Source organism: Aeromonas sp. s6 (assembly GCF_040907815.1).
GTDB lineage: Bacteria > Pseudomonadota > Gammaproteobacteria > Enterobacterales > Aeromonadaceae > Aeromonas > Aeromonas caviae.
The window spans coordinates 1-56,884 of sequence record NZ_JBFOCN010000050.1 but is presented as its reverse complement, the minus strand read 5'-3'; the positions used below and the strand labels follow the sequence as shown (position 1 = coordinate 56,884).

Here is a 56,884-nt window from a genome sequence, read left to right as displayed (position 1 = left end):
GCTCGACGATGATGGAGAGAAACTCCCGGGTCACCAGCCCCTGATTGGAGCCGATGGGGGCGCCCAGCGGCATCACGGCAGCGCAACCCACCTCTTCGAGCCGCTTGCACAGCACGGGGTCGGCACCGCAGTAGGGCAGCACCACAAAGCCCTCTTTCACCAGCAGCTCGGCGGCTTTCAACGTCTCGATGGGATCGGGCAGGAGGTAACGCGGGTCGGGGTGGATCTCGAGCTTGAGCCAGTTCGTCCCCAGCGCCTCGCGGGCCAGGTGGGCGGCAAATACCGCCTCAGCAGCGGTCTTGGCCCCCGAGGTGTTGGGCAACAACTTGACCCCGAGTTTCAGGAGCGGGCTCAGGATATCGTCGTGGTCCTTGCCCGGTTCGAGCCGCTTGATGGCCATGGTGACCAGTTGGGAGCCGCTCGCCTCGATGGCGGCGGCCATCAGTTCCGGGCGGGCAAACTTGCCGGTGCCGGTGAAGAGGTGCGAAGAGAAGGTGTGATCGGCAATCTTGAGCATGTCAGCCTCCGGCCACTGCGATAAGAAGAGATGAGGCCCCGCCGCAAGGCAGAACACGCGAAGATGGGACTGCGAGCATCATGGGTCAGCCTCCGGCAATGGCGGTGAAGAGGTGGAGTTCGTCCCCGTCATTGAGACGGGTCTCGGCCCAGCGGCCACGGGGCAGCACGGCGCCGTTAAGGGCCACCGCTACCCCCTGAGGGGGAATCTCCTGCACCGCCAGCAGCTCAGTCAGGCGCTGGCCGGTGGGCAGCGTCAGCTCGATATCGTTCAATCGGATCTTCATGGTTAATTCTCCTGAGCCGGGTGGGTGCTGCCGCAAACCGGGCAATCGGGGTCGGGAGCCAGCGTGAGGGTCTGCCACTGATGGGTCAACGCATCGAAGCGGCGCAGAGTGCCCGCGACCGGGCTTGGCATTCCGAGCAGCAGTTTCAGTGCCTCCAGCGCCTGCAAAGAGCCCATCACCCCGACCAGCGGGCCGGTGACGCCGCTGGTCTCGCAGCTTTCCCTGATCTCGGTATCCAGCGGATAGAGGCAGGCGTAGCAGGCGTGATCGCTGCTGGTGCGCACCATCAGCTGCCCCTGCCAGCCCACTGCGGCGGCACAGACCCAGGGCTTGCCCTGGGCCACGCAGGCGGCGTTGATGGCCTGGCGGGTGGCGAGGTTGTCGCAGCAGTCGATCACCAGATCCACCTCGGTCACAAACTCCGGCAGGCTGGCGGCATCGAGCCGCTGGTTGATGGCAATCAGCTCCACCAGCGGGTTGTGGGCCGCCAAGCGCTCGCGGGCCAGCTCCGCCTTGGAGTGGTTGACCGCCTCGCTATCGAACAGGATCTGGCGCGGCAGGTTGCTGGAATCCACCGTGTCGCCATCGGCCAGCCAGAGGGTGCCTACCCCGGCCCCGGCGAGATAGAGGGCGAGCGGCGAGCCGAGCCCGCCGAGGCCCACGATCAGCACGGATTTATCTTTCAGCCGCGCCTGACCTGCTTCCCCCACTTCCGCCAGCATCAGCTGGCGGCCGTAGCGCAGGTACTCTTTGTCACTAAGAGAAGCGGCATCAGAGCGCATGTTCTGCCTCCCGTATCACGCAGGCCGAGCGCGGTTCATCCCCCGCCCCCACGGCAGCGAGCAGCCGCTCGGTCGCTCCCAGCCAGTCATCGCTCGCCGTGATGGCCGAGACCAGCGCAATGCTGCCGACCCCGCTTGCCTTGACCGCCGCCACCCGCTCCTCGCTGATGCCACCGATGGCCACCGTCGGCCAGTCGCCCATCAGGGCGCGGTAGTGGTGCAGCCGCGCCAGCCCCTGGGGGCGCGAAGGCATCGCTTTGGTGTTGGTCGGGAAGATATGGCCCAGCGCGATATAGGAGGGGGCAAGCTCGCGGGCCCGCATCAGCTCGAAGTAGCCGTGGGTGGAGATGCCAAGACGCAGCCCCGCCGCCTGAATGGCGGCGAGATCGGCGGTCTCCATATCCTCCTGCCCCAGATGCACGCCCCAGGCACCCGCCTCGATGGCCTGCTGCCAGTAGTCGTTGATAAAGAGCCGCGCCCCATGGCGGCGACCGAGCGCGACCGCATCGCGAATGGCCGGCGCCACCTCTGTGGCGGGCAGATTCTTGATCCGCAGCTGGATGGTCTTGACCCCGGCCCCCAGCAGGCGTTTGAGCCACTTGACCGAGTCCACCACCGGATAGAGGCCGAGGTGGTGTTCGGTCGGCGCAAAGGGGCCCTGCGGCAGACGGGCGCTGCTCGCTTCATACAATCCAAAGCGGCGATCGAGCGGTGAGCCTGCCAGCACGGCACGGGGGAAGTGGGCCAGATCGGCAGGCCAGCCGAGATGGGCGATGGGCCCCGGGCCTGCCCCCACCCCTTGCGCCGCCGCCAAGCCCTGTTGCAAGTAGGCGCGCGCCAGGGTGATGGCGTCCTCCACCGGATAGTCCTGCGCCACCACGGCGGCGATGGCGCTGGCGTAAGCGCAACCGGTGCCGTGACCGTGGCGGGTATCGAGGCGCGGCGCGGCGAGCCAGAATTCGCGGCTCCCATCCTGGTAGTAATCGAGGCAGAGATCCCCGCCCCATTCAAGGTGGCCCCCCTTGACCAGCACGGCGCGGGCGCCGAGTTCGCGCAGCCGCCGGGCGGCGAGGCGCACCAGCTCGGGACTGGTGGCGGGCAGGCCGGTCAGGGCTTCCAGCTCGGGACCGTTGGGGGTGATGAGCGACAGACGTGGCAGCAGGTGCTCGCGCACCGCCACCAGCATGCCGGGCTCCGCCATGGGGGTACCGGTGCTGGCGATGGCCACCGGATCGTAGACCACAAAGGGGGCGCCTATCGTATCGAGCCGCCGCGCCAGCACCTCCACATGCAGCCGGGTCGGCAGCAAGCCGATCTTGATGGCGGCGGGTGGCAGATCCAGCCCCAGGGCATCGATCTGGGCGGCGAAGGTCTGCATCAGCACGGGGTCGACCATCTTCACCGCCACCGAGTTCTGGGCCGTGATGGCGGAGATGACGGAGCAGCCGTGCACGCCGAGGTCATGCATCGTGTGCAAGTCGGCCTGAATGCCGGCCCCGCCGCCGGAGTCGGACCCGGCGATGGTCCAGACCACGGGGCGGGCCTGCGTCACGGCGGACAGGTCGGCGGGGCTGACAGCCCCGCGCTCGCTGCTCACGCCTCCTCCCCTGCGGCCTGCTTCAGGGTCGCCGCCTGATGGTAGATCTCGCCGCCGGTCTCCTTGAAGGTTTCTGCCATGCGGGCCATGCCGCTCTCCACCTCGGCCACCACCCGCTCCTGCTGACCGTCCATGCCGACCAGCTTGATCTCCACGGCTTCCAATTTCGCCGCATAATCGCGCACGTCCTGGGTGATCTTCATGGAGCAGAACTTGGGCCCGCACATGGAGCAGAAGTGTGCCACTTTGCCGGACTCCTGAGGCAGGGTCTCGTCGTGGTAGGCGCGGGCGGTGTCGGGGTCGAGGGCCAGGTTGAATTGATCCTCCCAGCGGAACTCGAAGCGCGCCTTGGACATGGCGTTGTCGCGGATCTGGGCGCCCGGGTGGCCCTTGGCAAGGTCAGCCGCGTGGGCGGCGATCTTGTAGGTAATGAGCCCCTGCTTCACGTCCTCCTTGTTGGGCAGGCCCAGGTGCTCCTTGGGAGTCACGTAGCAGAGCATGGCGCAGCCGTACCAGCCGATGAGCGCGGCGCCGATGCCGGAGGTGAAGTGATCGTACCCCGGGGCAATGTCGGTGGTGAGCGGGCCCAGGGTATAGAAGGGCGCCTCGTGGCAGTGCTCGAGCTGCTCGGTCATGTTGCGCTCGATCATGTGCATGGGCACGTGGCCGGGGCCCTCGATCATCACCTGCACGTCGTATTCCCAGGCAATTTTGGTGAGCTCGCCCAGGGTGCGCAGCTCGGCGAACTGGGCCTCGTCGTTGGCGTCATAGACGGAGCCCGGACGCAGACCGTCCCCCAGCGACAGACTGACGTCGTAGGCGGCGCAGATCTCGCAGATCTCGCGGAAGTGCTCGTAGAGGAAGTTCTCCTTGTGGTGCGACAGGCACCACTTGGCCATGATGCTGCCACCACGGGAGACGATGCCGGTGAGGCGCTTGGCGGTCATGGGCACGAAGCGCAGCAAGACGCCGGCGTGGATGGTGAAGTAGTCCACCCCCTGCTCGGCCTGCTCCAGCAGGGTGTCGCGGAACAGCTCCCAGGTGAGGTCTTCGGCGATGCCGTTGGTCTTCTCCAGCGCCTGATAGATGGGCACGGTACCGATGGGCACCGGGCTGTTGCGCAGGATCCACTCGCGGGTCTCGTGGATGTAGCGGCCGGTGGAGAGATCCATCACGGTATCGGCGCCCCAGCGGGTGGACCACACCAGCTTCTCCACTTCCTCTTCGATGCTGGAAGTGACCGCCGAGTTGCCGATGTTGGCGTTGATCTTCACCAGGAAGTTGCGGCCGATGATCATGGGCTCCGCTTCCGGGTGGTTGATGTTGCTGGGGATGATGGCGCGACCGGCGGCCACCTCATCGCGCACGAACTCGGGGGTGATGTTCTGGGGCAGTCTGGCGCCAAAGCCCTGACCCGGGTGCTGGGTGCGCAGGAGCTCGGAGCGCACCCGCTCGCGGCCCATGTTCTCGCGAATGGCGATAAATTCCATCTCGGGGGTGACGATGCCTTGGCGGGCATAGTGCAGCTGGGTGACCCGGCGGCCCGGCTTGGCGCGGCGGGCGCTCGGCAAATGTTCGAAACGCAGGTGATCCAGCCCCTCGTCCGCCAGCCGCTCCTGAGTGAAGGTGGAGCTCAGCCCGTCCAGCGCGTCGGTGTCAGCACGCTCCAGCACCCAATTCTCCCGCAGGCGCGGCAGACCGCGGCGCACGTCGATGGGGGCGGCCTCTTCCCCATAGGGGCCCGAGGTATCGTAAACCGGCACCGGCTCGTTGGGCTCGAACTGGGGAGCGTCCTTGGTGCCGCCGACGAAGGTGTCGGCCAGCTGGATTTCCCGCAAAGGCACCCGGATGTCAGGGCGAGAACCCTGGATAAAGATGCGGCGGGAGTTGGGGTGAGCCATCCCCTTGAGGTTGTCGATAAAGGTCTGGGCGCTGGAGCGCTGCTCGCGGCGGCTGGATTTGGTGGTATCAGAAACATTGGTAGACATAGCAAAACTCACATTAACTGGTTGAAGTTATGGGTGTTTGCTTGTCTGGAGTTCGAGGAGAAGATGAACTTGCGGCGGGGTGTGCTCGGGGGAGTGAGCCGGGCATGGATCTTCCCTGCTCTGCCGTCCCGGTGTTTCCCTAGTCTGGAAACCCGGCGCCCTAAGGACAACCGGACGGGACAACTTCCCCCTGTGCGCCTGTAGCCATCGCGGGCGAAACCCTTGATGGGTGGGGCCCTGCTCCTGATGAGCGAGGGTTTGCCCCGGCGCGGTAACCCGCAAGTTACCCTTGTTTCCCTTCGCAGGTCTTAACCTGATCAGGTTCCACGGATCCCGAATTAACGGTCTCAGCTTAGCGTCGTTCGACGGTCAGCACTCCGACAAGATGTGCGCCAGTATAAGTGGGGAAATTTAAAGTACAAGCCATTAACAAGGGGAAAGGGAGAGAGGTCTCATTCTTCGGCGTCGAGGGGATCCTCGGGGTCAGGAATGAGGATATCGGTGAGGCGGCCCTCTTCATCCCGGCTCAGCACCAGGCGGCGACCCGGTTGCAGATCGGCGGTGCTGCCGTTGATCCAGCGAGTGTCAGCATCAAACACCAGCGCACCGAGATCCTGTAGCAGCAATGCCTGCTGATTATGGGTGAGCAGTCGATCCTCCGCCCGCCGCCAACTGGCCCCGAGCGCCGGATCCGGCGCCCCGTCGAGCACCCGGATCGTCTCGGCGACGCCGTAGCGGCTCTGGATCGCGAGGTGCATGCCGGGCACTAGCCCGTCCGGCTGCGCCACGCCGTGCAGTTCGGCACTGCCGAGCTCCAGCTCAGCCCCCTGGAATTGCAGGCGCACCCCGTCGTTGTGCTCCAGCTCCACCAGCCAGAGCTCGGCGTCGTCGGCAAGGGTGCAGAAGGGCAACAGCAGCAGGCAGAGTGCGGTTCGGGTCATGGCAGACGGTCCGGGGTCACGGGGTGAGGTTTAACTATGGCCCCGGACGGGCAATTTTTCCCGGTCCGCCCTGACCGGTCAGTCATCCTCCCGGCACTGGCTCAGGCGCATGCCGTCAAACTTGCACTCCAGCTCCAGCCAGCGTCCCTCGAACGGGGAGAGGCTCCCATCCGAGGTGACATAACCCCAGATCCGCCCCCCTTCCACCGGCCCTTCCAGTTCCATCTCGTCCTCCTCTTCCAGCGCCTCCACCTCGCGAACGAGCCGCCGCGCCCCTGCCGCCGTCTCCTGCACGACCCCTTCCAGATCGACCCAGGTCCCGCCGAGATCGTCCTCATCCAAACCATCCTTGAAGCGGGTGCGCTCATCGATCACGAAGGGAATGCCGTTGACCATCAACTGGCCAAGCTGCCAGGTGGTGCGGCCCGTGAGCTTGAACTCAGCCGCCTGCACCAGACCAAAAGGCAATAGAATCAATAACCAGAAGGCGCGGAGAGACTTCTTCATCGGGGATCCTCGGGGTTACACTGGCACACAGGATGACCCATCCGGTGTGAAATGGCCGTGAAATAGCGGCGCAGACCAGGAGATCAGAGCATGAAAATACTGGTGGTGGAAGACAGTCCCCAGGTGGCGGAGACCATCATGGACTATCTGGCGCTGGCCGGGCACAGGGTGGACTGCGCCTATCACGGCCAGGCCGCGCTGCAACTGCTGGCCCAGGAGCGCTTCGACGTCATCATCATGGACGTCATGATGCCGCGCCTCGACGGCCTGCGTACCGTGGAGCGGCTGCGTGCGGACGGCATCGCGACCCCGGTGCTCTTTCTCACCGCCCGTGACAGCCTGGAGGACAAGCTGGCAGGCTTTCGGGCGGGGGGCGACGACTATCTGGTCAAGCCGTTCGCCATGGAGGAGCTGGAGGTGCGCCTGGAGGCCCTCAGCCTGCGTGGCCCCAGAGGGGACATGGGCGTCCTCGGCTTTGGCGATCTGACGGTGGATCCCGCCAGCGGCCGCGCCACCCGCGCCGGGGTGGAGCTCAAGCTCGGCAAGATCCCGTTCCAAATCCTCACCCTGCTGGTGAAGCGCGCGCCCCAGCTGGTGACGCGCCAGGAGGTGCTCGACACCGTCTGGGGCGACGAGGAGCCCGACTCAGACGCCCTGCGCAGCCACATCTATGCCCTGCGCAGCGCCCTCGACAAGCCCTTCCCCACCCCCATGCTGGAGACCCTGCACGGCCAGGGCTACCGGCTGGTGACCCCATGACGAACCCGACGCCGCCCCTTGCCTCCGGTCTGCCGAGCCTGCGCCGGCGCCTGGTGCTGGCGCTGGGAGGGGCCGGTCTGCTGCTGCTGGTGATCCTGAGCCTGCTGATGGTGGTGGCCGAGAACAAGATGGAGGAGCTGAGCCTGCGCCACTGGCTGGAGGCGGAGGCAACCCGCTATGACGACGACTGGTTGCGCCTCGGCATGGCTGCCCCCGCCCCCAGCCCGCGCCAGTTCTCCAGCTACTGGACAGAGGCGGGCCGCCTGCCCGCCTGGCTCAAGGCCTACCAGAGCCCCGGCTTCTTCGAGCATCAGCTGGGCCGGGAGGACAAGCACTTCCTGGTACGCGCCCACCCCTCGGGTCAGGGGCTGCTCTATCTGGTGTTCAACGACGATGCGGACGACTACCTGGACCCTTACGAAGCCAAGTTGCATCTGGTGACCCGCCTCATCGGCCTGGCCCTGCTGCTGGGGAGCCTCGCCTTCGGCATCTGGCTGGTGCGTCACATCACCAGGCCGCTGGAGCGGCTGCGCCAGCGGGTCGCCCACCTGACCCCGGATCAGGGGGACTTCGTGCCCGATGCCCCCTGGCAGGAGCTGCGAGAGATAGAGCAGGCGCTGCTGGCGGGCAAGCACGAGGTAGCCGCCGTGTTTGCCCGTGAACAGGAGTTCAGCCGCTTCGCGAGCCACGAGCTGCGCACCCCCAACATGGTGATCCAGGGATCCGCGGCCCTGCTCGGCAAGGTGAATGACCTGCCCGCCCCGGCAGCCCGCGCCGTCAGCCGCATCCGCGCCGCCGCCGACGAGATGGCCCTGCTCACCGAAACCTTCCTGCTGCTGGGACGCAAGGAGGCCGTGGAACGCCCGCCCCAGCAGGTGGCGCCGCTCATTCGCCGGGAGCTGACCCGCCTCGCCCCCCTGCTGCAACGGGAGACGCTGGACATTCGCCTGCAACTGGACGAGGAGAGCGAGGTGCATGCCCCCCTCTCCCTGCTCGCCATCGCCCTCGGCAACCTCTTGAAAAACGCCCTGAGCTACGCCGAGGGGCACATCGAGATCACCCTGCACGAGCAGGTGCTCACCATCAGCAACCCCACCGCCGCCGCGCCGGATCAGATCCTCGGCTACGGCTGCGGTCTCACCATCATCCAGCGCATCTGCGAGAAGCTGGGCTGGCAGATTGAGACCCGGCTGGAAGATGGCATCTTCAGCGCCCGGCTGGTGATGATCCCCGGCGCCCCCGGGGCGGCATAGCCCCCTCATTCCCGGCCCTTCTGCCCGGCTGTTCAACACAGTGGGAGAAGGGAGACACTTCCCGGCAAGCCCGCTGCCTTCCAGCCCACCCTCCAGATAGCAACAAGGCGCCCGAGGGCGCCCTGTGTTTACCTGTATGACACTCGTTTGGGGCTCATTCCGCCGGCTTGTGCTTGCGGCTCGCCTTGAGCTCGAGGAACTCGATGATCTTGCCCGCCACGTCCTTGCCGGAGGCGGCTTCCACCCCCTGCAGACCGGGGGAGGAGTTAACTTCCAGCACCAGCGGGCCGCGGGCGCTACGCAGAATATCCACCCCGGCCACGTCCAGCCCCATGATCTTGGCGGCCTGCACGGCGGTGGCACGCTCTTCCGGCGTGATCTTGATGGCTTCGGCGGTGCCGCCCCGGTGCAGGTTGGAGCGAAACTCCCCCGGCTGGGCCTGGCGGCGCATGGCGGCCACCACCTTGCCGTTGACCACCAGGCAGCGGATATCGGCGCCGTTGGCCTCGCGGATGTACTCCTGCACCAGGATGTTGTTGTTGGTCTGGATAAAGGCCTCGATGACGCTCTCCGCGGCCTTCTGGGTTTCGCACAGCACCACGCCAATCCCCTGGGTGCCCTCCAGCAGCTTCACCACCAGGGGGGCGCCCCCCACCATGGTGATGAGATCCGGTACGTCGTGGGTGCTGTGGGCATAGCCGGTCACTGGCAGGCCGATGCCGTGACGGGAGAGCAGCTGCATGGCGCGCAGCTTGTCCCGGGAGCGGGAGATGGCCACCGAGCTGTTGAGGGCCATGGTGCTCATCATCTCGAACTGGCGCAGCACGGCGGTGCCATAGAAGGTGATGCTGGCACCGATGCGCGGGATCACGGCGTCATAGCTCTCCAGCTCCCGTCCTTCGTAATGGATGGAGGGGCTGTGGGAGGCGATGTTCATGTAGCAGCGCAGGGTGTCGAGCACCTCGACCTGATGCCCACGGGCCCGGGCCACCTCGACCAGACGGCGGGTGGAGTAGTTGTTGGGCTCACGGGATAAAATGGCAATATTCATGGAAATGGCAGACCTGATAATCGGACTGGAGAGTATAAGGTGCCATGAACGACTGGCAACGCCAATCCTTTCCCCTCACCATGCGCGGTTCTGCAAGAACAGGCAAAAACCGAGAGTGCCGCACTCAAGAACGGACCAAAGCCAGGGACCGTTCTGCAAGACGGCGCCAGCCACCAGCCCTCATGTCCGATGGCGCCAGCGACGTCAATGGGGGCCGCGCAGCCCTTGTTGCAACTCAAGCAGCAGGGCGACCTCCTGCAAACGGCGCGCCGTGACTCCGGCCCAACCCGTGACAGGCAAGGGCGCCAGCAGGGTCTGGGCGATGCAGTGGCGATAGAGGGGCCCCTCATGTTGCCAGCCCCGCATCCCGTCGACGTCGTGATGGTGCAACCACTCCAGGTTGCCGCAGCGAAGCAGCTCGATGCGCCGCCCGTCCTTGAGGTGCAGGCAAAGCCCCTTCTTCTCCACCCCGGGACCGGCATACTTGTCGAGCCAGAGGGTCAGGGGCACCCCTGCCGCCTCGCCGCGCAGGCAGGCCCGCCCCTCGGCAGTCTCCAGATCCCCGCGCCGGATGGGCTGCCCCAGCCGGTCGCAGATGCCCTCCGCGATCAGGTGCAGGCGGTCGTCCCCACCCAGGGCCACCAGCAGTTCCCGGATCATCGCCAGCAGATGGGTACCGATGTCGAGGATCACCCCGTCTGGATGGCGCAGGACCCGCCGATCCGGCTCGCCGGTGGCGAAGTTGAGGGCATAGGGATGCCCCGCCTCGTCCAGGCCGCAGGGTTCCAGCAAAAAGCCCTCCACCGCGCTGATATCGGCGAGGGTGGCCAGCCCGCCCCCGGCGCCGTCTGATTCCCGAGGCTGCCAGCCTTCATCCAGTTTGCCGCTCAGCAGCAACTGCTGGACGGCATTGCGGGCCATCCAATGATCCAGCGCCAGCACCCTGGCTGCGACCTCGGGGTCCGCCAGCAGGGCGCGCAGGCGATCGCGCTGGGCCAGGGTGGCCACCACGGGTTTCTCCACCAGGATGAGGGGAATGGCGCTGGCCAGTGCCTGCTCCAGCACGGGCAGATGCAGCAGGGAAGGGGTGGCGATCACCAGCCGATCCAGGGGTTCGGCCAGCAGGGCTTCCAGGGTCGGCGCAGACATGACACCGGGCAGGGTGATGGCGGGATCAAAACCCCATATCTCGGGATTTTCCGCCAGGGTGGCAAGTGCAGGCAGATAGGCTGTCTGCACCACGGCCCCCAGACCGACAAATCCAATCTTCATGGCAACCTCAATATGGCGTACGTACCCGGCGCCTGCCCCGCACCGCGTGAGACGGGGCAGACGGGGATCAATGCAGGTTGGGCCCCAGCCAGCGTTCGGCCTCTGCCAGGGTCATCCCCTTGCGCATGGCGTAGTCTTCCACCTGATCCTGCTGGATCTGGGCCACGGCGAAATACTTGCTCTCGGGGTGGGAGAAGTACCAGCCCGACACCGCCGCCCCCGGCCACATGGCGTAGGACTCGGTGAGCTGCATGCCGATGGCCTGCTCCACGTCCAGCAGCTCCCAGATGCTCCCCTTCTCGGTGTGCTCCGGGCAGGCCGGGTAGCCCGGCGCCGGGCGTATTCCCTGGTAATTTTCGCGGATAAGCTCTTCGTTGCTGAGCGCCTCGTCCGGGGCATAGCCCCAGTGCACTTTGCGCACCTGCTCGTGGAGGTATTCGGCAAAGGCCTCGGCGAGGCGATCGCACACCGCCTGGATGAGAATGGCGTTGTAGTCGTCGTGGTCCGCCTTGTAGGCCTTGGCGATGGCCTCCTCGCCGATGCCGCCGGTCACCGCGAAGGCGCCGATCCAGTCGGGCTTGCCGCTCTCTTTCGGCGCCACATAGTCCGCCAGACAGTAGTTGGGGAAGCCCTGCTTCTCGCTCTGCTGGCGCAGGTGGTGCAGCACTTTTTTCACTTCAGTGCGGGACTCGTCGGTGTAAACCTCGATGCTGTCCCCCACGGCGTTGGCGGGGAACAGGCCGACAATGCCGGCGCAGCGCACGCTCTGATCCTTCTCCAGCTGGTCCAGCATGGCGTTGGCGTCGGCGTAGAGGCGCGTCGCTTCCTCCCCCACGACTTCATCCTCCAGAATGCGGGGGAACTTGCCCGCCAGCTCCCAGCTGAGGAAAAACGGCGTCCAGTCGATGTAGGGGCGCAGCACAGAGATGGGCACGTTTTCGAAGGTCTGCACGCCGGGCTCCCGGGGCGCCGGGGGCTCATAACCGACCCAGTCCAGCTGATGGCGGTTGGCCCGGGCATGGGCCAGGGAAACCGGCTTGGAGCGCGGCTGCTTGCGGGCATGCTGATCCCGGGCAATCTCGTACTCCTTGTCGATGCGGGCGACGAAGGCGGGCTTGAGCTCCGGGCTCAGCAGGCTCTGGGCCACCCCCACGGCGCGGGAGGCGTTGGAGACATAGACCACGGGCTCGGAGTAGTTCTGCTCTATCTTCACCGCGGTGTGGGCCTTGGAAGTGGTGGCACCGCCGATGAGCAGCGGCAGCTTGAACCCCTGACGCTCCATCTCCTTTGCTACGTGCACCATCTCGTCCAGGGACGGAGTGATGAGGCCCGACAGGCCGATGATGTCGGCGTTCACTTCCCGGGCCGTCTTGAGGATGGTCTCGCAGGAGACCATGACCCCGAGATCCACGATCTCGAAGTTGTTGCACTGGAGCACCACCCCGACGATGTTCTTGCCGATGTCGTGCACGTCGCCCTTGACGGTGGCCAGCACGATTTTGCCATTGCTGGAGCCGCCGGACTTCTCCGCCTCGATGTAAGGCTGCAGGTAGGCCACCGCCCGCTTCATCACCCGGGCCGACTTCACCACCTGGGGCAGGAACATCTTGCCGGCGCCGAACAGATCGCCCACCACGTTCATGCCATCCATCAGCGGCCCCTCGATGACGTGCAGCGGCTTCTCGGCCTGGGCGCGCGCCTCCTCGGTATCCTCCTCAATAAAGTCGGTGATCCCCTTGACCAGGGCGTGTTCGAGCCGCTTGCCCACCGGCCAGCTGCGCCACTCCTGATCCCGCGGATCCTCGGCCTGGGCGCCGGCACCGCGATACTTCTCGGCGATGGCCAGCAGCGCCTCGGTGGCGTTGTCGTTGAGGTTCAGCACTACCGCCTCGACCTTCTCTTTGAGCTCGGCCGGGATGTCTTCGTAGATGGCAAGCTGGCCCGCGTTGACGATCCCCATGTCCATGCCGTTCCTGATGGCGTGGTAGAGGAAGACAGCGTGGATGGCTTCGCGCACCGGCTCGTTGCCACGGAAGGAGAAGGAGACGTTGGAGACGCCGCCGGAGATCATGGCGTGGGGCAGGTGCGTTTTGATGTCCTTCACCGCCTCGATGAAGTCCACCGCGTAGTTGTTGTGCTCGTCGATGCCGGTCGCCACCGCGAAGATGTTGGGGTCGAAGATGATGTCTTCCGGCGGGAAGCCGACGCGGTCCACCAGAATGCGGTAGGCGCGCTGGCAGATCTCGAACTTGCGGGCCCGGGTATCGGCCTGGCCCACCTCGTCGAACGCCATGACGATGACGGCGGCGCCGTAGCGGCGCAGCAGTTTCGCCTGCTCGATGAATTTGTCCTCCCCCTCCTTCATGGAGATGGAGTTGACCACCGGCTTGCCCTGCACGCACTTGAGGCCCGCCTCCAGCACCTCCCACTTGGAGGAGTCAATCATCACCGGCACCCGGGCGATGTCCGGTTCCCCGGCGATGAGGTTCAGGAAGCGCACCATGGCCGCCTCGGCGTCCAGCATCCCCTCATCCATGTTGATGTCGATGATCTGGGCGCCGTTTTCCACCTGCTGCTTGGCCACGTCCAGGGCCTCGTCGTAGAGCCCCTCTTTTATCAAGCGCTTGAACTTGGCCGAACCGGTGACGTTGGTCCGCTCACCCACGTTCACGAACATGGAGTCCGCCGTGATGATGAGAGGCTCCAGGCCCGACAACCGGCAGGCCACCGGCAGATCCGGCAGGGCGCGGGGCTTGATGCCCGCCACGGCGTCCGCCATGGCGCGGATGTGGGTCGGGGTGGTGCCGCAGCAGCCGCCCACCAGGTTGAGAAAGCCGCTCGAAGCCCACTCGCGGATATGCTCCGCCATCTCGACCGCGTCCAGGTCGTACTCGCCAAACGCATTGGGCAGACCGGCGTTGGGGTGGGCGCTGACATGGGTCTCGCTGATGCGGGACAGCTCCTCCACGTACTGGCGCAGCTCGTCCGGCCCCAGCGCACAGTTGAGGCCGAACGAGACCGGTTTGACGTGACGAAGGGAGTGGTAGAAGGCCTCGGTGGTCTGGCCCGAGAGGGTACGACCGGAGGCGTCCGTGATGGTGCCGGAGATCATCACCGGCAGGCTGTAACCCAGCTCCTCGAACACCAGGTCCACCGCGAAGGCGGCCGCCTTGGCGTTGAGGGTGTCGAAGATGGTCTCGATCAGGATGATGTCGGCACCGCCCTCGATGAGGGCGTGGGTCGATTCGGTGTAGGCGGCCACCAGCTCGTCATAGGTGACGTTGCGCTTGCCCGGATCGTTCACGTCCGGCGAGATGGAGGCGGTACGGTTGGTGGGGCCCAGAACCCCTGCCACAAAGCGCGGTTTCGCCGGGTCCTTGGCGGTCCACTCGTCCGCCACGGCGCGGGCCAGGCGGGCCGCCTCCCGGTTTATCTCGGCCGAGAGCGCTTCCATCTCGTAGTCCGCCATGGCGATGCGGGTGGCGTTGAAGGTGTTGGTCTCTAGGATGTCGGCCCCGGCGGCACAATACTGGTCGTGGATCTCGCGAATAACGGCGGGACGGCTCAACACCAGCAGGTCGTTGTTGCCCTTGATGTCGGTATGCCAGTCGGCAAATCGCTCCCCCCGATAGTCCGCCTCACCGAGTTTGTAACCCTGGATCATGGTGCCCATGGCCCCGTCGATGATCAGGATCCGCTCCTTGAGACAGGCTTCCAGCCTGGTTGTGACATCCGCTTTCTTGTTCGACTCTCTGCTCGACACCGCTCGTACCCCTTACATCCATGCAACTGCGTGATGCCCATCCTAGCAGCAATCAAATTAAATGGAAATCTAGCCGTCTATCTGTCCGTGATGACGATTAAATATAACCATAAATAGGTAATGAGCATGATCTAACCCGGGAGTACCCTATGCCCGTCCTCAAGAGGGATACGTGCTTGCTGTTTACCAAAGAGAAAAATAACTATGAGCGTCTACTACACACTCTGCTTCCTGGCAGCGTTGGCGATCTTCATCGCCTTTGCCAACCAGTATGTTGTGAAGATCCAGACCACCATCGCCATCACTGCGGGCTCCATGCTGATCTCCGCGCTGCTGGTGCTGTTTGGCAAACTGGGTTGGTTCAATCTGGAGCCTCTCGCCATCAAGACCATGGAGAGCATCGACTTCCAGAACTTCCTGTTGAAGGGGATCCTGGGCTTCCTGCTGTTCGCCGGCGGGCTTGGCATCAACCTCAAGGCGTTGCGTAGCCAGAAGTGGGAAATCACCATTCTGGCCATAGCCGCCACCCTGCTCTCCACCTTCCTCATCGGCTACGGCTTCTGGTTCATCGCCAAGCTGCTGGGCTGGGACCTGCCGCTGGTCTACTGCATGTTGTTCGGTGCCCTGATCTCCCCCACCGACCCCATCGCCGTACTGGCCATCGTCAAGAAGATGAAGGCGCCACCCCAGATCGCCATCCAGATCGAGGGGGAATCCCTGTTCAACGACGGTGTCGGCCTCGTCATCTTCGCCACCGTGTTTGCCGTGGCCTTTGGCGGCGTGGAGCCCACCTTCGGCAGCGTGGCCGGTCTGTTCCTGCATGAGGCCCTCGGCGGCATCCTGTTCGGGGCCGTGCTGGGCCTCATCGCCCACGTGATGATCAGCGCCACCGACGACGGCTCCCTGGAGCTGCTGCTGACCCTCTGCATCCCGACCGCGGGCTTCGCCTTCGCCAACATGATCGGCGTCTCCGGCGCCCTGGCCATGGTGGTGACCGGCATCATGATCGGCAACTGGACCCGTCATTCCGGCTTCTCCGAGCAGAGCCAGCACCACCTGGATCACTTCTGGGAGTTGATGGATCAGTTCCTCAACGCCCTGCTGTTCCTGCTGATCGGTCTGGCACTGGTGCTGCTGGATCTGGCCTGGCGCGACTGGATCCTGCTGGTCATCGCGGTGCCGCTCTGCCTGGCCGCACGCTTCATCAGCGTCTCCCTGCCCTATGTGGCGTTCCGCAAGTTCCGCAGCTACAACACCTTCTCGGTGCGCATCCTCACCTGGGGCGGCCTGCGTGGCGGCCTGGCCATGGCCATGGCCCTGGCACTGCCATCCGGTGTCATGATGATCCCGGAACACAACGTCGATCTGCGCCAGGTGATCCTGGTGATGACCTACTCGGTGGTGATGTTCTCCATCGTGGTACAGGGTATGACCATTACCCCCATGATCACCGCCGCCAAGAAGGCCTGTGGCGACGCCTGAGCCCGTCCCTGACCGGCAATGAAAAGGGCTCCCTCGGGAGCCCTTTTGCCGTCCCCGTGGCAGTGAAAAACAGGGAATGACAGAGTGAGCGCACAATTAGTGTTTGCTTTTTACACATTTCGAGGAGAGAATGCGCGCCGGCTAGTTAATCAGCCCTGATTATGTTCGCAATGCTTCACCTCACGATGAATCCTGCCAGTACCCGCATAACCTTCTTCTGATTTACTCGCCTTGAGAACCGTTCAGGCTGTCTGCCTGCGTTGCCCGGCTCTCACGGTGCAGACCCGATCTGCCCACTCCCAAGTAGCATCATGCATCCGCGTGGTCCTTGGCGCCTTCCTTGAAAGTGCAGACGCCCCTGAACCGGGCTGGGTATTCCTGCGCGCTCGTCCGCCATCGTGCTGACCGCGCCCATTGACCTGACATTTGCCAATACAAGGAGCAAACACTTAATTTATATAGAGAAATACCATGATGAAACACGTACAGATCCGCAAACCCCTGCGTCGCAGCAAACCCATCAACCTGCCCGTGCAAGAGCACGACGACGATGCGTTCCTGATCCAGTTCAGCACCCGCTTCAGCGGCGGCTTCGCCATCTCCTGTGATGGCATCGCCGGCGAGTTCTCCATCGAAGAGCTCAACTGATCCTGCCTGCCCAGGCAGCGCCCGATGCAGACAGGCCGCAACTCACGGCGGCCTCCTTGCCTGACGTCATAGTCTGCATGGCCCCACCACCCGAGCGATGACTAGACCCCGCAAGTCTCCTTGTCAGGCGCCTCCAGCAGCAGGCACTCCTCCTCGCCGGCTCCCAGCCTGACCCGTTTGCCCTGACTCAGCCCCAGCTTGGCGAGTAGCCGGACCGAGCGCTCATTGCCCGGGGTGACGATGGCGACCACCCGCTCGATGCCGAGCCGTTCACGGCCATCTGCCATGGCCGCCCGCGCGGCTTCGATGGCATAGCCCTGGCCGCGCCAGGCGGGCAGGAAGGCATAGCCGATGTCTTCACAGGGCAGGGTATCGCGCTTGATCAGACCGCAGATGCCGAGCCTGGCTCCGTCTTCCCGCCGCACCACCAGATAGAGTCCGTGACCGTGGCGGGCATAACTGACCGCAGGCCCCTGCTGGATGTAGTTTTCGGCATCCGCCAGGGTACGCACCCCGCGATCGCCGATGTAGCGGTGAAAATCACCATCGTTGAGCAGTTCGAGAATGAAGGGGGCATCGACAATGGTCAGTTCGCGCAGTTCCAGGCGCTCGGAGAGGATCATGACATGGGCTCGTTCGGCAGAGAGAGTGTCCAAGACTGCTCCCGCCCCGCTTCCTTGGCAAGACCCGGAGGATATTTTCGCCCCCGGGAGCCGCGTCCCCGCTATACTGCCCACCCCATGGAACAGGCAGGAGAACGGCCATGACCGATACCCCCGAATTTTTTGATGAAGAGACACTGCTGGAGATGGTGGAGAACCAGCTCGCCGACGGCCATCCCCTCCAGGTGAAAGCCACCCTGATGCGCCTGGTGATGAAGGGCACCCCGCGGGAAGAGGCGCTGCAATACATCGCCTGCGCCCTGGGCGCCGAACTCATGGCCATGGAAGCCGAACAGGGCCCCTTCAACCTCGTCCGTTACGGCGAGTTCCTCGACAGCCTGCCCGAGATGCCCTGGGCCGAATGACCCGGGCCGATTAGGCAAGCCCCGGCGCCAGCCATTATCATTACCGCCACCACCAATGACGGGAGTATGGGGATATGCGCTGGCAAGATCGCCGTGAGAGCAACAATGTGGAAGACCGACGCCAGCAAGGCGGCGGCAACGGGGGCGGCGGCCTGCCCATCGGTGGCAAGGGGCGCCTGATCCTGCTGGTGATGGTCATGGTGGCGGGGTACTACGGCGTGGACCTCGGCCCCCTGCTGCAGGATCCGGCCCCGCAGAGCCAGCCCCAGCGTCAGAACTCGTCCCAGACTGCCAACGATCCCCTCGCCCGCTTCACCTCGGTGATGCTCGCCTCCACGGAGGACGCCTGGGGTGAGATGTTCCAGCAAAGTGGCAACCACTATCAGGCCCCCAGACTGGTGCTCTATCGCGGTGCGACCCGCACCGGCTGCGGCCAGGGGCAGTCGGTGATGGGGCCCTTCTACTGTCCGGCCGACAGCACCGTCTACATCGATCTCTCCTTCTATCAGGACATGCGCGACAAGCTGGGGGCCGACGGCGACTTCGCCCAGGGCTATGTGATCGCCCACGAAGTGGGCCACCACGTGCAGAACCTGCTCGGCATCTCCACCAAGGTGCGCCAGCAGCAACAGGGGCTGAGCCAGGTCGCCCAGAACCGGTTGTCGGTCAAGCTCGAACTGCAGGCGGACTGCTTCGCCGGGGTCTGGGGCCACTATATGGAAAAAGAGCAGGTGCTGGAACGCGGCGATCTGGAAGAGGCGCTCAACGCCGCCCAGGCCATCGGCGACGACAGGTTGCAGCAGCAAGGTCAGGGCCGGGTCGTTCCCGACAGCTTCACCCACGGCACCTCGGCCCAGCGCCTCGCCTGGTTCAAACGCGGTTTTGACAGCGGCAAGCCCGCCAGTTGCGACACCTTCGCCGCCCGCTGAAGGGGGCAAACGCAAAGGGGCCGATTCCTCACGGAGCCGGCCCCTTTCCTTTCTCACCCGAGGGGGTCTTCCCTCATTCGGGATCCTCCGCCAGCAGATCGGTGAAGACGAAGCCGTCCCGCAGCACCGTCTCCCCCACCCGGATGGGCAGGGGATGCAGGAACATGGGGCCGTCCCAGGCCAGGGTGTGAAACTCCCCGTTCTCGCCGCAGGGATCCACCCCGGCGGGCAGGGCAGCCAGCAAGGCCGGACCGAATTCATGACCACCTAACCCGGCGTCCAGCTTGCCCGGATCCAGGGTGCAGACCCTGGCCTTGAGCCCGGCGTCGATCATCGCCTGCGCCAGCTCGGTCGTGTCGCTGCCCCAGAGCGGGAAGAGCGGCGTGATGCCGGTCCCCGCCAGTTGCCGCTCCCGATAGGCGCGCACATCCTCAAGAAAGAGATCCCCGAACGCCATGTGGTGAATGCCCTTGGCCTGCACATCGGCGATGAAGCCCGTCATGATGCGCCCATACTCCTCGTTGCTGCAGGGCCAGGGCAGGTCGATGGTGATCAGCGGCAAGCCCACGCACTCAGCCTGTGCCAACAACAACTGCTTGCGCACCCCGTGCATGGCCACCCGCTCGAACGCCTGGTTGAGGGTGGTGAACAGCCCCACCACCTCGATGGCCGGATCCTCGCGCAGGCGATGCAAGGCCCAGGCGCTGTCTTTTCCGCTGCTCCAGGAGAGCAGTACCTTTTTCTTCGTCATGATCTCTCCAGCTACTTGCCGCACCGTGCTGCAAGACAGTGTTGCGAATTGTGCGATTTACATTGCGGGACACAAAAGCATACCCTCGTGGGTGAGCGTATCCCCGCAGCACACCGGGGAGAATAACTAAAAAAACGATGGGAAACATAAGGATATGAGTAAAGTCAGCACATCGCACGACCACGGTCGCCCCCTCAATCGACAGGATTACAAGACCCTGAGCCTGGCGGCGCTGGGCGGCGCCCTCGAATTCTACGACTTCATCATCTTCGTCTTCTTCGCCGTGGTCATCGGCGAGCTCTTCTTCCCGGCCGACATTCCCGAGTGGCTGCGCCAGTTCCAGACCTTCGGCATCTTCGCCGCCGGCTACCTGGCCCGCCCCCTGGGGGGCATCATCATGGCCCACTTTGGCGATCTCATCGGCCGCAAGCGGATGTTCACCCTCAGCATCATCCTGATGGCCTTGCCGACCCTGCTGATCGGCCTGCTGCCCACCTACGCCGTGCTCGGCATCGCCGCCCCCCTCCTGCTGCTGCTGCTGCGGATCCTGCAAGGGGCCGCCATCGGCGGGGAAGTCCCCGGTGCCTGGGTCTTCGTGGCCGAACACGTGCCCGCCCGCCGGGTCGGTGTCGCCTGCGGCACCCTCACCGCGGGGCTGACCGCCGGCATCCTGCTCGGCTCCCTGGTGGCGACCGCCATCAACCGTGGCATGAGCCCGGGCGATGTGAGCGACTGGGGCTGGCGTCTGGCCTTCGTGCTCGGCGGCGTGTTCGGCATCGTCGCCATGTACCTGCGCCGCTGGCTGCACGAGACCCCGGTCTTCGCCGAGATGCAGGCCAACAAGTCCCTGGCCGAGGAGCTGCCCCTCAAGACGGTGCTGCGTGAGCACAAGGGCAGCGTCGTCGTCTCCATGCTGCTGACCTGGCTGCTCTCCGCCGGCATCGTGGTGGTGATCCTGATGACCCCGACCTATCTGCAGAAGGTCCACGGCATCAGTCCGGCCGATGCCCTGACCGCCAACTCCCTGGCCATCGTCGCCCTCACCCTGGGCTGCATCGTCTATGGCCGCCTGATCGATGCCATCGGCAGCGGCCCTACCTTCATCCTGGGCTCCCTGCTGCTGGCCGGTGCCACTTACTCCTTCTACCACAGCCTGGCGGCGGGCACGGATCAGCTGGTGCCCCTCTACATGCTGGTGGGCTTTGCGGTGGGGATCGTCGGCGCCGTGCCCTACGTCATGGTCAATGCCTTCCCGCCGGTGGTGCGCTTCTCCGGGCTGTCGTTCTCCTACAACGTGGCCTACGCCATCTTCGGCGGCCTCACCCCCATGCTGGTCACCCTCTGGATGAAGAACGATGTGCTGGCCCCCTCCCACTATGTGGTCAGCCTGGCCGCCCTCGGTTTCGTGCTCGGCATCTGGCTCTGGCTGCGCCAGCGCGGCCAACGCCAGGCCACCCCGCAGGCCGCCTGATCCTTCCCAAGCAAGCCCCGCACTGTCGGGGCTTGTTCTTTGCGGATATCATCGACCGGGTGGCGGTCCGCTGCGGACCTGCCAGCTCACCCCAATCCGTCCATCTGCCCGAGGTCCACTATGTTCTTCCAGGTCGTCTTTCTCGCCTTGCTGGCCCTGCTGCCCATGGTCAACCCGCCCACCACGGCCACCCTGCTGCTGGGATTGAGCAAGGGCATGTCCCGCGAGCACATCCGCCGTCAGATCAACATGGCCGCCCTCTATCTGTTCGCCACCCTGTGCGTCAGCTTCTTCATCGGGTCCTCCATCCTGGATCTGTTCGGGATCTCCATTCCCGGCCTGCGCCTGGCCGGTGGCCTCATCATCGCCTTCATCGGCTTTCGCATGCTGTTCCCCTCGCCAAACCAGTCTGCCGGGGTCGAGGCCAACCAGAATATCGCCTTCGTGCCCCTGACCATGCCCAGCATGTGCGGACCCGGCACCATGGCGCTGGTGATCAGCGGCGCGGCCCAGATCGCCGAGCTGCCGGCCGAGGCCGATCGCGTCGTCATCTATGCCGCCATGGTCACCGCCTTCGCCCTGATGAGCCTGATCAGCTGGGGTGTGCTCAAGCTGGCAGATCCCGTGTGCAAGATCCTGGGAGCCACCGGCATCGACGCCATGACCCGCATCATGGGTTTCCTGCTGGTGTGCATGGGTATGCAGTTCTGCATCAACGGCGTCAAGGAGGTGGCGCAGGATCCCGTCTTCCATGGTCAGGTGATGGAACAACCCGCTGCCGCCTTGCCGACCCATGCCGGATCTACCACCTTCGATCATCTCGCCGTGCCGCGCCAGCCCTGATTGAAAACGGTGTCATTTTTCGTGCAAATCCCTCCTGATCTTGCGCCTGATCATATTGCCTTCATCTTGATGGGGTAGTCTGGTTTTTGTACAGGCAGGGTTCAGAAGGTTGCCGCTAGCGTGGCATGTGCTGACCCCATCACTTGAGGAGATATGCAAATGGAAAAGATGCTGACCGAGATTGGAAGCTACAGCCTGTTTCATGAGTATCTGAACGTGGTCGGTGCCGCCAGCCCCGCGCTGACCCGGATCAAGACAGGATGGGAGTTCAAGCGAAAGGATCGCCTGCTCGCCCAGATAAGGGTGGATGACCACGGCCACGCCCGCTTCTTCATCGACGCCCGCGCCATTTCGGTCAACTGACCCGACCCCTTTCCCAGCCCCGGCGCCTGCCGGGGCTTTTTATTGCTTGCGCGTTCCAATAAAAACCCCGGCGCCGGGCCGGGGTTTACAAAGGTGTGTGACCTTACTGGGTGCCGCCCACGGTGAGCTGATCCAGCTTGAGGGTGGGCTGGCCGACACCGACCGGCACGCTCTGCCCCTCCTTGCCACAGACCCCGACTCCGCGATCCAGCGCGAGATCACGGCCCACCATGGAAACCTGGCTCATCGCCTCGGGGCCGTTGCCGATCAGGGTCGCCCCCTTGATGGGCGCGGTGATCTTGCCATCCTCGATGAGGTAGGCCTCGGAGGCGGAGAAGACGAACTTGCCGGAGGTGATGTCCACCTGGCCGCCACCGAAGTTGGGGGCGTAAATGCCCTTCTTCACCGAGGCGATGATCTCCGCCGGATCGTACTGACCCGCCAGCATGTAGGTGTTGGTCATGCGCGGCATCGGCAGGGCGGCGTAGGATTCGCGGCGGCCGTTGCCGGTGAGCGGCACCCCCATCAGGCGGGCGTTCTGCTTGTCCTGCAGGTAACCCTTGAGGATGCCGTTCTCGATCAGCACGTTGTAACCCCCCGGCGTCCCCTCGTCGTCGATGGAGACGGAGCCGCGCCGACCCGGCAGGGTGCCGTCATCGACGATGGTGCAGTGTTTGGAAGCCACCTGCTCGCCGATGCGCCCGGCAAAGGCGGAGGAGCCCTTGCGGTTGAAGTCCCCCTCCAGACCGTGACCCACCGCCTCGTGCAGCAGCACACCGGGCCAGCCGGCACCGAGCACCACCGGCATGGTGCCGGCCGGGGCGTCGATGGCCTCCAGGTTGACCAGGGCCTGGCGCACCGCTTCGCGCACATAGCCAAACGCCCGGCTCTCGAGCCCGTCCAGCTCGAGGAAATGGTCGTAACCGAAGCGGCCACCGCCCCCCGCGCTGCCGCGCTCACGGCGATCCCCCTTCTCGGCGATGACGGTCACCGAGAGGCGCACCAGGGGGCGCACGTCGGCGGCCAGGGTGCCATCGGTGGCGGCCACCAGGATCTCTTCATAGACCCCGCTGATGGAAGCCATCACCTGATTGATGGCGGGATCCAGACTTCTGGCGAACTTGTCCATCTGCTCCAGCAGGGCAATTTTCTGCTGCTTGTCGAGGGTCTGCAGGGGATCCAGCGCCGGGTAGAGCAGGTTTGCTTCGGTGCGAGCCCATGCTTTTACCTTGCCGTGAGCACCGGCGGCGGCGATGCCGCGAGCGGCAGTCACCGACTGTTGCAGCGCCAGCAGGCTCAGCTCGTCCGAGTAGGCGAAACCGGTCTTCTCGCCGCTGACGGCGCGCACCCCCACCCCCTGATCGATGTTGTAGCTGCCATCCTTGACGATGCCGTCCTCCAGCATCCAGGACTCGTGCCAGCTGCGCTGGAAATAGAGGTCGCCGAACTCCACCTGATGGCTCATCAGGCTGCCGAGCAGCTGTTGCAGCCGCCCTTCGTCGAGATCGTTCGGGGCCAACAGGGAGGCACTAACCTGGCTCAATAGACTCAAATCTTTCTCTCCACTCTCATGCGAGATGTCGTAACGGTTAAATCCACGGCCGCGGGCTCACAACAGGCGGGCGTGTTGCAGCACCGGCATGGTGCGTTTCAATTCATCGACCAGGGCCCCATCCAGCGGCGCCAGCACAGTGCCCTGCCCCGACGCCCGACAGGCCAGCACCCGGCCCCAGGGGTCGATCACCATGCTGTGGCCCCAGGTCTGGCGCCCCGTCTCGTGGGTGCCCCCCTGGTTGGCGGCCACCACGTAGCACTGGTTCTCGATGGCACGGGCCCGCAACAGGGGCTCCCAGTGCGCCTCGCCGGTGACGGCGGTAAAGGCGGCAGGCACCAGCAGCACCCGGGCACCGGCCCGGGCCAACTGGCGGTACAGCTCGGGAAAGCGCAGATCATAACAGATAGAGAGGCCGAGGGGACCAAAGGGGGAGTCCACCAGCACAGGCTGATCACCCGGGCTGAAGGTCTCCGACTCCCGGTAGCGGCCGTGATTGTCCGCCACGTCCACGTCGAACAGGTGGATCTTGTGGTAGTGCCCCTTGAGCTCGCCGTCGGGATCGAACACCAGGGTGCTGGTGTGGATGTGCTCGGCACCGGCGATGGCGGTGGGCATGGCCCCGGCCACCAGCCAGATGCCGTGGGATTTGGCCCAATCAGAGAGTTGCTGCTGGATTGGGCCATTTCCCAATGGCTCTGCCCCGTCCAGATACCCCTGCCGCTCGCCAAAGAGGGCGAAGTTTTCCGGCAGCAGCACCAGCAAGGGGCGCTCCCCGGGCAGACTCGCCAGCTCGGCGGCGATCCGCTCCCGGTTATCCTGCCAGGTACGACCCGATATCAACTGCATGGCGGCTAGCCACATGACGCGCTCCTTCTGTTGGGCGAGCCGATGGCACAAGGCCTCCTCGGCTCGCAGGGCAATATCCGCACTCTTCTGTTGGGCGAGCCGGTGACACAAGGCCTTCTCGGCTCGCGGGCAATATCTGCACTATGAGGGGTTTGGCGGCCGGGGGAAAGTCCCCCAGCCCGGCGCTGGCCCTCAGCGCTGACCCGAGCCCTGATGCTTGGGATTGAGCAGGAAGGGGGTGACCTCCTTGGCGGGCAGGCCGGGCGCCACCGCATCCACCGCCTCCTTCTGCTGCTGGTTGAGCTTGATGCGGGCGCGATCCCGCCCCGCCTCCACCAGCCTGGGGGCGTCCAGCGGGCCGGAGACCCGAAAATCGATACGGGTCACCACGTCCACCACGGGCTCCAGCAGCTTGGAGAGGGCCAGCACATAGAGCCCGGTGATGGGAGTCAGGGAGAAGGCCGCCACCACGGGCAGGGTGCCCCCCAGGTTCGGGGAGAAGCTCAGATCAAAGTCGAGCCGCCAGCGCACCAGATCCGCGATACCCTTGCCCCGCAGGTTGCCCGCGGCCCCCTTCATGTAGAAGTCGTTGTTCTCCACCACCCCCTGATGGACCTTGGCGGAGGCGGACATGGACTCGAAATAGAAGCCCTTGTCGAAGACGTCGCGAAAATCGAGGCGCAGCTTGCGCATCAGGGAGTCGAGGCTCAGCAGGGAGAGCAGTCGGGCCCCCTTGTCGTTGACCTCTCGCAGGGTCCCCCCCTCCAGCTGGTAGTCGGCGCTGCCCGCCAGGGTCGGCAGGCTCAGGCGGTAGGGCACGTCACGCCAGTTCAGATCCAGCGCCAGCTTGCCCGGGGCATCCCCGATGGGCGAGGTGTAGCCGAGCCGCTTGAGCAGCAGCTCGCTGTTGCGGGTCTCGAGGTTCACCCTGGCACGGGTCTGCATCTGGCTGCCACGGGCCAGCCACTCGGCGCTGCCGCGCAGGGTGCTGCCCGCCAGGCGCATCTCCAGCCCCTTGAGACTCATCTTGTCGGCCCCCGGGATCAGCTCCCCCTTCACCTCCCCCAGCGGCAACTCACCGAAGCGGCAATCCACGCAGCTGAAGGTGAGCCAGGGGATGGCATCCATGATGGCCTTGTCCTGTCTGGCATCGGGATCCGGGCTCAGATCCGAACTCTTGCCGGACCAGTAAATGCGGGCGAACTTGGCATCGATGGGCTGGCGATCGGAGACCGGCAGGCGCACCACCCCCATCACGTCCGGGCTGTCGATCATCACCTCGGTGGCCTGATTGACCGGCCCCAGGGTGAAGTGCACCGCCTTGAGGCTGGCACTGCCGATGTCGGCACGGGCCAGCTGGCCATCTACCCACCACTCCTGGGGCAAGAAAGCGGGACCCACCACCGCATTGTCACTCGGCGCCGTGCCAGCCGGCAGCCACTGCTTGAGACGTGCCAGCCAGCCGGCTACGTCCGCCTGCTGCTGGTTGATGGCGAGCAGCATGGGCTTGTCCTGCATCACCCGCGCCCCAGGCTGGCCGATATTGACCCGCACCCGGCTAAGATAGGGCACGCCGTCGCCGTACACCAGGCGGCTCTGCATGTCGATGTCCGCCCCCAGCACGGCGCGGATGTCGGCGCTGCCATCCCGCCCACGGGCCGTCACCTTGAGGGGCAGCCGGGTACCCGCCGCCTTGGTCAGGGGCACGGGCAGATCCAGCCCCATGCCCTGCAGGTTGGAGTCCAGCGCCAGCTGGAAGCTGAACGCCTTGTTCTCGGGCAGGGTCAGCCCCAGGGTACCCGACCAGTTGCTGCGCCCCTGGAGCATCTCGAGGGCCGGTATGTCCCGGCGCTGGCGGCGGCTGTCCCACTGCCCCTGGAACTTGAGGTCGGCCTGATAGCCGTGGGGCAGTTGCCGCCCCTGATAATCCAGGGTCAGCGGCTGGTTCCACAGGCTGGCCTTGAGGTTGTGAATGCGCGTCTGCTCGTTGTCATACTCGAGCGTCCCTGCGACCCCGTCGAGGGGCAGATCCAGGGAGGCGATCCTCACCTTGTTGTCCTTGAAGCTGGCTTCCCCGCTGGCCTTGACCTCCCCCTCGCCATCCAGCGGTATGTCGAGCTTCACCGTACCCTTCATGGGGCCGCGGATCTCCACCTCCCGCAGCGCCTGACCGACGGATCCCCCCAGCGGTGAGTCCTGCAAATAGTCGCTGATGGCCTTGCCCTCGCCCTCAACCTTGGCATCCACGTAGAGGTGGGCCCCCGGATAGAGGTCCGGGATCCAGGCGTGCACCGAGTCGGAGCTGGCCTTGCCGAGCTGGGTGGCGCGGCTGTTCATGTCGAGGCTGGCGTTCTGGAACAGCAGATCGATCTGCAGGTCGGTCAGCGGCTGCCAGCCCGGGAAAAACTCGTAGGTGGCCTGTTGCAGCGGCACCGCCACCTGGAAGACGCCCTTGCCGTTGTCGTAGGGGAAGTCACGGAATTCGCCGTACCAGAGCAGGTCGGCCCCCTTGGCCTTGCCCCCCTTGATGGCGCCGCTCAGGTAGCTCACCAGCCCCTCATCCATCACCGCCAGGGGGTAGTAGCGATCCGCATGGGCCGCGTTCTTGACGTCGATGCGCCCGGTCAGGGCGAGGAAGGGGTGCTCGAACAGCTCGAGGCGAAACCGGCTGGCGAGGCGCAGATCCGGGTTGTCCAGGGCAATGTCCTGGCCATAGAGCACCCAGCCTTGCGGCGCCCGCCACCAGTCGAGGGCCGCACTCAGGCTGTCCACCGGGATGGGTTCCTTGAAGTGGCGGGCCGGATCCACCTTGCCCTTGCCCAGGGTCAGGCGGGCACGCCCCCCGTTCGGGGTCAGCCAGAAGTCGCCGTCCAGCTTTTGCAGACCGGGCACATCGTGCCAGGCCCGGGTCCCGAAGCCGCGCAGTTGCCCCTGCAAAGAGAGCCCCTGCCAGTCCCCGTCGGCTTGCAGGACCAGCTCCTGCAACTGGCCCCTTGGCCGGGTGCGCTTGAGGGTCTCAGTCAGCTCGGGATAGAGGCCGGAGACCAGCTGGCTCAGGTTGGCAATCTGGTCGAGATCGATGGCGGGCACATAGCCCTGGATGCGCGAGCCGATGCGCTCGAGCTGCAGGCGGCTGTGCAGCCAGGTGGCGCCATCGAGCTTGAAGGTGACGTCGTGGCTGGCGAGCTGCCACGCCTCGCCGTCCCGGCGCAGCTGGATCTTGCCCCCCTGCAGGTCGAGGCGGTGCGGCTCCCCCTTGATCTCGTCTTTCCAGATCAGGTGGTTGTTGCCAAAGGCCAGCAGGGAGTTGCCGAGCCTGCCCTTCTCGAACTCGCTCCAGAGCTGGAAGTCGAGCTGGCCGCTCACCGGCGGCGCGCCGGCGTGGATCCTGGCCAGCATGGGGCTGATGTCCAGCTCTCTGGCCCCCAGATAGAGCTGGCCCTTGAGGCGGTCGAGCCGCACCTCGGGGGCATCCACATCGATGATGAGGTCCAGGGTGCTCTCCCCCACCCCGTTGATGAGATAGGCCTTGCCGACCCCCTGATGCCGCTTGCCGCGGTTCTGCCAGCGCAACTGGGCGATGTCGAGGGCGCGCACCTCCCCCAGTGCCGTGGTGAGGCTCAGGCGAGTGTCGTGAATGTCGAAGGTGGAGAGCTGGGTCAGCAGGAAGCGCAGCAGGGCCTCCTGCTGGTTCGCGCTCTTCCCGCTGACGGGGGTGGCGGGCTGGGTCATGTCCAGCGCGATGTTGCCGTCGCTCAGGATCAACTGGCCAAACACCGGTCTGAGTTCGTTGAGGGAGCGCCAGAAGTCGAGGTGGGCCCACACCTTGCCAAGGCGCAGGGAGAAACGCCCCGAATCGGGGGCGATGGCCAGTCCTTCCAGCCCGATTGCCGGACCGCGGGGAGTCCACTCCAGCCCGACGTGATCCACGCTCACCTCGAGCTGACTCTCCCCGAGCAGGGTCCCTATCACGGCCGCCCGGTGCTGGTTGAGCAAGGGGCCGCCCAGTCGTACCACGCTGACCAGAACGGCCAGCAGCACGAAGAAGACTCCGAGGGCCAACCAGCCCCGACTCAGCCAGCGATAGACCAATTACATCATCACCACATCGAACTGTTCCTGCCCACAGAGCGGCTCGGAGACCACCCTGACCTGCTTGCCGATGAAGACTTCAAGCTCCGCCAGACTGTGGGACTCCTCCCCCCGCAGGTAATCGGCCACCGAGGGGGCCGCATAGACGGTGAACTGATCCGCGTCGTAGGCGCGGTTGACCCGGATGATCTCCCGCAGGATCTCGAAGCAGACCGACTCCACCGTCTTGACCCGGCCGCGCCCCTTGCACTCGGGGCACTCGGCGCAGAGCACGTGCTCCAGGCTCTCCCGGGTGCGCTTGCGGGTCATCTCCACCAGCCCGAGCTGGGAGAAACCGTTGACGTTGGTCTTGGCCCTGTCCTTGGCCAGCGCCAGCTCCAGGCTGTGCAGCACCCGGCGACGGTGATCCTCGGACTGCATGTCGATGAAGTCGATGATGATGATGCCGCCGAGGTTGCGCAGCCGCAGGTGACGGGCGATGGCGGCAGTGGCCTCGACGTTGGTGTTGAAGATGGTCTCTTCCAGATTGCGATGGCCGACGAAGGCCCCGGTGTTGATGTCCACCGTGGTCATGGCTTCGGTCTGGTCGATGATGAGGTAGCCGCCGGATTTCAGCTCCACCTTGCGCTCCAGGGCCCGCTGGATCTCGTTCTCCACGTCGTAGAGATCGAAGATCGGCGACTCGCCGGTGTAGTACTCCAGCTTGTTGGCCAGCTCGGGCACGTACTCCTCGGTGAAGCGCTTGAGCTGATCGAAGCTCTGGCGCGAGTCGACCCGGATCTTGTCGAGCTCAGCACCGACGAAGTCACGCACCACCCTGAACGCCAGGCTGGGATCCTCGTAGAGGATCTTGCAGGGGGGATACTTCTGCTTGCGCTCGAGGATCTTGCGCCACAGGCGCTTCAAGAAGGCGGCGTCCTGCTCCAGCTCCTGCTCCCCCACCCCTTCGGCGGCGGTGCGGATGATGTAGCCGCCCAGTTCGTCCACATAGCCGGCCACGGTGCGCTTGAGGCGCTCGCGCTCCGCCTCGGATTCGATGCGCTGGGAGACCCCCACGTGGGCACTGCCCGGCATGAAGACCAGATAACGGGATGGCAGGGTGATGTCGGTGGTGAGGCGAGCCCCCTTGGTACCGAGCGGGTCTTTGACCACCTGTACCATGATGTCCTGCCCCTGGCGCACCAGTTCGGCGATGTTGCCGGCCTGGAACTGCTCCTTCTCCTTGATCGCCACGCACTCGGTATGGGGGACGATGTCGGAGGCGTGCAGGAAGGCGGCCTTGTCCATGCCGATGTCGACGAAGGCGGCCTGCATGCCGGGCAGCACGCGGCTGATCTTGCCCTTGTAGATGTTGCCCACGATGCCGCGCTTGGCCTGACGCTCCACATGCACTTCCTGCAGCAGACCGTTCTCGACCAGGGCGACCCGGGTTTCGGAGGGGGTGACGTTTACCAGCAGTTCTACCGACATAAGTTACCTTGCCTTTCTAGTTTTGAATTCTGGCACGACGAACAACGGGTAACTCAGCAGCGCACTGCTGACGAGAGGATTACCGGGTCTGCTCGAGGTGCTGCTTGATCAACAGGTCCGTCTCCAGCAGGGGCAGGCCGACCACGGCACTGTAGCTCCCCTCGAGGCGACTGACGAATTTGCCGGCAATGCCCTGGATAGCATAAGCGCCCGCCTTGTCGCACGGCTCGCCGGTGCGCCAGTAGGCTTCGATCTCGGCCTCGTCCAGCTTGCGAAACGCCACGTTGGTGGTGACCAGTCGCACATCGCACCGCTCCGGGGTGGCCAGGGCCACCGCCGTCATCACCTGGTGTACCCGCCCGGAGAGGGCTTCCAGCATGTCCTTGGCGTCCAGCAGGTCGGAGGGTTTCTCCAGCACCCGCTCCCCCAGCACCACTATGGTATCGGCCCCCAGCACCGGCAGCGCCGTGGGCGCCGCGGCCACACCGGCCATGGCCTTGTCGCGGGCCAGCCGGCAGACGTAATCCTGGGGCTTCTCACCGTCGTTGCGCAGCTCCGGCACATCCAGCTTGAGGACCTCGAAACGGTAGCCCAGGCGGGTCAGAAGCTCGTGCCGGCGGGGGGAGCCCGAGGCGAGATAGAGTTGCAGTTCGTTGTGCTTGTTCATACTTCACTCAATGAGACGATGCGCAGTTACAATGCGTTGTTTTTATTCACATTCACTTGATATTGAAGCGACGCCGCACCTTGCGCAAGACCATAAAAATCCAGGGCCATATTAACATCGTCGTCAACGTCGACCAAAAGTAGGCGAAGTTGAGGCTGGCCCGGCTGAACAGATGCTCCGCCCAGAACACGGTGATCTTCCCCACCAGGGAGAGCAGACCGATGATCAGCGCCTGCTGCCAGAGGGAGAAGTTGCGGATCTTCTGGAACTGGAAGGCCGCCAGGTAGGTGGTGATGGCCATGGCCATGGCCCGCACGCCGAGGGTGCTGCCGAGCAGCACGTCCAGCAGCAGGCCCGCCACCCAGGCGGTGCCGACGTTGGTCCGGTGCGGCAGCGCCAGCGCCCAGTAGATGAGCACCATGGCGAGCCAGTCCGGACGGAAGGGTTCGAATTGAAAGGGAAGCGGCAGGATGGAGAGGCACAGGGCCAGCAGGATCGAACACCAGATCCAGATCCTGCCGCTGGCGGGTTGCAGCATCAGCGCGTCGCCCCCGCCGCCGAGGTTGCCGTGGCCGCCGAGGCGCTCGCCGCAGGCTCAAGGGCATCCTTGTCGTGTACTTCCGGTTTCTTGTCGGTCCACAGCAGCAGCAGGTAGCGCAGACGGTCCAGCGCCACCAGCGGCTTGGCCTCGATCTGGGCGAAGGGCTTGCCCTCCACGTAGTCGGAGCGGGTCACGGTCGCCACCGGATAACCTTCCGGGAAGCGGCCGCCCAGGCCCGAGGTGACCAGCAGATCGCCGACCTGGACGTCGGTGTTGCGGGGCAGGTTGCGCAGCTCCAGCTTGTCCAGCTCGCCGCTGCCGGAGGCGATGGCGCGCAAGTCGTTGCGCAGCACCCGCACCGGGATACCGTGGCTGGAGTCGGTGATGAGCAGGACGCGACTGGTGGTGGAGCCCACGTGGAGCACCTGACCGACCACCCCCTGATCGTTGATCACCGGCTGGCCGTTGTAGACGCCATCCAGCGCCCCCTTGTTGATCAGCACCTGATGGCTGAAGGGGTCGGAATCCACCGACAGCAGCTCGGCCACCATCTTGCGGGACTCCTTGTGTACCGGCGACCCCAGCAGCTCGCGCAGACGCTGGTTCTCGTGCTCCAGCTGATCCATCTTGAGCAGGCGCGAGCGCAGGGTGAACAGTTGCTGCTCCTGCTGCTTGGTCTGCTCGATGAGATCGGCGCGGGTCTGCACCTGGGTCGACATGGTGTCGAGCAGGGTGCCGGGGGCGTTGGCGATGTATTGCAGCGGGCTCACCAGGGAGCTCAGATAAACGCGGACATGGCTGAACACACCGAAGCGGGAATCCGCGACGATGGCAGCGACGGAGATGATGACGGCGAGAAACAACCGTAACTGAAGCGAAGGGCCTCTACCGAAGATGGGTTTCATGAGTCGTCAAAAAAGAGCCGGCGCTCGGCCGGCTTTGGGTCTTATTCGTAGTGGAACAGATCGCCACCGTGCATATCGATCAGCTCCAGCGCCTTGCCACCGCCACGGGCGACACAGGTGAGGGGATCTTCAGCCACGACGACCGGGATGCCGGTCTCTTCCATCAGCAGACGGTCGATGTCCTTGAGCAGGGCACCACCACCGGTCAGCACCATGCCGCGCTCGGAGATGTCGGACGCCAGCTCGGGCGGGGATTGCTCCAGGGCCACCATGACGGCGGAGACGATGCCGGAGAGCGGCTCTTGCAGCGCTTCCAGGATCTCGTTGGAGTTCAGGGTGAAGCTGCGGGGCACACCCTCGGCCAGGTTGCGACCGCGCACTTCGATCTCGCGCACCTCTTCGCCCGGATAGGCGGAGCCGATCTCGTGCTTGATGCGCTCGGCGGTGGCTTCCCCGATCAAGCTGCCGTAGTTGCGACGGACGTAGCTGATGATGGCTTCGTCGAACTTGTCGCCACCGATACGGACGGACTGGGAGTAGACCACGCCGTTCAGGGAGATGATGGCCACTTCGGTGGTACCGCCACCGATGTCCACCACCATGGAACCGGTCGCTTCGGAGACCGGCAGGCCGGCACCGATGGCGGCAGCCATGGGTTCATCGATCAGGTAAACCTCGCGGGCGCCGGCGCCCAGAGCGGATTCCTTGATGGCGCGACGTTCCACCTGGGTGGAGCCGCAGGGTACGCACACCAGCACGCGCGGGCTGGGGCGGAAATAGTTGTTGTCGTGAACCTGCTTGATGAAGTGCTGCAGCATCTTCTCGGTCACGTAGAAGTCGGCGATCACGCCGTCTTTCATCGGGCGAATGGCGGAGATGTTACCAGGGGTACGACCCAGCATCTGCTTGGCGGCATGACCGACAGCAGCGACCGATTTGGCGTTCCCGCGCTCTTGGCGAATGGCGACAACTGAGGGTTCGTTAAGGACGATCCCTTGATCTTTTACATAGATCAGGGTGTTGGCAGTTCCCAAGTCGATCGACAGATCGTTGGAAAAGACGCCTCTGAGCTTTTTGAACATGGCTACGGGAAATCCTAAGAATTTGGAGGTGCAGAAAACCGGCTAACTTTACCAATGCCCACCCCAATGGGCAAGCGCTCAAACTGTCGCCAATCAATCAGGCGCGACAAAAATGCGAGTCATCACTCACCCGCTCAGGCCGACAAACACTACGAAACAAGGAGATAAGACGCCGCTGTACAGCAATGCGTCTATCTCCCCGTGTCAGCCCGGGTGTCAGGGCATCACTTCGCGGCGATAAATAATTCTGTCATTACCCCGATCCCGGCCAAAAATGGCCTCTCCCAGCAGGTGATCCGCCGTGGCCGGATCCGCCAACCAGACGGGTTGGGATGGCTGTTGCTCCAGCACGATCCGATAGGGAATGCGCACCGCCTGATTGGGCGGCGCGAAGTGGAACCGGGTCTCGCCTGCGTCGAAACCGACCTGAGTACCGCCCGGAGCCACATTGCCGAGACCAAGGCGAATGCGGGTACCGTCTTTGAGGATCAGATCCCCCGTCGCGGAGTCATAGCGTTGCTCCGCATCGGTAAAGACGATACCACCTCCCGCCAGGGAGATCTGGGTACAGATATCTTGCGAATTGGCTCGCCTATCTTGCGAATTGGCTCGCCACAGGCCCCCTTCGAAATATTGCACCTGCAGGGGCAGCGCCAGCGGGGCGCTATCGACCCCCTGACGGGTGCTGGCGAGCAGCCGGCCGTAGTAGGCGATCATGGTATCGTCCGATCCCTTCGGAATGGAGAGCTGTTTGGCGGTGCAGTTCACCCCGCTCTGGCAAGTGCCGCTGACGGACGGATTCATGTTCCGTCCGCTGAGGAAGCTGGTCTCAGGAGTCTCACCGTCCGTTACTCTGAGCCCTAGTCGCAGGAGCGGCAAGGGCTCTTCCGGTGCGGTCAGGCTAGGGGTCAGTTCGCGCAGCCGCATAAAGCGGGTTTGACCTGACTGCTTGCCTGTTCCTTCGGTCCAGCTGGCGGCCAGCGGCGCCAGCCGATTGGATCTGTCCACCCCGTCCTGATTGTTGGCGGCCACCAGGGTGAGGGCCCCCCTGGCAAAGGCATCACGGTAGTTCCTCGTGACACTCCCTTCCTTGTTGCGCGCCTCCACCACCGTCTGTACCCCGAATGGCTGGCTCATATAGCTGAAACCACCGCAGGCCGGGGTGACGGTGCCGCTCGTCATGTTGAAGTCCCAGGGTACGAAGCGCCCCAGCGGCACGCTGGTGGCGGGAGGGATGGTGTAACCGAAATAGCCCGTTGATACTGTGCTTCCCTCTGGCGACGTTGCCACCGGTGGCGTCGCCTTGATCCTGAAGACCCCGACCTCGTTGAGACTGAGGGCGGGGGTATTGAGGCCGGCACTGGCTGCAACGTGGCTGTACTTGGTCGGAGTGACCTGGGCGGCCACGCCCCCCTGAGGGGCCACCAGCTCGCTGGTCAGGGCGATGTCGGACAACACGAAGTTGGGGGTGGTGCTATTGCCGGTGCAGATATCCTCATCGGTGTCGCTCTGCCACGCCATGGCCCGGATATTGAGCGAGAAGCTGTCTCCCGTCCTCTTGAACACAGGGCAGGTGATATCCCCTGCCGCACAGGTCCCCTGGGTGGGCGTGATGCAGAGCCCCACCGGGCGGCTCACGAACAGATCCGACCCCGTCATCACCAGCCCTGCGGTATCCCCGCTGCCATCGTGGCGGGCATTGAGTCGCATCTGGCCCGCATCCGGATAGCGAACACTCTTCAACGTCGCCTTGCCTTGACCATCGAAGGTCAAATTGAGGGTTGTCGCCGCTGGCGAGACTACATTGGCGGCATAAGTCGAAATCGTCTTGCCATCTATCGCCATCTGACTCCCGGCAGAATTGTCATTCGGGGTGACATACGTTCCCCAGAAGCCGACCGAACGCTCACCGGTAAAACCGGGGACACACTGCTGGGTCGCATTGTCCTTTTTGACGGCACTGATCACTACATCTTGGGGCCTGTTGGCCAGGGTATCCGGCACATTGAACAGGAAGCCGCTGTCGGCAAAGCTCAAGGTACAGGCGGCGGCGCTCAGGGCGCCGCTGCCCGCCCGGCAAAGCGTCTCGCTAAGCGGCTTGGTGGAGGGAATAGAACCACTCACCCCCACCTTCATGACACTCGCCAGATTGTTGCGCAGCTGCAATTTGGCGGTGCCGTTGCTGAAGGTCACGGTAGCGGTGTTGCCGTTGTAGCTCACCTGGCTGTCGGCTATCCAGCCGTTGCTGCCATTCTTCAGGGGGGTCAGGATGGCGCTCACCTGGTCCGTGAACAGCTGGCTGCAACTGGCGTTGGCGCAGGCCCGGATGGTGAGGGTCTCGGGGTTGCAGGTCAGGGCCTGACCGGAGTGATCGAACTCGAAGTGATCGATCGCCGCGGTGACGGGGGGGGACATCTTGTCATTGATGGCGGTGGTGCCAGACATAAACAGGGAGCGACTGGTCGTTCTACCGTTGATAACGCTCGCGTTATTCATGTTCAATGCCTGATCGGCATATACCAGGCCGTTGACCAGGCTTTCACCATTCAAATTGACATTCTGGTATCCAAACAGCAGCACAGATCCCGTCTTGGCTGCGTTGAGACGCCCGCCATTAAACTCCACCGCGTTGACGAAGATACGTACATTGCCCCGGGTTTCAATCTCCCCGCCCTGATTGACGACGAGTCTGTCTATCCAATAATCCCCGGCGGGCAGCACCACTTTTGCTCCCCCCAAAGCGAGAGACTGGATTCTGTACTCTTGACGGGTGCTGGAGAAGGTCAGGGTGCAGGCACTGTAGAGGCTGATAGTCCCGAACTGGTATTGGCTGGCGCTACCCAGGGTTAGCTGTTGTCCCGCGCTGCAGTACCCCAGGCTGCCATCGTTGCCGGAACTGCTCAGAAAGCGGTTGCCACCCGAGGTAGACAGACCGCGGATGGAGCGGCCCGTGATGGAGCAGAGCCGGCGCGATCCACTGGCGTTGTCACAGCCATCCAATGGCATTCCAGATCCCTGATTCGAGTCACAGAAATTCAATGCGGCACCTGCCGTGCCCGTTATTTTCGCCTGGTTGTTCTGGGTCAGCATGGCGTTATCCTGGCCGGTACAGACCGCGTTGTTATTGCCGCGATGGCCCTGAACCACAGCCGGGAAATAGGTGTCACTGTCAACGGTTTCGAATCCATGAACCATGCCAGAGAGCATTGTTAAGACCAGCAACCAGAATCTCATGGATTCACTCCATCGAAAGCTTCCGCCACCAGGGTGCGGCTGACGGCAAAGTCCGGGTTGGGGCCACTGTTGGCCCCGGGTTCACCACAGCGCCCTTCGCTGCTGAAGCGATAACCAGTCTGGGTCACGCCGGCCACGCTCACCGGCAGCTTGGTGCAGCTGACACTGGCCTTGCAGCCCGCCAGCCCAGCCTCGGTGAAAGTGAATGTCAGGGGGCCGCAGGCTTGCCCCTGCCACTGGCCGCTCGGGTAGAGCCGGTACAGGGCAATCTCCAACCCGCTCTGGGCCGCCATCAGGGCACGCACCCCGCGCACCTCCACCGTGTGCTTCTCGCTGCTGTCCACTAGGAAACGCCCCATGGCCGCCGCCAGCAGGGCCATGATGACGATGACGAAGAGCGCGATCAGGATGGCGCTGCCCCGCTGGGACCTCACCATGGAGGGAGTGTCAGGGCACATTGAGGGTCTCCAGCTTGTGGTGGAAGACGACGTGCTCGTCGCGCTGCTCAAACACTAGCCGCAGCCCCACCTCGCTCGAGCTGAAGGCGGCAGGATCCCGATAGAAATAGGATTCGGAGGGTCGAATATGTTCTGCCATCAGGGCGTGTGTTGATTCACGGTATCGCATCAAAGTACCCTGAGTGTCGATACAATAACGCACCTGCTGATTAGCAAAATAAATGCGTTTGGCGGGGGACTCCCTATCAAACGCCGCATCTACGGTCACAGTTCCGATCTTAGTTGTTGGCTCGAAGGAGCCATCCCCCACCACATTGGCCACACACTTGCCATGAATGCATCCCGCTTCTAGGCCACCCTCTCCTGTAATGGGATACACGACAGCCCGATAGCCATCAGTAGGAAGCTCGCCGGCGGATGAAGCCACCATAGTCAGCTCGAAATTACCTGCTACGGATTTATTGAGGCTCAGATAACGACTGGCGGTGGCGATGGGCCAGAAGCGCAGGCAGGTCCCCTGATCCGCCCCCTTGCCCGCCTCATCCTCGATGCGCACCGAACCGGGGACCGCATCGCGCAGCTCGCGGTTGAGCCGCTCCAGGGCGAAACGGGCATCGCTCATCAGTTGCTCGCGGCGGCTGGCATCTCCGTAGATCTGGGTACCGATGCCGATAAACTGGCTGGAAAATGTCGCCATCACCCCGAGCAGCAGGATCACCATCACCAGCTCCACCAAGGTGAAGCCCCCCTCACGCCCGGGTCGGACGCGGTCACGGGCGAGTCTGGCACATGGGTGTTCCCACGCGACATCACGGGAATGTGGCTTGCCCATCAGTAGTTCCCCCGATAGAGGCCGAAGACCAGCTCGCTCCCGTCCGGCAGGCGCACGGTCAGGGTGATGCGCTTGCCGATGGACTCAGCCCCCTCCCCCGCGCTGCCAAAGAGGGTATCCGGCACCACCGCGATCTTCACCTGGTAGCGTCGATACTCCTCCTCGCTGCTCGCGGCCGAGGCCTGAGTAAAGTAGCTGGCGTCCACCCAGCGGCCTGCCGTGTCGAAATCGTCCACGTCGTTGAACCCGTAGGGGCGGGTCTCGCCACCATCGGGGCCATAGTCGGCGCTCGCCGTGCAGGGGGGATAGGTAAAGGCGGGCACACCGGCCGTCTCGCCACAGCGAAAACGGCCGCCGTTGTGATCGGAATGCTCGTCGAAAGACTTCTCCAGCATCTCGCCGAGAATGCGCTGGGCGAGCTGGGCGGCGCGTACCTGCTGCACCGGATCCACCGCCTGGGGTGCCTGATTGATGAGAAGCCCCAGGACGCCGGTCAGGGCGATGGCCAGCAGCACAATACCGACCACGAACTCGATCAGGGTGAAGCCGCACCGGGCCTTAAGGGAGGGCATGGATATAACCTTCCGGCTCGATGCGCAGCCGGGCGCTCTCCTGCCCGCTGCTCACCGCCAGATTGCAGCCATTGACGCAGGTTGAGGGTGAAAGCGGACGGCCGCTGCGCTTGTCGAAAGAAAAGCTCCCTTGAGGCAGGGAGAGGCCGCCGGAGGCGGTGATGACTCGCCCCCGGCTCTGCTCGTCCGCACTCCAGCCGGAGATGGGCTTGGGGGTACAGCTGCCAAGCAGGGTCAGATGACCGAAGCGGCTCGGCTCCACCACCAGCTGGGTGCAGCGCGCGTCCCCTTCCTGCATGTTCATGGTCTGCACCAGCCGCAGCCGGGCCACCAGCTCGTCACGCAGGGTATGGGTTTCAAAGCCGCCTTTGCCCAGCCATTTAGGCACGGCAAAGGCGGCCAGAATCCCGAGCAACAGGATTACGATAACCAGTTCTATCAGGGTGAAGCCCTTGTTTCTCGGCATTTGCTTGCTCATTGAATAATGAAAAAGCGAGGCCGAAGCCTCGCTTGTCAACACGTATTACTTACAGTTTTGCAACTCGGTTTTGAAAGGAACAGTATCACTGGTTGCGGCTGTGTATTTTACGGTACAAGTATTGCCACTGGTATTAGCAGGGGCAAAAGTTGACTCGAGAGCAGTTGCGCCAGAAGCTGCAACCCAGCCGTCCAGGGTTACAGCAGCGGAAATGGTATCAGCGGTCGGGTAGCCATAGATAACCTTGACACCGGTCATTCCATTCAAGTCAGTACCACCTGCCGCAGATGCCTTTTCCTGCCCATTCAGAGCTGCCTTGCTATAGACCAGATTGGCAGCGCTGGACAACGCTGCCTGCACGCCCTGCGCGGCAGACTTCTTGGCATCATCCTGCAGATTCAGGAACTTGGGCGCGGCGGTGACCGCCAGAATGCCCAGGATGATGATCACGATCACCAGTTCGATCAGGGTAAAACCCGCTTGCTTCTTCATTACGTTTTCCTCTGTTTATCAATTGATATTGGTAGTCACCTGGCCGGAGGCCGGGCGGTAACTGAAACTCATGAACTCATCCGTGCTCCCTTGCGGGTCCTGATAGCGCCCATCACTTCCCTTGCTCAGGCTGTTGACCAGATAGTAACGGCAGACCGAATCCAGTCCATTGTTGCTCACCGTGGCATAGAACTTCAGGTCATTGCCGCTACCGCGCACCTCGTCAAAACGGGCAGTAGCCTTGGGAGGATTCTGCAACAACCCCTCCCAAATATTGAGGCAGCGGGCCGCCGTCAGGCTGGCCGGATCCACATCGGGCGTGCCGCTTGCTGCCGTGTCCATGGGATACCCGGGAGAGAGCTCGCCATTGCTGACCTGACTGTCGGTCGGCGTGGTCAGATAGAAACGCGAGCCGTCATAGAGCACTGTGTTGAGTCCATCCTGCCTGGCACGCCCTTCGGCCTCCCACTGGGCCCGCACCAGGGACACTCCGGTGGCGAAACCGCCAGACACCCCTTCCACGCTCGCCTTCTTCGCCTCGTCGGTCACATCGAGAAAACGGGGCAAGGCGGTGACGGCCAGGATCCCCAGGATCACGATGACGATCACCAGCTCAATCAGGGAAAAACCGGCCATCTGACCGGGCCCCTGGCCGGGTATCACTCTCTTTGTTGCCATGCTGCCTCCGTAATGTTCCGCATTATTTCATGCAGATAGAAAAAAATCATGTCGCCGAGACGCTAGAACGATACTGTTCAAGATTTGTTCAGCAAACTGCCGTCGGCGAAGCGATAGATCAACCAGTTAGCCTCCCAACCAAATTCGCATCCCCCCCCATCCGGGCTAGCCAGCACCTGCAGGGTGGGCATCGACAGCGCCTCCTGGCCGAGCAAGGCCGACCAGAGCCCGCGGCAGTTCTCGGACGGTGACTGTAGCGGCAACACCGCCAGCGGCCAGCCTCGCCCATCGAACTGCCAGGCCCGCCCCTCTGCATGGAGCACGGCGGGGCGCCGCTCATCGAGCCAGCGCCCGTGCAGCCGCTGGACCCGCTCGGCAAACTGCTCCCCCAGCAGGGTCAGGCTGACCGCCAGCGCCTCTTCCCTGTGGCTGCGATAGCTCAGGGCCAGGGTGGCAAGGATGACCAGCAGCAGGATGCAGGCGATCAACCGCCTGTAGCCTCCCAGCCAGCGCTCATCCTGCTCGGACTGTCTGCTCATCGCATCACTTGCCCCGCACGGCCCGCATCATCTCCCCGCCATTGGGAGAGTGAAGATGCTGGTTGCACAGATAACTCACGACTGACCCCGCACCGCTCGCATCATGTCCCACATGGGAGTGAAGATACCCAGCGCCAGCACCAGTACCATGACCGCCACTATGCCGATGAGGATGGGTTCGATGCGGGCGGTGAGGCTCTTGAGGTCATAATCCACCTCACGCTCGTAATACTCGGCCGCTTCGTGCAGCAGCTCGTCCACCTGGCCGGTCTCCTCCCCCACCGCGATCATCTGCATTACCAGAGGGGTGAAGAGGCCGCTGGCGCCGGCGGTGCGCAGCAGGCTCTCGCCGCGCTCGATGCCGCCCCGCATGTCGCGGATCTGTCCCGCCATCCAGGCGTTGTCCACCGCGTCGGCCACCAGGGTCAGCGCCGTGTTGAGCGGCACCCCGGCCTTGAGCATCATGGAGAAGCTGCGGGCAAAACGGGCAAGCAGGGAGCGCTCTATGATGGAGCCGACGATGGGCAGCCGCAGCTGCCATCTGTGCCAGGCCAGCCTGCCTTTGGTGGTGGCGACCCAGCGTCGCCAGCCGACGACGGCGCCCACCAGGATGGCGAGCAGCAGCCACCAGTAGTGAACGAAGAAGTGGGAGGTGGCCAGCAGGATCCGGGTCGCCAGCGGCAGCTCCACCCCGAACTTGGCAAACATCCCGGCAAAGACGGGGATCACCATGATGTTGAGGATCACCATGGCGACGGCGATGGCAATCAGCACGAAGGTGGGGTAGCGCATGGCGGTCTTGATCCGCTTGCGGGTCTCCAGCTCCAGATCGAAATAGTTGGCGAGCTGCAGGAAGGCCTCCTCCAGCTGACCCGTGTTCTCCCCCACGTGGATGATGGCCACGAAGAGGCTGCTGAACACCTTCGGGTGCGACTGCATCGCGCTCGACAGCGGCCGGCCGTTGGCCAGATCCTCCCCCAGAGCGTGAAGCGCCCGCTTGAGGGGCTTGCTGTGGGCGCTCTCCTCCAGCCCCGCGATGGCGCGCAGGATAGGGATGCCTGCACGGGTCAGGGCATACATCTGGCGGCTGAAGACCACCAGCTCCTCCAGCTTGACGCTCCCTTCCAGCAGCAGCGACCAGTCGATGCTGGCAGACCTGGCCTTGCCGGCCTTCAGCTCGGTGGGCATCACCCCGCGGCGCATCAGCTGCTCGGCGGCGGCCTGCTCGCTGACCGCTTCCACCACGCCGCTGACGGCCTGGCCCTGGCTGTCACGCCCCTTGTAGGCAAAACGGTTCATGGGCGACCCCGGCAGAGTAATTCAGTACGATCCAGATGCCTCATGCGTTACCCCAGGTCCTCGGCCAGCCGAAGCACCTCGTCCACCGAGGTGATCCCCTCGCGGGCATAGTCGAGCGCCGTCAGGGCCAGGGGACGGTAGTGCTCGTGCGCCCGTGCCGCCCGGGCAAACCCCTCGGCATCGTTGCGGCGCAGGGCATCCATCATGGGTTGATCCAGCTCCAGCAGCTCGTACACCCCGATCCGGCCCGCATAGCCGGTGAAGTTGCAGCTCTGGCAGCCTCGTCCCTTGCGATAGCGATGCTGCCCCGGCGCTTCACCGGAGAGCACCGAGAGCCAGGTGGGCTGCCCCTCGTCCGGCGCCGTCTCGCAGGCGCAGTGTTCACACACCCGCCGCACCAGGCGCTGGGCCACCACGGCCCGCAGGGCGCTCGCCACCAGATAGCCGGGCGCCCCCATGTCGATGAGACGCAGGGCGCTGGTCACGGCGTCGTTGGTGTGCAAGGTGGTCAGCACCAGGTGGCCCGTGATGGCGCCGCGCAGGCCGATCTCCACCGTCTCGTTGTCCCGCATCTCCCCCACCAGCAGGATGTCCGGATCCTGGCGCAGGGTGGAGCGCAGCACCTGGGAGAAGGTGAGCCCTATCTTGGGATTGACCTGCACCTGGCTGATGCGGGGCAGACGGTACTCCACCGGGTCTTCCACCGTGATGATCTTGTGGCTGGCCTGGTTGAGCTCGGAGAGGGCGCCGTAGAGCGTCGTGGTCTTGCCGCTACCGGTCGGCCCCGTCACCAGGATCATGCCGTGAGGGCGTTTGAGCTGACGACGGAAGCGGGTCAGGATGGCGGGGGGCATCCCGGTCTCGGCGAGCGACAAGATGCCGGAGGATTGATCCAGCAGCCGCATCACCACGGACTCGCCATACTGCACCGGCATGGTGGACATCCGCACATCCACATCGCGGCCGCGCACCTTCATATTGAAGCGGCCATCCTGGGGCAGACGCTTCTCCGAGATGTCGAGCCCGGCCACCAGCTTGAGGCGCAGCACCAGCGCCTGGGCGATGCGCACCTCGCTCAGGATGTTTTCGTGCAGCACGCCGTCGATACGCTGGCGAATGCGCAGCACCTTCTCGTCCGGTTCGATATGGATGTCGGAGGCACCCACCTGTACCGCGTCCTCGAACAGGGAGCGCAGCAGCTTGGCCACCGTCGCCTCCCCCTCGTCGGTTGCGGCATTGAGGCTGCCGGCCCCCAGCTCGAAGCCGGTCTCCTGGTGCTCTTCGTGCAGTTGCACCGCGAAGTTCTCTATCTCACGGGTGCGGCGATAGAGGCGATCGAAATACTCCAGCAGCTGGCCTTCACGGGCCACCGCCAGCACCAGCTCCCGCGGGCTGAGCAGGGCAGCGATGGCGTCGAGGGCGCTCAGATCCGCCGGATCCGACATCACCACTGTGACCTTGTCGTCGCTCAGGTTGACGGCCAGCGCCCGGTAGCGGCGCGCCTGCACCTCGGGCAACAGGGTCACGGCCGAGACGTCGATGGTGAGGTTGTTGAGATCGAAGAAGGGCACATCCAGCTGACGGGCGAGGAAGGTCAGCAGTTGCACCTCGCTGATGAAGCCGAGATCGATGAGGGTGGTCCCCAGCTTGCGGCCGGTCTGGCGCTGCTGCTGCAGGGCGAGCTGCAGCTGATCATCCGAGATGATCTGTTCCTGTACCAGCAAGTCGCCTAGGCGCATTTTCAGTCTGGGTTGTGCCATTGTTGCTCCGATCTCTGTTGCTTCACGCCCGCTGCCTGGTCCGATGGCATGGGCTCATCGAACTGCCGCTTTAATCAATGGGTCAGTTGGCCAATTCGTTGTTCAAGCCATTGGGTGGAGGCCTCCCCCAGATTGCCGTGCAACTGGGCATTGCGATAGGCATCCAGTGCCCGCTGACGGTGTCCCTGACCATCCTCCGCCACCCCCAGTCCTAGCCACCATCGCCCCTGATCCGGCTGCTGGCGCAGCAGCCTGACGTACATCTCGGACGCCTGGACAGGCTGCCCCAGCTCCTGGGCAAGACCGGCCCAGGTGGCGTAATAATCCAGATTGCTGGCAATATCGGGCTGATAGCCGGTGAGCCAGTCCAGCGCCTTCTGCCGATCCCCGCCGCTGATGGCCACACGGGCCAGCAGCAGACGCAGGTCCGCCTGCGCGGGATCCAGCCTCAGCCCCTCTTCCAGCACCTGGGCGGCCTCGGTCAGCCGTCCGGCGCCATAGAGCAGGCCCGCCAGCTGTTCCCGCGCCCCCTGGTTGTGGGGATCGTGGGCCAGCACTTCGTAGTAGCCATCCTGCGCCTCCTGCATCCGTCCCTTGGCCATGGCCGTGGTCGCCTTGCGCTCGGCCAGGGTGGCCAGCTCGGCGTCGGAGAGTTCCACCGTCTCGATCTTCAGGATCCCGGGTTTGCGCGGCGCGGCGGGTGCAGGCGCCTCTTCGGCGCCCTGCTCAGCAGCCAGCTCGGCATAGAGGTCCGGCTGCAGCTCCTCGTCGCTCGGGATCGTCTCGTCCCCCAGCGCTTCCTGCGGATTGCCCTCATCGGCGAGCACGGCCTCATCGGCCGGCGCCTGCTCGGCTGCGGAGGGGGCCACTCTCGCGGCGGTCGACTCGGCACTGGCGGTGGGCACCTTTGCCATTGGCGCGGCAGAGGAGACCGCCTGTGTGGTGGCCACCACGGCCAGGGGCGCGGATGGCGCCACCGCAGGGGCGGTGCGGGGGGCCTCGACCTGCGCCGCTGGCAGGGAGGCTCGCTGGCTCTGCTGCCAGAAGATCCAGGTGCGCCAGCCGAGGATCCCCAGGGCCAGGGTACACAGCAGGGTCAGCACCAGCATCCACCAGCCTTGCTGGCGCACCGGCGCCACATAGACGGCGGCTCCCTCGGCCTCTTGCTGACGCCTATCCAGATCTTTCAGCATCTGATTGATCACGCTCATGACCAGACTCCATACGCCAGGGCAGCGCCCAGCAACAACAACAGGGGCCACCAGAGGGTGAGACGGCCACGGCGGGCATCATCGGTATCCCGGATGGCGAGCCGGACCAGGGCGCTGTCGATCCGCCGCACACCGCGGCCATAGGCCAGCATCAGGCACTTCTGCGCCAGTATGTTGATGAGGCGGGGAATGCCGCGGGATGCGCGCCACAGCCTGCGCAGGGCGCGGCCATCGAACAGGGCGGCCCCGCGATAGCCGGACACCTGCAGCCGGTACTCCAGATAGGCCCGGGTCTCGTCGAGCCGCAGCGGCCGCAGGCGGTAGGAAAAACCGATGCGCTGGCGCAACTGGCGAAGACGGGGCTGCCCGAGCCTGGCATCCAGCTCGGGCTGGCCGAACAACACGATTTGCAGCAGCTTGCTGGATTCGGTTTCCAGGTTGCCAAACAGCCGGATCGCCTCCAGGGTCTCGTCCGGCAGGGCTTGCGCCTCGTCGATCAGCACCACCACCCTGCTCCCCTGCCGATGCAGGGAGATCAGATGGCGGTGAATACGATCCGTGAGATCCAGCTCGCTCTCCCCCGCCAACGTCAACCCCAGCTCCAGGGCCAGGGCCGTGCGCAGCTCCCCCGGAGTGAGATGGGGGTTGGGCAGCCAGGCCAGGCGCACCGGGCAGGCCTCGGAGCCGAGCTCGCTCAGCAGTTTGCGACAGAGCAGGGTCTTGCCGGTGCCGACCTCGCCGGTCACCTTGATGAACCCCTCCCCCTGGGAGAGCGCCCAGTTGAGCACCTGCATGGCCTCCTCGTGGGGGGGCAGGCCGTAATAGAAACCGGTGTTCGGGGTCAGGCCGAAGGGGGCCTCCCGCAGTCCGAAGTGACTCAGATACATGCTCCCTCCCGGCCAGAGTCCAGGGCGCGCAGCCGCAGACAGCCCCGGATCAGCGACATGGCGCCACCGCCGTCGGGCAGGGCAGACTGGCAGCAGCCGGGAGGCGCCGCCACATGGGAGAAGGAGTGCTCAACAGGCGCGTCATCCCGGATCAGCCCTTGGGGGGATACCATTTGTCGAGCAGCTCGGAGGAGCGTTGCAGCTCTTTCTGCCAGGTGTCCTTTTCCACCACGGTGGGCTTGAGCAGGATCACCAGCTCCACCTTGCGGTTGCTCTCCCGGCGGTTGGTGAAGGCCTCGCCGACCCAGGGGATGTCACCCAGCAGGGGCACCTTGCTGACAATCTCCTGCCTGTCGGTCTTCATCAGACCACCGATGACGATGATGTCCCCATTGTTGGCCTGCACCACGGTATCGGACTCGCGGATGGAGCTCTTGGCCAGCGGCAACACCAGGGGATCGGCGGTGCCGACGTTGATGGTCTTGCTCTGCTCCTCGGTGTCGATGACGGAGGGGTGGATATGCAGCAATACCTTGCCCTGCTCGTCGATCTGGGGCGTCACGTCCAGGGCTATCCCCGAGAAGAAGGGGGTCAGCTCCACGTTCGGGGTGACGATGGGGGCCGAAGTCCCCGAGGTGGTGGTGGTGGTCGAGGCGTTGGTGACGAAGTATTCGTCCGTCCCCACCTTGATCACCGCTTTCTGGTTGTTGGTGGCCGTCACGCGCGGGCTGGAGAGGGTGTTCACATCCCCCTGGGTCTTGAGCAGGCTGACCGCGACGTTGAAGTTGCCATCAGAGATGGTGAAACCGGCGCCGCCCCCCAAAGCCCGGAAGATCTGGTTGGGGGTCGAAGCGATGGGGCTGTCCATGAGGGAGCCGCCCCCCGTGATACCCTTGCCGCCGTCCCAGCTTGCGGAGAGGCCGCTCCAGTCCACCCCCTGCTCGTAACCCTCGTTGAGGGACACTTCCAGGATCCGCGCCTCCAGCACCACCTGGCGCTTGAGGTGTTCGCCGGACTGGTCCAGGAACTCGCGCACCGCCTTGAGCTCCTTGGGATAGGCACGCACCGTGACCAGGCCCGCCTGGGGACTGGTGATGACGGCCCGCCCTTCCCCTGTGCCGATCAGGGTCTGCAGGGAATCCCGCAGATCGGTCCAGTAGTCGTTGTTGCTGTCCGTCTCGATGCGGGTGCCATTGCTGTTGGTGTTGTTGTCACCGCTGGCGGTGTTGCCCTGGCTGTTGTTGTTGCCGCTGTTGTTCAGGCCGTTGTCGAAGTTGTTGTTATTGCCATTATTGTTGTCGTTGGCCGTCACCCCGCCTGTGCTCACCGAGGTACGGGAGAGACCGCGCCGGGCCATCATCAGGTAGTTGACCGGAATGGTCTCGGTGCGCAGACCGGCGGGATAGACGTGGAACACGTTGCCCTTGCGCTGTACGTCGAAGCCGTACATGTCGCCGACGGTCGCCAGCGCCTCCTGCAGGGTCACATCCTTGAGCTCTACCGAAATGACGCCCGCCACACCGGGATGGACCGCCACGCTGTAGCGGGAGCCCTTGAACAGGGAGCCGAAGAACTCCACCGCGTCCACGTCATGGGCCGCGATGCGCATCCGCTTCTCGGGAATGGTCATCGGCTGCTGGGGACGATTGAGCTGCAACAGCTCGCTCTGCACCGAGGGCGGCAGGGAAGTCAGGGGGGCGGTCGGGCTCTGCTCGCTCATCGCCTGCTTGAGTGCATCTTTGGCCTGTACCGGCTCGGGGTGACGATAGGTAGTGCAACCCGCCACCGCCAGCGCGAGGGGAAGCAGACAAAAAGGGTGTTTTTTCATGTTATTCGTGCACCTGACTCGCTATGAAACTCGACAAACCTGGCCCGCACCATCCCGTGCGACACCCACTTCACATCCGGATCTTGCTGCCAAACAGGGTCAGTGTCTGGCGTTTGCCCGCTTTTTCCAGCACCACGCTGTCGGCGCTGATCCCCACCAGCCGGAATCCGTTGACCTGCTGGCCGACCCGGTAGCTTTGACCGTCGAGCACCGCCAGGGCGGGCCCGCTCCCCAGGATGACGCTCTGCAACCTGGGCAGACCGGCCTCCTTGGCGACACTCGCCGCCGAACCGGATCCCGCCAGGGGCAAGGTGGGATCCTGCAGCACCTCGGCCTGGGCCTGCAGCGCGAGCAGGCTCCCCCACAGGGCCAGCCAGCGCCAGGATGGGAAGGCAAAAATGCGGGATCCCGTCCCGCCGACATGCCGCTTAACCACGGATGAACTCCTTGCTGGTGCTGAGGGTGTAGATCTCCATCGCTACCGCCGCCTTGGGATGCTCGACCACCCGGTAGTCAAAGCCCTTCCAGTAGAAGTGGCGAGGCAGGGCTTCGAGCGCTTTCAGGTACTGGTAGACATCGAAATAGCCGCCCTCCAGCTGAAGCCGGATGCCGTGCCTGAACAGGTTCACCTTCTGCTCCCCGGCCATCAGCGGCTCGGGCTTGAGGGAGGTGAGCGCCAGCATATGCAGGTTGGCGGAGCGGGACAACAGGGCCTCCAGCACTGCGGGCATTTCGTGGGCGGGGATCAGATCCACCGTCTGAGCCAGCAGCTCGGCATCCATCTGGCGCAGAGTGGTCTCGACACTGGCGAGCTGCTCGCGTACCTGGGCATCGGGATCCCGCCCCAGCCTGGCCTGCTTGCCCTGGTTTTCCAGGGTCAGGATCTCCAGATCCCGCTGCGCCGCAGCCAGGGCCTGCCGATCCTGGCCCAGCCGGGTGTCGGCGTCATCCAGCCAGCCATAGATGCCCATGGCCCCGAGCAGCACGACCCCGGTCAACAAAATGAGGATCCGCTCGCGCAGGCTGAGGGCTGCGATCTGCTGCGCCCATCCCTGCCATTGTGCCTTCATGTCCATCAGGGAGTCTCCCGCGCTATGCCACTGAGCTGGAAGGCAAGCTGGCCCTCCTTGTCCCGACTCAGGGTGAGCTCGCCAAACTGCTTGCCCGCCAGGGAGGGGGTCTGCCTGAAGCGGTTCACCCAGGCGGGCACGTCCTGACTGCGTTCGGCCACGCCCGCGAGGTTGATGCGCCCGTCGCTTATCTCGATCCGTTGCAGGGAGAGGCGGGGATCCCGCAGGCGGGCCAGGTCCGCCATCACCCCCGCATAGCCCTGGGATTTTTGCAGGGAGAGGTGGCCAAGCTGCTGCATCAGCGCCTGTTTGGCCCCCAGCTCTTCCCGCTTGTCGGCCAGTTGCCGCTGCAAGTCTGCATTCGCCAGATGGCGCGCCAGCTCCGCATCGAGACGCCTGGCCTCGCCGCGCTGCACGTCGAGCTGTGCCCGCACGCCAGCCAATTCACGATCGAGGCCCTGCTGTTGCCAGCCATAGAAGAGGGTGGCCCCCAGCAGCAGCACCAGGACGCCGCCCCAGACCAACGCCATCTGGGGCAGGCTGGCCCACAGACGTCTTGGCCGGAATTCGGCGCCATAGAGGTTGATATGGTGTTTCATCAGTCGCTCCTGCCCAGGGCCGCACCATAGGCACTGAGGTATTCGACTCCTGCCAGTACCGCCTTGTTTGCCATGGCCGACACCGGGAAACCGAACGTCTGTTCCAGGTGACGCACCAGTACCCCCATGGCGGAGGAGGCGATGGCCAGTTGCAACTGGCCGGGCTCGGGCAGCTTGAGATGGCCGGCCAGATAATCGATGGATCGCTGGATCTCCAACGCCAGCGCGTCGAGCTGGTCGGCATCTGGCTCATGGCTGCCGGTGAGGCTCGCAAATCCGCGCAACTGGCGGGAGAAGCAGAGTCCGCCCCGATGGAAGACCAGCAGTTGCAGCTCCTGCCCCCGGGGTTGCCAGAGCAGCATGCGCACCATCTGGTCCGCCTCGTAGAGGGCCGTCATGGCCAGTTCGTCACTGACGATGGCCTCCAGGGTCGCCGCGCCGTTGACCGCATCCGCCACCTGCTGCACCCGGCTCTTGGGCATGCAGACAACGTTGATGCGCGGACGCCCGGCAGGGGGCGTCGGCAGATCCACATAATCCATGGCGAGCTGCAACACCGGCTCGTTGACGAAATCCTTGATGGCCCAGGGCAGGGCCCCCGCCATCTCGGCATCGGGGACGGCGGGCTTGTCGATCTGGATCTGCTGATAAAGGCTGGCCGCGAGGGCCACCCGCACCTTAGACTTGGCCAGACCGTACCGGGAAAACAGCTCGGCCAGGGCCTTGGACCAGTCGTGGGGGCCGTTGACAGGCTGGCTGGCAAACACGGGAACGGGGTCCACGCAGGCCAGCAGAATGCGATCGCTGGCCAGCAGGATCCCGACCTGATGGCTGGAGGGAGAACGCCTGAACAGTGACTTCATCTGGATCTTCACCTGGCCGCGTAAAACGGACTAAACCTTAACATAAACAGGCTATTAGCCTCCAACTTTATGACAAACGACGCATCGACGGCCACGCTGGCACCCACGGGAGACGATCCCATGGCTCCCCTTCAGCTCCCCTCCCCCCTGCACCGGATCCGGCATCCTCTGCTGGCAGCCCATGACGTCACGCTCTGGTGCAAGCGGGATGATCTGATCCACCCGACCCTCTCCGGCAACAAGTGGCGAAAGCTCAAATACCATCTGCAACAGGCACAGATGCTGGGCAAGGGCCACATCCTCTCCTTTGGCGGCGCCTACTCCAATCACATCCACGCCCTGGCCGCAGCAGGACTCAGACTGGGAGTGCGTACCACGGGCATCATACGCGGTGAAGGGGATACCGTCAGCAATCCCACCCTGAAAGCGGCGAAAGGCTGGGGTATGGATCTCGTTTTTGTCGACCGGCAGGACTATCGCCGGCGCCAGGATCCCGAATGGCTTGCCCGGTTCGAGGATGACGACACCCTGCTGGTACCGGAAGGAGGCAGCAGCCCGCTGGCCATCCCCGGGGTGGCCGAGCTGGTCGACGAGGTGCCCTTCTCGCCGGATCTCTGGGTGCTGCCCTGCGCCAGCGGCGGCACCCTGGCGGGGCTCATCGCGGGCAAGCGGGCGCAGGAGCAGATCCTGGCCATCGCGGTGCTCAAGGGGGCCGACTTCATCACCGGCGAGGTATGCCGGTTGCATCCGGCGGCGGCCACTACTCCGGGCTGGCGCATTGCGCTGGATCACCACGATGGCGGCTATGCCAGGTTCAGTCCGGCACTCTGGCAATGGGTGCAGGCATTCAGTGCCGAAACCGGCTTGCCGCTGGAACCCATCTACAGTGGCAAGGCGATGTGGGGGCTGTTTCGCGAACTGGCGGCAGGCCGCATTGCGCGCGGCAGCAAGATCATCTTCATCCACACCGGTGGCTTGCAGGGGCTGGCGGGCCTGGAGGAGCAGGGCCGCCTGTCACCCCGGCCGGGACGCTAGTCAGGCAGATTGAGGGGCTCGGGGTCGGCAAACCAGGGACCTTGACCGGCATGCACGCCCAGGTGTCGCAGCATCTTCCACTCGTCGCCACTCTCCACCCCCACCGCGATGACCCGGGCCTGGGTATTGGCACAGCCCCCCACCAGACTGCGTACCGCCATCTGGTTGACCTGGCGCAGGTGGATCTCCCGCACCAGGCTGGGGTGCAGCTTGAGGAAGTGGATCTCGAACTCCTTGATGTACTGGGTGCTCACCACGTCCTGGCCCGCATGATCGATGGCCAGCCTGCACCCCAGCATGCGCATCGCCCGAAGCGGCCGCTTGAGGGCCTCGTAGTGGCGGGTCACCTGGGACTCCGACAACTGCAGGATCAACCCCTCGTTGGTACTGCGCGGCAACTGGAACAGCTCGAAGAAGAGCTCGCGCTGGAACTCGCGGGTGAGCAGGTTCTGGGCGCACAGAGAGAGGCTGATGGGGCAGCTCGATGCCGGTCGCTGGCGCAGCAGTCGCAAGGCTCGGGCCACCACCAGCCTGTCCAGCGGCAGCAGCAGACCGGCCTTCTCCGCCATGGGCATGAAGACCCCCGCCTGCAGCTCCCGGCCCTGCTCGTCGTGAAGGCGGATGAGCAGCTCCTGCTGCAACACCACCTGATCCCGCTCCTGCTGCACAGGCTGGACGTAGAAGTCGATGCCCTGCTCCTCGATGCGACGGCTGATCAGGGTGCGCCAGCGCACCGTTCCCTTGCTGCTCGCCTCCTCGTTAAGGGATTTCTCGAACAGGAACCAGCCGCTGTGTCCTTGCAGGCGCGCGCTCTTGAGCGCCAGCTCCGCCTCTTCCTGCACCTTGAGCAGGGAATCCTGTGCCTGATAGCAGACCGCACCGAGATAGACGGCGGTGTCGGCATTGACCGCTTCGGGCCAGTGCAGCCGCTGCAGACTCTTGAGCAACTGGCTGGCACCGTCCACCATCTCGCTCTCTGACATGTTCGGCAGCAGCACGGCAAAGACCTGACCGGCATAGCGCGCCTGCAGGGCTCCGCTGTGCTTTCGCACGAAGGCGGCGATGGTGGCGCTCGCCTCCATCAGGAGTTCCTGGCTCGGGCGCCCGCTCAGCTCGGGATCCAGCTCCTCCAGACCGGCCAGCTCGATCAGCAGCACACCGCCGCTGATCACGCTTGCCTCCATGATGGCGCTCTCCAGCCGGTTGTCGAAGAAGAGGCGATTGCCGATGCCCGTCGTCTTGTCGACGAAGGCGTTGCTGCGGATGAAGTTGTCGAAGCGGCTGCGCTCCTTGCGAGCGTCGGCCAGCTCGGTCAGCAGATGGGTGAGGGCCTGACTGGCCGAGACAGGCCACTCTTCGGCAGGATCATGGGCCAGCTTGGTCAGCTTGCCATCCAGGATCAGCTGGGCACGCTCCGCCAGCAGCTCGGCACCGCGCAACTGCTGACGCAGCCAGCGGATGGAGTACCAGAGCCCGAACACCACGATGAAGATACCCAGAGAGATGCCAAACATCGCCTTCATGGAGTACTCAAACTCCTTGAACGGCCTGTCCAGCTTGAAGTCGGCCCGCATCCCGGCCTGATTGGGGATCGCCTCGCTGTAGGCGATCAGCAGGCTCTCATCCGTCTGCTGCTGCACGTCGCGAAACCAGTAAACCCGCTGCTTGTCCTGACGGATCTCCAGCTCCACCACATGGGAGGCCCGCAACAGGGAGGGCAGCCAGCGGGCAAGGGCTTGCTGGTCATCGGTCACCCCGAGCTGCTTGTCGATGATCTCCACCAGGGAGTCGACCCGGTTCTGCTGCAGCTCCATTCCCATCTGGCGGAAACTGAAGACCCCGCCGAGCATCACCATGGCCATGGCCGAGATCACGCACAGCGTAATAAAAGAGACGAGTTGAGTGGTCAGTTTCATGTGCCTTTCCGTAGCCGACAGCATCCATAGGGCATCATGGTATCAGCCCAGACCAAACGCCGCCTATGGATGAAGATCCCGCTTCTGCAAATAAGCGGGCGGCTGCGTCATGCGGCGCCGTAGTGCAGGTCGCAAAAGAGAGAGGCATCAAGGGAGAGAGCGAGGGGACACAGGCTGAGGAGCGGACAGAAAAATGGTCCCACAACGGGGACCAAAAGAAACACTCATATCAAAACTAACACTCTGTGCTACTGACAAAAATAGATACAGGAGTATTGAACACACGGTGAGTCAAACCGCACCGCTACTTTAGCCACTTCAGATAAGCTGGACAATTGTCATTTATGACAGGTCAGCGATTGAATCTTGTTCAGGTGTGTAGCCATATCCTTTATTTATCAATTAATTATCGTTTTTGTTCCAAGTGTGACCAACTTGGCTCAAATCGATGCAGCTAATGCTATGATGCTTGAGTCTCAATCGGATTGTTTCATTTCATGGAAGAAGGATGCTCACCATGTCAGCACGATCTCCGCTATGGATTCCTCTGGCCCTCTTCTGTGTGCCCCCGCTGTTGATGCTGTTGCTCACCCCCCTGTTGAGCGACAAACTGGCTCACCACCTGTTGCAGACAAAGGAAAGGGCTCTGCTCGACTACCAGCAGGAGCGCAACCTGCTCCTGGATCACGATGTCCCCGCCCAACTCGCCCACTTTGCCTTCGATTGCGGCCCCACAGACATGGCGCTGCTGCGCTCACCCCAGTATTACAACCGCCATATTCGCCTGGCCGGCCTGCAGCTTGCCAACGGGAGCGGCTGCTCCACCCTGGGCCCCGCGCTGCCCCAGCTTGCCGACGCCGGCATGCCGGTCTCCCCTGATTTTCACCTCTCCAGCACGGCCCCCATGTTCGATACCGAACGCGAAACCCTGGTCTATGCGAGACGCAACGGCAATCTGGCCTATTGGGTGCTCGACAGCAGCTGGAGCCATGAGCTGCTGCGCACCCCCTGCAACGACTGTTTCTATCTGGAGTTCAACCACAAGCACCCGGCCCAGTTCGGGCTCTTTTTCCCCCGTGGCAACAAGCACATTCGAGAAGAGGCAAACCCGATGCGGCTGCTCAGTTTCGATCCCCAGCATCAGGTGGAGCAGACCCTCTGGGCTGGCGAGGCACTGAAACGCTACGCCCGCTCACAGATACACCGCGATGGCCTCTGGTCGGCCGGGGCGCTGGGGGCGCTGCTGGCTGCCCTCTACTGGAGCCTTAGAAACTACCGGCGCTCCCTCAAAGGATTGCTGCAAAGAGGACTGGCTCGGCGGGAGTTCATCCCCTTCTATCAGCCCATAGTGGACAGCAGAAACCGAAGGGTGGTGGGATTCGAGGCCTTGCTGCGCTGGCAGCGAGGACGGGATCTGGTGTCGCCAGGCACCTTCATCGCCTATGCGGAGGAGCAGGGGCTGATCCTGCCGATGACGGACCAACTGCTGGAGCGCATCCTGGCGGATCTCCCCGTCCTGGCCCCGCATCAGTGGGTCAGTGTCAATCTGGTGGCGGGCCATATCGAGCAGCCTCGTCTGCGCACCCAGTTGCAGCGCCATGGCTGGCCCTCGCCGGCCCGCCTCACCTTCGAACTCACCGAGCGGGATCCCATCAAGCACATCCAGGGGGCCATGGCGGAGATCGCAGCCCTGCAGGAGAGGGGCTATCACTTCAAGCTGGATGACTTCGGCACCGGTTATGGCGGCTTTGCCTACCTGCAACGGCTCGGCATTCGCCAGATCAAGATCGACAAGATGTTCGTGGATACCATAGGCACGGACGACCTCAAGCGCAGCGTGCTGGATGCCACCATCGCCTTTGGCCTCAAATCGGGCATGGAGATGATCGCCGAAGGGGTCGAAACCCAGGAGCAGGTGGATTATCTGCATCGCCACGGAGTCCACCTGATCCAGGGCTACGTCTATGCCAAGCCCATGCCCCTGAGCAAACTGAAGATCTGGCTGATGGCATGGCAAGAGGGCGAGACAACCAGCCCCTCCGACCCGCACTGAGGCGGTATCTGCCCCGCCTCTCACCCTTTGCAACAAAATGATGCTCCGCATGAGGAGCATCTCCCCTTATCATGGGTCTGTGCACCTTGGGTGCACCAAGTCGCTCCATACCCCGTCGGCCGAGGCCGCCCCGAGATGAGAACCACTGCCTATGAAGTCTTTTATCCGACAAGAGATTGCTCTGCCTGCCGGTCTGCTGACCCTGCTCTTCTTCAAAACCCTGGGGAGCGACCTGCTGGCAGAGACAACCCCCCTTGCGGTCTACCTGCCGGTGTCGCTGGCCCTGCTTGCCATCGTGACCTGGGCCATCTTCTCCGTCGTGCGTCACTCTGACGCCCTCGCCATCAAGCTCGGGGAACCCTTCGGTACCCTGATCCTGACCCTCTCGGTCATCTCCCTGGAAGTGGTGATGATCTCCTCCGTCATGCTGACCGGCGATCCCAATCCCACCATGGCCCGGGACACCATGTTCGCGGTGGTGATGCTGGTCACCAACGGTCTGGTGGGCTTCACCCTGCTGTTTGGCGGCTGGCGCTATCACACCCAGAACTTCAATCTGGACGGGGTCAAATCCTATCTGGTGGCCATCATTCCCCTGGCACTGCTCTGTCTGGTCCTGCCGAACTTCACCCAGGGCGGTACCCTGGGCAGCCTCTCCAAGGCCATGTCATGGATGCTGATCATCATCTCCATCCTGCTCTATGGTGTCTTCCTGCTGATCCAGACCCGCAGCCACAGCCACTTCTTCGTCGACAGCGATCACGAGGATCTCGAGGATCACCACGGCCCGCTGCAGAGCAACGTCTATCACACCCTCTTGCTGCTCGCCTACCTGGTGGTGGTGATCCTGCTGGCCAAGACCCTGGCCATCCCCATCAACTACGGGGTGCACGTGATGGAAGCCCCGATGGCGCTGGGTGGCTTCATCGTCGCCTGTATCGTGCTGGCTCCCGAAGCGGTCGGCGCCATCAAGGCGGCCTTCAACAACCAGTTGCAGCGGGCCATGAATCTCTACTTCGGCTCCGTGCTGGCCACCATCGCCCTCACGGTACCCTCCGTGCTCTTCATCGGCTCCCTGATGGGGCAGGAAGTGCGCCTGGGCCTCTCCCCTGCCGACATGGTGCTGCTCATCACCACCCTCATGGTCTGTAAAGTGACCTTCAGCAGCGGCCGCACCCACGCCCTGCACGGCGCCACCCATCTTGTGCTGTTTGTCGTTTACCTGTTCCTGATGTTTGAACACGGATAAGGCTGCCAGCACTCACCCCAGTGCTGTTCGTGGTTTATCTGTTCCGGATGTTTGAACACGGATAAGGCAGCCACCACCTGCCTGCTGCCACTCTGCGCAGCGCGCTTTCGATAGCCCCGACGCGGAGCGCGGGAGACGAAAATGAAAAGACCGCCCCATGGGCGTAATGCCGATCAGTTAAGGATCCATTGACCGATCCTCAGGCTGTGTAAGAATCCGAAACTCCTTGTTGGGTTTCGGATTTTTTTATGCGTATCGACCAAGCTCTCGACTTCATTCACGCCTGTCCTCCCGGAAAGTTTGAGTCCCTGTCTGACCTGCTGTCACCTGAACTGGTGCAGGCTTGCTTGGCCGAGACGGGCTCCGTCTCCTTGCGCCGACGGCGCATGCCCATGGAGCGGGTGCTATGGGCCATTATCGGGATGTCCTTGTTTCGTCATGTC

At 64.0% G+C, this 56,884-nt stretch carries 52 protein-coding genes and 1 riboswitch (1 of these 53 cut by a window edge); of the genes, 13 read left to right on the top strand and 39 right to left on the bottom strand.

Annotated features, from left to right (window positions below; all coding sequences use genetic code 11):
* From AB5Y50_RS07475 to AB5Y50_RS07445, 7 genes are all read right to left on the bottom strand, one after another.
* On the bottom strand, positions 1–517 hold the 5' portion of the coding sequence (locus AB5Y50_RS07475; protein ID WP_049637281.1) for a thiazole synthase. 251 nt of this gene lie to the left of the window's left edge; only the first 517 of its 768 coding nucleotides appear in the window; it begins with the start codon at positions 515–517; its stop codon lies beyond the left edge, outside the window.
* Between the two features lie 85 nt (positions 518–602).
* Positions 603–803 (bottom strand): sulfur carrier protein ThiS, encoded by a 201-nt coding sequence (gene thiS / locus AB5Y50_RS07470; RefSeq protein ID WP_039040452.1) that lies wholly within the window; start codon positions 801–803, stop codon positions 603–605.
* Positions 804–805: 2 nt separating this feature from the next.
* Entirely contained in the window at positions 806–1,585 is a 780-nt protein-coding gene (locus tag AB5Y50_RS07465) for a HesA/MoeB/ThiF family protein (protein WP_049637282.1), read from the bottom strand.
* The gene (gene thiE / locus AB5Y50_RS07460) at positions 1,575–3,182 is read right to left on the bottom strand and encodes a thiamine phosphate synthase (protein ID WP_049637283.1); all 1,608 of its coding nucleotides are present in this window, start codon (positions 3,180–3,182) and stop codon (positions 1,575–1,577) included. Before thiE ends, AB5Y50_RS07465 begins: the two co-directional genes overlap by 11 nt.
* Positions 3,179–5,170 carry a phosphomethylpyrimidine synthase ThiC gene (gene thiC / locus AB5Y50_RS07455; RefSeq protein ID WP_049637284.1) on the bottom strand — a complete coding sequence of 664 codons (1,992 nt, stop codon included), beginning with the start codon at positions 5,168–5,170 and terminating at the stop codon, positions 3,179–3,181. Before thiC ends, thiE begins: the two co-directional genes overlap by 4 nt.
* 276 nt (positions 5,171–5,446) lie before the next feature.
* Positions 5,447–5,560: riboswitch (TPP riboswitch) on the bottom strand.
* 62 nt (positions 5,561–5,622) lie between these two features.
* Positions 5,623–6,111, bottom strand: coding sequence for a hypothetical protein (locus tag AB5Y50_RS07450; RefSeq protein ID WP_049637285.1), 489 nt, complete (start codon positions 6,109–6,111; stop codon positions 5,623–5,625).
* Positions 6,112–6,189: 78 nt separating this feature from the next.
* Positions 6,190–6,618 (bottom strand): hypothetical protein, encoded by a 429-nt coding sequence (locus AB5Y50_RS07445; protein ID WP_039040447.1) that lies wholly within the window; start codon positions 6,616–6,618, stop codon positions 6,190–6,192.
* Positions 6,619–6,708: 90 nt separating this feature from the next.
* Here AB5Y50_RS07445 and AB5Y50_RS07440 point away from each other — a divergent pair, with 90 nt between their 5' ends.
* Together AB5Y50_RS07440 and AB5Y50_RS07435 are read left to right on the top strand one after the other, a co-directional pair.
* Positions 6,709–7,377, top strand: a complete 669-nt coding sequence (locus tag AB5Y50_RS07440; protein WP_049637286.1) for a response regulator transcription factor — start codon at positions 6,709–6,711, stop codon at positions 7,375–7,377.
* Positions 7,374–8,630, top strand: a complete 1,257-nt coding sequence (locus AB5Y50_RS07435; protein WP_053288082.1) for a HAMP domain-containing sensor histidine kinase — start codon at positions 7,374–7,376, stop codon at positions 8,628–8,630. The genes AB5Y50_RS07440 and AB5Y50_RS07435 overlap by 4 nt, the downstream gene beginning before the upstream one ends.
* Positions 8,631–8,784: 154 nt before the next feature.
* Here the strand turns inward: AB5Y50_RS07435 and rimK are convergent, their stop codons facing one another.
* The 3 genes from rimK to metH all read right to left on the bottom strand — a co-directional run bounded on the left by rimK (position 8,785) and on the right by metH (position 14,716).
* The gene (gene rimK / locus AB5Y50_RS07430) at positions 8,785–9,681 is read right to left on the bottom strand and encodes a 30S ribosomal protein S6--L-glutamate ligase (RefSeq protein ID WP_010672657.1); all 897 of its coding nucleotides are present in this window, start codon (positions 9,679–9,681) and stop codon (positions 8,785–8,787) included.
* A 204-nt stretch (positions 9,682–9,885) separates the two neighbouring features.
* The gene (locus AB5Y50_RS07425; RefSeq protein ID WP_053288081.1) at positions 9,886–10,953 is read right to left on the bottom strand and encodes a Gfo/Idh/MocA family oxidoreductase; all 1,068 of its coding nucleotides are present in this window, start codon (positions 10,951–10,953) and stop codon (positions 9,886–9,888) included.
* Between the two features lie 67 nt (positions 10,954–11,020).
* Positions 11,021–14,716: a methionine synthase gene (gene metH, locus AB5Y50_RS07420; protein WP_053288080.1), complete on the bottom strand. Its 3,696-nt coding sequence runs from the start codon at positions 14,714–14,716 to the stop codon at positions 11,021–11,023.
* A 204-nt stretch (positions 14,717–14,920) separates the two neighbouring features.
* Here metH and AB5Y50_RS07415 point away from each other — a divergent pair, with 204 nt between their 5' ends.
* Positions 14,921–16,198: a sodium:proton antiporter gene (locus AB5Y50_RS07415; RefSeq protein WP_042880492.1), complete on the top strand. Its 1,278-nt coding sequence runs from the start codon at positions 14,921–14,923 to the stop codon at positions 16,196–16,198.
* A 471-nt stretch (positions 16,199–16,669) separates the two neighbouring features.
* The gene (locus AB5Y50_RS07410; protein WP_010672653.1) at positions 16,670–16,846 is read left to right on the top strand and encodes a hypothetical protein; all 177 of its coding nucleotides are present in this window, start codon (positions 16,670–16,672) and stop codon (positions 16,844–16,846) included.
* A gap of 101 nt (positions 16,847–16,947) precedes the next feature.
* Here the strand turns inward: AB5Y50_RS07410 and AB5Y50_RS07405 are convergent, their stop codons facing one another.
* Entirely contained in the window at positions 16,948–17,469 is a 522-nt protein-coding gene (locus AB5Y50_RS07405) for a GNAT family N-acetyltransferase (protein ID WP_010672652.1), read from the bottom strand.
* A 140-nt stretch (positions 17,470–17,609) separates the two neighbouring features.
* On the opposite strand from AB5Y50_RS07405, the gene AB5Y50_RS07400 reads away from it, so the two are divergent.
* The gene (locus tag AB5Y50_RS07400; RefSeq protein ID WP_039040440.1) at positions 17,610–17,873 is read left to right on the top strand and encodes a hypothetical protein; all 264 of its coding nucleotides are present in this window, start codon (positions 17,610–17,612) and stop codon (positions 17,871–17,873) included.
* A 74-nt stretch (positions 17,874–17,947) separates the two neighbouring features.
* Complete coding sequence (locus AB5Y50_RS07395; RefSeq protein WP_053288079.1) at positions 17,948–18,802, top strand: neutral zinc metallopeptidase; 855 nt, start codon at positions 17,948–17,950, stop codon at positions 18,800–18,802.
* Between the two features lie 73 nt (positions 18,803–18,875).
* Here the strand turns inward: AB5Y50_RS07395 and AB5Y50_RS07390 are convergent, their stop codons facing one another.
* A complete protein-coding gene (locus tag AB5Y50_RS07390; RefSeq protein WP_049637294.1) occupies positions 18,876–19,553 on the bottom strand; it encodes an ATP-binding domain-containing protein in 678 nt (225 codons plus the stop codon).
* A 154-nt stretch (positions 19,554–19,707) separates the two neighbouring features.
* Between AB5Y50_RS07390 and AB5Y50_RS07385 the strand changes: the two genes are divergently transcribed.
* From AB5Y50_RS07385 to AB5Y50_RS07375, 3 genes are all read left to right on the top strand, one after another.
* Entirely contained in the window at positions 19,708–21,024 is a 1,317-nt protein-coding gene (locus tag AB5Y50_RS07385) for an MFS transporter (RefSeq protein ID WP_049637295.1), read from the top strand.
* Positions 21,025–21,144: 120 nt separating this feature from the next.
* Positions 21,145–21,867, top strand: a complete 723-nt coding sequence (locus AB5Y50_RS07380) for a MarC family NAAT transporter (protein WP_049637296.1) — start codon at positions 21,145–21,147, stop codon at positions 21,865–21,867.
* A 159-nt stretch (positions 21,868–22,026) separates the two neighbouring features.
* Entirely contained in the window at positions 22,027–22,230 is a 204-nt protein-coding gene (locus AB5Y50_RS07375) for a hypothetical protein (protein ID WP_041212219.1), read from the top strand.
* 103 nt (positions 22,231–22,333) lie between these two features.
* Here AB5Y50_RS07375 and tldD read toward each other — a convergent pair whose 3' ends face one another.
* The 26 genes from tldD to AB5Y50_RS07245 all read right to left on the bottom strand — a co-directional run bounded on the left by tldD (position 22,334) and on the right by AB5Y50_RS07245 (position 50,188).
* Positions 22,334–23,782 carry a metalloprotease TldD gene (gene tldD / locus AB5Y50_RS07370; protein WP_161469776.1) on the bottom strand — a complete coding sequence of 483 codons (1,449 nt, stop codon included), beginning with the start codon at positions 23,780–23,782 and terminating at the stop codon, positions 22,334–22,336.
* 57 nt (positions 23,783–23,839) lie between these two features.
* Complete coding sequence (locus tag AB5Y50_RS07365) at positions 23,840–24,646, bottom strand: carbon-nitrogen hydrolase family protein (RefSeq protein ID WP_069785496.1); 807 nt, start codon at positions 24,644–24,646, stop codon at positions 23,840–23,842.
* A gap of 177 nt (positions 24,647–24,823) precedes the next feature.
* Positions 24,824–28,723: a YhdP family protein gene (locus tag AB5Y50_RS07360; protein WP_069785495.1), complete on the bottom strand. Its 3,900-nt coding sequence runs from the start codon at positions 28,721–28,723 to the stop codon at positions 24,824–24,826.
* A complete protein-coding gene (gene rng / locus AB5Y50_RS07355) occupies positions 28,724–30,193 on the bottom strand; it encodes a ribonuclease G (RefSeq protein WP_010672637.1) in 1,470 nt (489 codons plus the stop codon). It abuts the gene before it with no gap.
* A gap of 79 nt (positions 30,194–30,272) precedes the next feature.
* Positions 30,273–30,860: a nucleoside triphosphate pyrophosphatase gene (locus tag AB5Y50_RS07350; RefSeq protein ID WP_010672636.1), complete on the bottom strand. Its 588-nt coding sequence runs from the start codon at positions 30,858–30,860 to the stop codon at positions 30,273–30,275.
* Positions 30,861–30,912: 52 nt separating this feature from the next.
* Entirely contained in the window at positions 30,913–31,398 is a 486-nt protein-coding gene (gene mreD / locus AB5Y50_RS07345) for a rod shape-determining protein MreD (protein ID WP_010672635.1), read from the bottom strand.
* Complete coding sequence (gene mreC / locus AB5Y50_RS07340) at positions 31,398–32,306, bottom strand: rod shape-determining protein MreC (RefSeq protein WP_029313545.1); 909 nt, start codon at positions 32,304–32,306, stop codon at positions 31,398–31,400. Before mreC ends, mreD begins: the two co-directional genes overlap by 1 nt.
* 41 nt (positions 32,307–32,347) lie before the next feature.
* Positions 32,348–33,388 carry a rod shape-determining protein gene (locus tag AB5Y50_RS07335; protein WP_005308111.1) on the bottom strand — a complete coding sequence of 347 codons (1,041 nt, stop codon included), beginning with the start codon at positions 33,386–33,388 and terminating at the stop codon, positions 32,348–32,350.
* Positions 33,389–33,604: 216 nt separating this feature from the next.
* Positions 33,605–36,622, bottom strand: a complete 3,018-nt coding sequence (locus AB5Y50_RS07330; RefSeq protein ID WP_069785494.1) for a DUF6701 domain-containing protein — start codon at positions 36,620–36,622, stop codon at positions 33,605–33,607.
* Positions 36,619–37,080 carry an MSHA biogenesis protein MshP gene (locus AB5Y50_RS07325; protein ID WP_069785493.1) on the bottom strand — a complete coding sequence of 154 codons (462 nt, stop codon included), beginning with the start codon at positions 37,078–37,080 and terminating at the stop codon, positions 36,619–36,621. The genes AB5Y50_RS07330 and AB5Y50_RS07325 overlap by 4 nt, the downstream gene beginning before the upstream one ends.
* Entirely contained in the window at positions 37,070–37,912 is an 843-nt protein-coding gene (locus AB5Y50_RS07320) for a type II secretion system protein (protein ID WP_082189370.1), read from the bottom strand. Before AB5Y50_RS07320 ends, AB5Y50_RS07325 begins: the two co-directional genes overlap by 11 nt.
* Positions 37,912–38,484, bottom strand: a complete 573-nt coding sequence (locus tag AB5Y50_RS07315) for a prepilin-type N-terminal cleavage/methylation domain-containing protein (protein WP_069785492.1) — start codon at positions 38,482–38,484, stop codon at positions 37,912–37,914. The genes AB5Y50_RS07320 and AB5Y50_RS07315 overlap by 1 nt, the downstream gene beginning before the upstream one ends.
* A complete protein-coding gene (locus tag AB5Y50_RS07310) occupies positions 38,471–38,950 on the bottom strand; it encodes a prepilin-type N-terminal cleavage/methylation domain-containing protein (protein ID WP_069785491.1) in 480 nt (159 codons plus the stop codon). The genes AB5Y50_RS07315 and AB5Y50_RS07310 overlap by 14 nt, the downstream gene beginning before the upstream one ends.
* A gap of 57 nt (positions 38,951–39,007) precedes the next feature.
* Positions 39,008–39,454, bottom strand: coding sequence for a prepilin-type N-terminal cleavage/methylation domain-containing protein (locus AB5Y50_RS07305; protein WP_039040426.1), 447 nt, complete (start codon positions 39,452–39,454; stop codon positions 39,008–39,010).
* Between the two features lie 18 nt (positions 39,455–39,472).
* Positions 39,473–40,132: a type II secretion system protein gene (locus AB5Y50_RS07300; protein ID WP_103261576.1), complete on the bottom strand. Its 660-nt coding sequence runs from the start codon at positions 40,130–40,132 to the stop codon at positions 39,473–39,475.
* Positions 40,133–40,209: 77 nt separating this feature from the next.
* A complete protein-coding gene (locus AB5Y50_RS07295) occupies positions 40,210–40,671 on the bottom strand; it encodes a hypothetical protein (RefSeq protein ID WP_103261577.1) in 462 nt (153 codons plus the stop codon).
* A gap of 75 nt (positions 40,672–40,746) precedes the next feature.
* Positions 40,747–41,970, bottom strand: a complete 1,224-nt coding sequence (locus AB5Y50_RS07290; protein ID WP_042015317.1) for a type II secretion system F family protein — start codon at positions 41,968–41,970, stop codon at positions 40,747–40,749.
* 47 nt (positions 41,971–42,017) lie between these two features.
* Positions 42,018–43,730 (bottom strand): MSHA fimbrial ATPase MshE, encoded by a 1,713-nt coding sequence (gene mshE, locus AB5Y50_RS07285; RefSeq protein ID WP_368162559.1) that lies wholly within the window; start codon positions 43,728–43,730, stop codon positions 42,018–42,020.
* 74 nt (positions 43,731–43,804) lie between these two features.
* Positions 43,805–44,941, bottom strand: coding sequence for a tetratricopeptide repeat protein (locus AB5Y50_RS07280; protein ID WP_069785486.1), 1,137 nt, complete (start codon positions 44,939–44,941; stop codon positions 43,805–43,807).
* A complete protein-coding gene (locus AB5Y50_RS07275; RefSeq protein WP_069785485.1) occupies positions 44,938–45,828 on the bottom strand; it encodes an ExeA family protein in 891 nt (296 codons plus the stop codon). Before AB5Y50_RS07275 ends, AB5Y50_RS07280 begins: the two co-directional genes overlap by 4 nt.
* Entirely contained in the window at positions 45,819–46,001 is a 183-nt protein-coding gene (locus AB5Y50_RS07270) for a hypothetical protein (RefSeq protein ID WP_139127957.1), read from the bottom strand. The genes AB5Y50_RS07275 and AB5Y50_RS07270 overlap by 10 nt, the downstream gene beginning before the upstream one ends.
* Positions 45,980–47,656, bottom strand: coding sequence for a pilus (MSHA type) biogenesis protein MshL (gene mshL / locus AB5Y50_RS07265; protein WP_069785484.1), 1,677 nt, complete (start codon positions 47,654–47,656; stop codon positions 45,980–45,982). The genes AB5Y50_RS07270 and mshL overlap by 22 nt, the downstream gene beginning before the upstream one ends.
* Positions 47,657–47,726: 70 nt before the next feature.
* Positions 47,727–48,056 carry an MSHA biogenesis protein MshK gene (locus AB5Y50_RS07260; RefSeq protein WP_042015443.1) on the bottom strand — a complete coding sequence of 110 codons (330 nt, stop codon included), beginning with the start codon at positions 48,054–48,056 and terminating at the stop codon, positions 47,727–47,729.
* A gap of 28 nt (positions 48,057–48,084) precedes the next feature.
* Positions 48,085–48,732, bottom strand: a complete 648-nt coding sequence (locus tag AB5Y50_RS07255; RefSeq protein ID WP_039040419.1) for an MSHA biogenesis protein MshJ — start codon at positions 48,730–48,732, stop codon at positions 48,085–48,087.
* Positions 48,732–49,325 carry a PilN domain-containing protein gene (locus tag AB5Y50_RS07250; RefSeq protein WP_069785483.1) on the bottom strand — a complete coding sequence of 198 codons (594 nt, stop codon included), beginning with the start codon at positions 49,323–49,325 and terminating at the stop codon, positions 48,732–48,734. Before AB5Y50_RS07250 ends, AB5Y50_RS07255 begins: the two co-directional genes overlap by 1 nt.
* Positions 49,325–50,188 carry an MSHA biogenesis protein MshI gene (locus AB5Y50_RS07245; RefSeq protein ID WP_069785482.1) on the bottom strand — a complete coding sequence of 288 codons (864 nt, stop codon included), beginning with the start codon at positions 50,186–50,188 and terminating at the stop codon, positions 49,325–49,327. The genes AB5Y50_RS07250 and AB5Y50_RS07245 overlap by 1 nt, the downstream gene beginning before the upstream one ends.
* A gap of 120 nt (positions 50,189–50,308) precedes the next feature.
* Between AB5Y50_RS07245 and AB5Y50_RS07240 the strand changes: the two genes are divergently transcribed.
* Positions 50,309–51,223 carry a 1-aminocyclopropane-1-carboxylate deaminase/D-cysteine desulfhydrase gene (locus AB5Y50_RS07240; RefSeq protein WP_052224786.1) on the top strand — a complete coding sequence of 305 codons (915 nt, stop codon included), beginning with the start codon at positions 50,309–50,311 and terminating at the stop codon, positions 51,221–51,223.
* Here AB5Y50_RS07240 and AB5Y50_RS07235 read toward each other — a convergent pair.
* Entirely contained in the window at positions 51,220–53,139 is a 1,920-nt protein-coding gene (locus tag AB5Y50_RS07235) for an EAL domain-containing protein (RefSeq protein ID WP_010672614.1), read from the bottom strand. The genes AB5Y50_RS07240 and AB5Y50_RS07235 overlap by 4 nt on opposite strands.
* A gap of 517 nt (positions 53,140–53,656) precedes the next feature.
* Here AB5Y50_RS07235 and AB5Y50_RS07230 point away from each other — a divergent pair.
* The 3 genes from AB5Y50_RS07230 to AB5Y50_RS07220 form a co-directional block, all read left to right on the top strand.
* Positions 53,657–55,192 (top strand): EAL domain-containing protein, encoded by a 1,536-nt coding sequence (locus AB5Y50_RS07230; RefSeq protein WP_069785512.1) that lies wholly within the window; start codon positions 53,657–53,659, stop codon positions 55,190–55,192.
* A 151-nt stretch (positions 55,193–55,343) separates the two neighbouring features.
* Positions 55,344–56,441 (top strand): calcium:proton antiporter, encoded by a 1,098-nt coding sequence (locus tag AB5Y50_RS07225; RefSeq protein ID WP_010672612.1) that lies wholly within the window; start codon positions 55,344–55,346, stop codon positions 56,439–56,441.
* Positions 56,442–56,689: 248 nt separating this feature from the next.
* A partial coding sequence (locus AB5Y50_RS07220) for a transposase domain-containing protein (protein ID WP_368162519.1) occupies positions 56,690–56,884 on the top strand: 195 nt, incomplete at its 3' end.

Coding starts and splice junctions, on each gene's coding strand:
- AB5Y50_RS07300 (WP_103261576.1), bottom strand. CDS start 40,132: ATGGCAACAAAGAGAGTGATACCCGGCCAGGGGCCCGGTCAGATGGCC.
- AB5Y50_RS07230 (WP_069785512.1), top strand. CDS start 53,657: ATGTCAGCACGATCTCCGCTATGGATTCCTCTGGCCCTCTTCTGTGTG.
- AB5Y50_RS07445 (WP_039040447.1), bottom strand. CDS start 6,618: ATGAAGAAGTCTCTCCGCGCCTTCTGGTTATTGATTCTATTGCCTTTT.
- AB5Y50_RS07270 (WP_139127957.1), bottom strand. CDS start 46,001: ATGGTATCCCCCCAAGGGCTGATCCGGGATGACGCGCCTGTTGAGCAC.
- AB5Y50_RS07290 (WP_042015317.1), bottom strand. CDS start 41,970: ATGAACCGTTTTGCCTACAAGGGGCGTGACAGCCAGGGCCAGGCCGTC.
- AB5Y50_RS07410 (WP_010672653.1), top strand. CDS start 16,670: ATGATGAAACACGTACAGATCCGCAAACCCCTGCGTCGCAGCAAACCC.
- mreD (WP_010672635.1), bottom strand. CDS start 31,398: ATGCTGCAACCCGCCAGCGGCAGGATCTGGATCTGGTGTTCGATCCTG.
- AB5Y50_RS07250 (WP_069785483.1), bottom strand. CDS start 49,325: ATGAAACACCATATCAACCTCTATGGCGCCGAATTCCGGCCAAGACGT.
- AB5Y50_RS07375 (WP_041212219.1), top strand. CDS start 22,027: ATGGAAAAGATGCTGACCGAGATTGGAAGCTACAGCCTGTTTCATGAG.
- AB5Y50_RS07280 (WP_069785486.1), bottom strand. CDS start 44,941: ATGAGCGTGATCAATCAGATGCTGAAAGATCTGGATAGGCGTCAGCAA.
- AB5Y50_RS07240 (WP_052224786.1), top strand. CDS start 50,309: ATGGCTCCCCTTCAGCTCCCCTCCCCCCTGCACCGGATCCGGCATCCT.
- rng (WP_010672637.1), bottom strand. CDS start 30,193: ATGTCGGTAGAACTGCTGGTAAACGTCACCCCCTCCGAAACCCGGGTC.
- AB5Y50_RS07395 (WP_053288079.1), top strand. CDS start 17,948: ATGCGCTGGCAAGATCGCCGTGAGAGCAACAATGTGGAAGACCGACGC.
- AB5Y50_RS07390 (WP_049637294.1), bottom strand. CDS start 19,553: ATGACGAAGAAAAAGGTACTGCTCTCCTGGAGCAGCGGAAAAGACAGC.
- AB5Y50_RS07400 (WP_039040440.1), top strand. CDS start 17,610: ATGACCGATACCCCCGAATTTTTTGATGAAGAGACACTGCTGGAGATG.
- AB5Y50_RS07225 (WP_010672612.1), top strand. CDS start 55,344: ATGAAGTCTTTTATCCGACAAGAGATTGCTCTGCCTGCCGGTCTGCTG.
- AB5Y50_RS07440 (WP_049637286.1), top strand. CDS start 6,709: ATGAAAATACTGGTGGTGGAAGACAGTCCCCAGGTGGCGGAGACCATC.
- thiS (WP_039040452.1), bottom strand. CDS start 803: ATGAAGATCCGATTGAACGATATCGAGCTGACGCTGCCCACCGGCCAG.
- AB5Y50_RS07305 (WP_039040426.1), bottom strand. CDS start 39,454: ATGAAGAAGCAAGCGGGTTTTACCCTGATCGAACTGGTGATCGTGATC.
- mshE (WP_368162559.1), bottom strand. CDS start 43,730: ATGGCACAACCCAGACTGAAAATGCGCCTAGGCGACTTGCTGGTACAG.
- AB5Y50_RS07330 (WP_069785494.1), bottom strand. CDS start 36,622: ATGAGATTCTGGTTGCTGGTCTTAACAATGCTCTCTGGCATGGTTCAT.
- AB5Y50_RS07350 (WP_010672636.1), bottom strand. CDS start 30,860: ATGAACAAGCACAACGAACTGCAACTCTATCTCGCCTCGGGCTCCCCC.
- AB5Y50_RS07315 (WP_069785492.1), bottom strand. CDS start 38,484: ATGCCCTCCCTTAAGGCCCGGTGCGGCTTCACCCTGATCGAGTTCGTG.
- AB5Y50_RS07310 (WP_069785491.1), bottom strand. CDS start 38,950: ATGCCGAGAAACAAGGGCTTCACCCTGATAGAACTGGTTATCGTAATC.
- AB5Y50_RS07245 (WP_069785482.1), bottom strand. CDS start 50,188: ATGAAGTCACTGTTCAGGCGTTCTCCCTCCAGCCATCAGGTCGGGATC.
- AB5Y50_RS07465 (WP_049637282.1), bottom strand. CDS start 1,585: ATGCGCTCTGATGCCGCTTCTCTTAGTGACAAAGAGTACCTGCGCTAC.
- AB5Y50_RS07320 (WP_082189370.1), bottom strand. CDS start 37,912: ATGGGCAAGCCACATTCCCGTGATGTCGCGTGGGAACACCCATGTGCC.
- AB5Y50_RS07235 (WP_010672614.1), bottom strand. CDS start 53,139: ATGAAACTGACCACTCAACTCGTCTCTTTTATTACGCTGTGCGTGATC.
- AB5Y50_RS07325 (WP_069785493.1), bottom strand. CDS start 37,080: ATGTGCCCTGACACTCCCTCCATGGTGAGGTCCCAGCGGGGCAGCGCC.
- AB5Y50_RS07435 (WP_053288082.1), top strand. CDS start 7,374: ATGACGAACCCGACGCCGCCCCTTGCCTCCGGTCTGCCGAGCCTGCGC.
- AB5Y50_RS07405 (WP_010672652.1), bottom strand. CDS start 17,469: ATGATCCTCTCCGAGCGCCTGGAACTGCGCGAACTGACCATTGTCGAT.
- AB5Y50_RS07275 (WP_069785485.1), bottom strand. CDS start 45,828: ATGTATCTGAGTCACTTCGGACTGCGGGAGGCCCCCTTCGGCCTGACC.
- AB5Y50_RS07335 (WP_005308111.1), bottom strand. CDS start 33,388: ATGTTCAAAAAGCTCAGAGGCGTCTTTTCCAACGATCTGTCGATCGAC.
- mreC (WP_029313545.1), bottom strand. CDS start 32,306: ATGAAACCCATCTTCGGTAGAGGCCCTTCGCTTCAGTTACGGTTGTTT.
- AB5Y50_RS07365 (WP_069785496.1), bottom strand. CDS start 24,646: ATGTGGCTAGCCGCCATGCAGTTGATATCGGGTCGTACCTGGCAGGAT.
- AB5Y50_RS07385 (WP_049637295.1), top strand. CDS start 19,708: ATGAGTAAAGTCAGCACATCGCACGACCACGGTCGCCCCCTCAATCGA.
- thiC (WP_049637284.1), bottom strand. CDS start 5,170: ATGTCTACCAATGTTTCTGATACCACCAAATCCAGCCGCCGCGAGCAG.
- rimK (WP_010672657.1), bottom strand. CDS start 9,681: ATGAATATTGCCATTTTATCCCGTGAGCCCAACAACTACTCCACCCGC.
- AB5Y50_RS07255 (WP_039040419.1), bottom strand. CDS start 48,732: ATGGACATGAAGGCACAATGGCAGGGATGGGCGCAGCAGATCGCAGCC.
- AB5Y50_RS07415 (WP_042880492.1), top strand. CDS start 14,921: ATGAGCGTCTACTACACACTCTGCTTCCTGGCAGCGTTGGCGATCTTC.
- AB5Y50_RS07450 (WP_049637285.1), bottom strand. CDS start 6,111: ATGACCCGAACCGCACTCTGCCTGCTGCTGTTGCCCTTCTGCACCCTT.
- AB5Y50_RS07295 (WP_103261577.1), bottom strand. CDS start 40,671: ATGAGCAGACAGTCCGAGCAGGATGAGCGCTGGCTGGGAGGCTACAGG.
- AB5Y50_RS07380 (WP_049637296.1), top strand. CDS start 21,145: ATGTTCTTCCAGGTCGTCTTTCTCGCCTTGCTGGCCCTGCTGCCCATG.
- mshL (WP_069785484.1), bottom strand. CDS start 47,656: ATGAAAAAACACCCTTTTTGTCTGCTTCCCCTCGCGCTGGCGGTGGCG.
- AB5Y50_RS07425 (WP_053288081.1), bottom strand. CDS start 10,953: ATGAAGATTGGATTTGTCGGTCTGGGGGCCGTGGTGCAGACAGCCTAT.